General features: G+C 71.8%; 55 protein-coding genes and 1 riboswitch (2 of these 56 running past the window's edge). Of the genes, 26 read left to right on the top strand and 29 right to left on the bottom strand.

What is annotated here, in order from left to right; genetic code table 11:
- On the top strand, window positions 1–1,928 hold the 3' portion of the coding sequence (locus FB453_RS04860; RefSeq protein ID WP_145787780.1) for a glycoside hydrolase family 65 protein. 445 nt of this gene lie to the left of the window's left edge; 1,928 of the gene's 2,373 nt are visible here — the last part of the coding sequence; the start codon falls outside the window, past its left edge; it ends in the stop codon at window positions 1,926–1,928.
- A gap of 74 nt (window positions 1,929–2,002) precedes the next feature.
- Here FB453_RS04860 and FB453_RS04855 read toward each other — a convergent pair whose 3' ends face one another.
- Complete coding sequence (locus tag FB453_RS04855) at window positions 2,003–2,197, bottom strand: hypothetical protein (RefSeq protein WP_091395197.1); 195 nt, start codon at window positions 2,195–2,197, stop codon at window positions 2,003–2,005.
- 190 nt (window positions 2,198–2,387) lie between these two features.
- On the opposite strand from FB453_RS04855, the gene FB453_RS04850 reads away from it, so the two are divergent.
- Window positions 2,388–3,038 (top strand): dienelactone hydrolase family protein, encoded by a 651-nt coding sequence (locus FB453_RS04850; protein ID WP_112581800.1) that lies wholly within the window; start codon window positions 2,388–2,390, stop codon window positions 3,036–3,038.
- Here FB453_RS04850 and FB453_RS04845 read toward each other — a convergent pair whose 3' ends face one another.
- The gene (locus tag FB453_RS04845) at window positions 3,039–4,139 is read right to left on the bottom strand and encodes an AI-2E family transporter (RefSeq protein ID WP_145787779.1); all 1,101 of its coding nucleotides are present in this window, start codon (window positions 4,137–4,139) and stop codon (window positions 3,039–3,041) included.
- Window positions 4,140–4,352: 213 nt separating this feature from the next.
- On the opposite strand from FB453_RS04845, the gene FB453_RS04840 reads away from it, so the two are divergent.
- Complete coding sequence (locus FB453_RS04840) at window positions 4,353–4,523, top strand: antitoxin (protein WP_486480160.1); 171 nt, start codon at window positions 4,353–4,355, stop codon at window positions 4,521–4,523.
- 71 nt (window positions 4,524–4,594) lie between these two features.
- On the opposite strand, the gene FB453_RS04835 is transcribed toward FB453_RS04840, so the two are convergent.
- Window positions 4,595–5,194 (bottom strand): hemerythrin domain-containing protein, encoded by a 600-nt coding sequence (locus FB453_RS04835; protein ID WP_145787775.1) that lies wholly within the window; start codon window positions 5,192–5,194, stop codon window positions 4,595–4,597.
- Window positions 5,195–5,287: 93 nt separating this feature from the next.
- Here FB453_RS04835 and FB453_RS04830 point away from each other — a divergent pair, with 93 nt between their 5' ends.
- Complete coding sequence (locus tag FB453_RS04830) at window positions 5,288–6,682, top strand: aromatic acid exporter family protein (protein WP_486480151.1); 1,395 nt, start codon at window positions 5,288–5,290, stop codon at window positions 6,680–6,682.
- A 10-nt stretch (window positions 6,683–6,692) separates the two neighbouring features.
- Here FB453_RS04830 and FB453_RS04825 read toward each other — a convergent pair whose 3' ends face one another.
- The 8 genes from FB453_RS04825 to eccB form a co-directional block, all read right to left on the bottom strand.
- Window positions 6,693–7,337 carry a C39 family peptidase gene (locus FB453_RS04825; protein ID WP_091395184.1) on the bottom strand — a complete coding sequence of 215 codons (645 nt, stop codon included), beginning with the start codon at window positions 7,335–7,337 and terminating at the stop codon, window positions 6,693–6,695.
- Window positions 7,338–7,561: 224 nt separating this feature from the next.
- The gene (locus FB453_RS04820; protein ID WP_145787773.1) at window positions 7,562–7,969 is read right to left on the bottom strand and encodes a TIGR03618 family F420-dependent PPOX class oxidoreductase; all 408 of its coding nucleotides are present in this window, start codon (window positions 7,967–7,969) and stop codon (window positions 7,562–7,564) included.
- A gap of 32 nt (window positions 7,970–8,001) precedes the next feature.
- Window positions 8,002–8,343 (bottom strand): YkvA family protein, encoded by a 342-nt coding sequence (locus FB453_RS04815; RefSeq protein WP_112581796.1) that lies wholly within the window; start codon window positions 8,341–8,343, stop codon window positions 8,002–8,004.
- Window positions 8,344–8,376: 33 nt separating this feature from the next.
- Window positions 8,377–9,195, bottom strand: a complete 819-nt coding sequence (locus FB453_RS04810) for a hypothetical protein (protein ID WP_145787771.1) — start codon at window positions 9,193–9,195, stop codon at window positions 8,377–8,379.
- A gap of 157 nt (window positions 9,196–9,352) precedes the next feature.
- Window positions 9,353–9,673 (bottom strand): hypothetical protein, encoded by a 321-nt coding sequence (locus FB453_RS04805; RefSeq protein WP_112603955.1) that lies wholly within the window; start codon window positions 9,671–9,673, stop codon window positions 9,353–9,355.
- 236 nt (window positions 9,674–9,909) lie between these two features.
- On the bottom strand, window positions 9,910–11,205 hold the full coding sequence (locus FB453_RS04800) for a WXG100 family type VII secretion target (protein WP_145787769.1): 1,296 nt from the start codon (window positions 11,203–11,205) through the stop codon (window positions 9,910–9,912).
- Window positions 11,198–11,608: a hypothetical protein gene (locus tag FB453_RS04795; RefSeq protein WP_225855044.1), complete on the bottom strand. Its 411-nt coding sequence runs from the start codon at window positions 11,606–11,608 to the stop codon at window positions 11,198–11,200. Before FB453_RS04795 ends, FB453_RS04800 begins: the two co-directional genes overlap by 8 nt.
- Before the next feature lie 46 nt (window positions 11,609–11,654).
- Window positions 11,655–13,274: a type VII secretion protein EccB gene (eccB, locus tag FB453_RS04790; RefSeq protein ID WP_145787767.1), complete on the bottom strand. Its 1,620-nt coding sequence runs from the start codon at window positions 13,272–13,274 to the stop codon at window positions 11,655–11,657.
- A 163-nt stretch (window positions 13,275–13,437) separates the two neighbouring features.
- Here eccB and FB453_RS04785 point away from each other — a divergent pair, with 163 nt between their 5' ends.
- Window positions 13,438–14,625, top strand: a complete 1,188-nt coding sequence (locus tag FB453_RS04785; RefSeq protein ID WP_145787765.1) for a type VII secretion protein EccE — start codon at window positions 13,438–13,440, stop codon at window positions 14,623–14,625.
- 22 nt (window positions 14,626–14,647) lie between these two features.
- On the opposite strand, the gene eccD is transcribed toward FB453_RS04785, so the two are convergent.
- A complete protein-coding gene (eccD, locus tag FB453_RS04780; RefSeq protein ID WP_145787763.1) occupies window positions 14,648–16,045 on the bottom strand; it encodes a type VII secretion integral membrane protein EccD in 1,398 nt (465 codons plus the stop codon).
- Window positions 16,046–16,211: 166 nt separating this feature from the next.
- Here eccD and eccCa point away from each other — a divergent pair, with 166 nt between their 5' ends.
- From eccCa to FB453_RS04765, 3 genes are all read left to right on the top strand, one after another.
- Complete coding sequence (eccCa, locus tag FB453_RS04775; RefSeq protein WP_145787761.1) at window positions 16,212–20,177, top strand: type VII secretion protein EccCa; 3,966 nt, start codon at window positions 16,212–16,214, stop codon at window positions 20,175–20,177.
- A 204-nt stretch (window positions 20,178–20,381) separates the two neighbouring features.
- Window positions 20,382–20,690, top strand: coding sequence for a WXG100 family type VII secretion target (locus FB453_RS04770; RefSeq protein ID WP_030329557.1), 309 nt, complete (start codon window positions 20,382–20,384; stop codon window positions 20,688–20,690).
- A 25-nt stretch (window positions 20,691–20,715) separates the two neighbouring features.
- Window positions 20,716–20,994: a WXG100 family type VII secretion target gene (locus tag FB453_RS04765; RefSeq protein WP_030329555.1), complete on the top strand. Its 279-nt coding sequence runs from the start codon at window positions 20,716–20,718 to the stop codon at window positions 20,992–20,994.
- Between the two features lie 96 nt (window positions 20,995–21,090).
- Here FB453_RS04765 and mycP read toward each other — a convergent pair whose 3' ends face one another.
- Together mycP and FB453_RS04755 are read right to left on the bottom strand one after the other, a co-directional pair.
- Window positions 21,091–22,320 carry a type VII secretion-associated serine protease mycosin gene (gene mycP / locus FB453_RS04760; protein WP_486480150.1) on the bottom strand — a complete coding sequence of 410 codons (1,230 nt, stop codon included), beginning with the start codon at window positions 22,318–22,320 and terminating at the stop codon, window positions 21,091–21,093.
- 51 nt (window positions 22,321–22,371) lie between these two features.
- Entirely contained in the window at window positions 22,372–22,707 is a 336-nt protein-coding gene (locus FB453_RS04755; RefSeq protein ID WP_112581789.1) for a helix-turn-helix transcriptional regulator, read from the bottom strand.
- A 226-nt stretch (window positions 22,708–22,933) separates the two neighbouring features.
- Here FB453_RS04755 and FB453_RS04750 point away from each other — a divergent pair, with 226 nt between their 5' ends.
- On the top strand, window positions 22,934–23,671 hold the full coding sequence (locus tag FB453_RS04750; protein WP_145787759.1) for a carbonic anhydrase: 738 nt from the start codon (window positions 22,934–22,936) through the stop codon (window positions 23,669–23,671).
- 56 nt (window positions 23,672–23,727) lie between these two features.
- On the opposite strand, the gene FB453_RS04745 is transcribed toward FB453_RS04750, so the two are convergent.
- From FB453_RS04745 to FB453_RS04735, 3 genes are all read right to left on the bottom strand, one after another.
- On the bottom strand, window positions 23,728–24,747 hold the full coding sequence (locus FB453_RS04745; RefSeq protein WP_145787757.1) for a coiled-coil domain-containing protein: 1,020 nt from the start codon (window positions 24,745–24,747) through the stop codon (window positions 23,728–23,730).
- 4 nt (window positions 24,748–24,751) lie between these two features.
- A riboswitch (cyclic di-AMP (ydaO/yuaA leader) is annotated at window positions 24,752–24,882 on the bottom strand.
- Window positions 24,883–25,048: 166 nt separating this feature from the next.
- Window positions 25,049–26,419, bottom strand: a complete 1,371-nt coding sequence (locus FB453_RS04740) for a YibE/F family protein (RefSeq protein ID WP_145787755.1) — start codon at window positions 26,417–26,419, stop codon at window positions 25,049–25,051.
- A 298-nt stretch (window positions 26,420–26,717) separates the two neighbouring features.
- Window positions 26,718–27,014, bottom strand: coding sequence for a metal-sensitive transcriptional regulator (locus tag FB453_RS04735; RefSeq protein WP_030329541.1), 297 nt, complete (start codon window positions 27,012–27,014; stop codon window positions 26,718–26,720).
- 94 nt (window positions 27,015–27,108) lie between these two features.
- Between FB453_RS04735 and FB453_RS04730 the strand changes: the two genes are divergently transcribed.
- Genes FB453_RS04730 through FB453_RS04720 form a run of 3 tightly spaced genes read left to right on the top strand, consistent with a single transcriptional unit; the run spans window position 27,109 to window position 30,529 of the window.
- Window positions 27,109–27,318, top strand: coding sequence for a heavy-metal-associated domain-containing protein (locus FB453_RS04730; RefSeq protein ID WP_091395144.1), 210 nt, complete (start codon window positions 27,109–27,111; stop codon window positions 27,316–27,318).
- Between the two features lie 13 nt (window positions 27,319–27,331).
- Entirely contained in the window at window positions 27,332–28,279 is a 948-nt protein-coding gene (locus FB453_RS04725; RefSeq protein WP_145787753.1) for a hypothetical protein, read from the top strand.
- A gap of 12 nt (window positions 28,280–28,291) precedes the next feature.
- Window positions 28,292–30,529 (top strand): heavy metal translocating P-type ATPase, encoded by a 2,238-nt coding sequence (locus tag FB453_RS04720; protein ID WP_145787750.1) that lies wholly within the window; start codon window positions 28,292–28,294, stop codon window positions 30,527–30,529.
- Between the two features lie 47 nt (window positions 30,530–30,576).
- Here the strand turns inward: FB453_RS04720 and FB453_RS04715 are convergent, their stop codons facing one another.
- Window positions 30,577–32,037, bottom strand: a complete 1,461-nt coding sequence (locus FB453_RS04715) for an Orn/Lys/Arg family decarboxylase (protein ID WP_145787748.1) — start codon at window positions 32,035–32,037, stop codon at window positions 30,577–30,579.
- Between the two features lie 176 nt (window positions 32,038–32,213).
- Here FB453_RS04715 and FB453_RS04710 point away from each other — a divergent pair, with 176 nt between their 5' ends.
- From FB453_RS04710 to FB453_RS04695, 4 genes are all read left to right on the top strand, one after another.
- Window positions 32,214–32,387, top strand: a complete 174-nt coding sequence (locus tag FB453_RS04710; RefSeq protein WP_145787746.1) for a CsbD family protein — start codon at window positions 32,214–32,216, stop codon at window positions 32,385–32,387.
- Between the two features lie 161 nt (window positions 32,388–32,548).
- Window positions 32,549–32,896 carry an ArsR/SmtB family transcription factor gene (locus tag FB453_RS04705; protein WP_112581782.1) on the top strand — a complete coding sequence of 116 codons (348 nt, stop codon included), beginning with the start codon at window positions 32,549–32,551 and terminating at the stop codon, window positions 32,894–32,896.
- Window positions 32,893–33,162, top strand: coding sequence for a hypothetical protein (locus FB453_RS04700; protein ID WP_112581781.1), 270 nt, complete (start codon window positions 32,893–32,895; stop codon window positions 33,160–33,162). Before FB453_RS04705 ends, FB453_RS04700 begins: the two co-directional genes overlap by 4 nt.
- A gap of 125 nt (window positions 33,163–33,287) precedes the next feature.
- Window positions 33,288–34,748: an alpha/beta hydrolase gene (locus FB453_RS04695; RefSeq protein ID WP_145787743.1), complete on the top strand. Its 1,461-nt coding sequence runs from the start codon at window positions 33,288–33,290 to the stop codon at window positions 34,746–34,748.
- A 47-nt stretch (window positions 34,749–34,795) separates the two neighbouring features.
- Here the strand turns inward: FB453_RS04695 and FB453_RS04690 are convergent, their stop codons facing one another.
- From FB453_RS04690 to FB453_RS04675, 4 genes are all read right to left on the bottom strand, one after another.
- Complete coding sequence (locus FB453_RS04690; RefSeq protein WP_145787741.1) at window positions 34,796–35,458, bottom strand: class I SAM-dependent methyltransferase; 663 nt, start codon at window positions 35,456–35,458, stop codon at window positions 34,796–34,798.
- Between the two features lie 91 nt (window positions 35,459–35,549).
- Window positions 35,550–36,803: a DUF6596 domain-containing protein gene (locus FB453_RS04685; RefSeq protein ID WP_145787739.1), complete on the bottom strand. Its 1,254-nt coding sequence runs from the start codon at window positions 36,801–36,803 to the stop codon at window positions 35,550–35,552.
- Window positions 36,800–37,156 (bottom strand): YciI family protein, encoded by a 357-nt coding sequence (locus tag FB453_RS04680; protein ID WP_225855046.1) that lies wholly within the window; start codon window positions 37,154–37,156, stop codon window positions 36,800–36,802. The genes FB453_RS04685 and FB453_RS04680 overlap by 4 nt, the downstream gene beginning before the upstream one ends.
- Window positions 37,157–37,303: 147 nt before the next feature.
- A complete protein-coding gene (locus FB453_RS04675; RefSeq protein ID WP_145787736.1) occupies window positions 37,304–38,560 on the bottom strand; it encodes a DUF2786 domain-containing protein in 1,257 nt (418 codons plus the stop codon).
- A gap of 188 nt (window positions 38,561–38,748) precedes the next feature.
- On the opposite strand from FB453_RS04675, the gene FB453_RS04670 reads away from it, so the two are divergent.
- The 3 genes from FB453_RS04670 to FB453_RS04660 are packed head-to-tail and all read left to right on the top strand — an operon-like array spanning window position 38,749 to window position 41,058.
- Window positions 38,749–39,231 carry a DUF2243 domain-containing protein gene (locus FB453_RS04670; RefSeq protein WP_222431305.1) on the top strand — a complete coding sequence of 161 codons (483 nt, stop codon included), beginning with the start codon at window positions 38,749–38,751 and terminating at the stop codon, window positions 39,229–39,231.
- Window positions 39,192–40,112 carry a cytochrome c oxidase assembly protein gene (locus tag FB453_RS04665; protein WP_222431304.1) on the top strand — a complete coding sequence of 307 codons (921 nt, stop codon included), beginning with the start codon at window positions 39,192–39,194 and terminating at the stop codon, window positions 40,110–40,112. The genes FB453_RS04670 and FB453_RS04665 overlap by 40 nt, the downstream gene beginning before the upstream one ends.
- A 13-nt stretch (window positions 40,113–40,125) precedes the next feature.
- Window positions 40,126–41,058 (top strand): DUF11 domain-containing protein, encoded by a 933-nt coding sequence (locus tag FB453_RS04660; protein WP_145787732.1) that lies wholly within the window; start codon window positions 40,126–40,128, stop codon window positions 41,056–41,058.
- Between the two features lie 146 nt (window positions 41,059–41,204).
- On the opposite strand, the gene FB453_RS04655 is transcribed toward FB453_RS04660, so the two are convergent.
- From FB453_RS04655 to FB453_RS04635, 5 genes are all read right to left on the bottom strand, one after another.
- Window positions 41,205–42,335 (bottom strand): CaiB/BaiF CoA transferase family protein, encoded by a 1,131-nt coding sequence (locus FB453_RS04655; RefSeq protein ID WP_145787729.1) that lies wholly within the window; start codon window positions 42,333–42,335, stop codon window positions 41,205–41,207.
- Window positions 42,332–44,488 carry a 3-hydroxyacyl-CoA dehydrogenase NAD-binding domain-containing protein gene (locus FB453_RS04650; protein ID WP_145787725.1) on the bottom strand — a complete coding sequence of 719 codons (2,157 nt, stop codon included), beginning with the start codon at window positions 44,486–44,488 and terminating at the stop codon, window positions 42,332–42,334. The genes FB453_RS04655 and FB453_RS04650 overlap by 4 nt, the downstream gene beginning before the upstream one ends.
- A 14-nt stretch (window positions 44,489–44,502) precedes the next feature.
- On the bottom strand, window positions 44,503–45,717 hold the full coding sequence (locus FB453_RS04645) for an acetyl-CoA C-acetyltransferase (RefSeq protein WP_145787723.1): 1,215 nt from the start codon (window positions 45,715–45,717) through the stop codon (window positions 44,503–44,505).
- Complete coding sequence (locus FB453_RS04640; RefSeq protein WP_145787720.1) at window positions 45,707–46,873, bottom strand: acyl-CoA dehydrogenase family protein; 1,167 nt, start codon at window positions 46,871–46,873, stop codon at window positions 45,707–45,709. Before FB453_RS04640 ends, FB453_RS04645 begins: the two co-directional genes overlap by 11 nt.
- Window positions 46,874–47,354: 481 nt before the next feature.
- Window positions 47,355–47,570, bottom strand: coding sequence for a MerR family transcriptional regulator (locus FB453_RS04635; protein ID WP_145787718.1), 216 nt, complete (start codon window positions 47,568–47,570; stop codon window positions 47,355–47,357).
- Window positions 47,571–47,714: 144 nt separating this feature from the next.
- On the opposite strand from FB453_RS04635, the gene FB453_RS04630 reads away from it, so the two are divergent.
- On the top strand, window positions 47,715–47,972 hold the full coding sequence (locus tag FB453_RS04630) for a hypothetical protein (RefSeq protein ID WP_145787715.1): 258 nt from the start codon (window positions 47,715–47,717) through the stop codon (window positions 47,970–47,972).
- 108 nt (window positions 47,973–48,080) lie between these two features.
- Window positions 48,081–48,731: a TetR/AcrR family transcriptional regulator gene (locus FB453_RS04625; RefSeq protein ID WP_145787713.1), complete on the top strand. Its 651-nt coding sequence runs from the start codon at window positions 48,081–48,083 to the stop codon at window positions 48,729–48,731.
- Between the two features lie 85 nt (window positions 48,732–48,816).
- On the opposite strand, the gene FB453_RS04620 is transcribed toward FB453_RS04625, so the two are convergent.
- Both FB453_RS04620 and FB453_RS04615 read right to left on the bottom strand, forming a co-directional pair.
- Window positions 48,817–49,173 carry a hypothetical protein gene (locus FB453_RS04620; protein WP_208646613.1) on the bottom strand — a complete coding sequence of 119 codons (357 nt, stop codon included), beginning with the start codon at window positions 49,171–49,173 and terminating at the stop codon, window positions 48,817–48,819.
- A 367-nt stretch (window positions 49,174–49,540) separates the two neighbouring features.
- Window positions 49,541–50,431 carry a zf-HC2 domain-containing protein gene (locus FB453_RS04615; protein ID WP_145787708.1) on the bottom strand — a complete coding sequence of 297 codons (891 nt, stop codon included), beginning with the start codon at window positions 50,429–50,431 and terminating at the stop codon, window positions 49,541–49,543.
- Window positions 50,432–50,503: 72 nt separating this feature from the next.
- Between FB453_RS04615 and FB453_RS04610 the strand changes: the two genes are divergently transcribed.
- The 5 genes from FB453_RS04610 to FB453_RS04585 form a co-directional block, all read left to right on the top strand.
- Window positions 50,504–51,544 (top strand): SAM-dependent methyltransferase, encoded by a 1,041-nt coding sequence (locus tag FB453_RS04610; protein WP_145787706.1) that lies wholly within the window; start codon window positions 50,504–50,506, stop codon window positions 51,542–51,544.
- A 359-nt stretch (window positions 51,545–51,903) separates the two neighbouring features.
- Window positions 51,904–51,993 carry a K(+)-transporting ATPase subunit F gene (gene kdpF, locus FB453_RS04600; protein WP_036410889.1) on the top strand — a complete coding sequence of 30 codons (90 nt, stop codon included), beginning with the start codon at window positions 51,904–51,906 and terminating at the stop codon, window positions 51,991–51,993.
- Window positions 51,993–53,648, top strand: a complete 1,656-nt coding sequence (gene kdpA / locus FB453_RS04595) for a potassium-transporting ATPase subunit KdpA (protein ID WP_145787704.1) — start codon at window positions 51,993–51,995, stop codon at window positions 53,646–53,648. Before kdpF ends, kdpA begins: the two co-directional genes overlap by 1 nt.
- A 20-nt stretch (window positions 53,649–53,668) precedes the next feature.
- Window positions 53,669–55,864 (top strand): potassium-transporting ATPase subunit KdpB, encoded by a 2,196-nt coding sequence (gene kdpB, locus FB453_RS04590; protein ID WP_145787702.1) that lies wholly within the window; start codon window positions 53,669–53,671, stop codon window positions 55,862–55,864.
- Window positions 55,864–55,970: the 5' end (the start) of a potassium-transporting ATPase subunit C gene (locus FB453_RS04585; RefSeq protein ID WP_145787700.1), read on the top strand. Its footprint extends 775 nt past the window's final position; 107 of the gene's 882 nt are visible here — the first part of the coding sequence; the start codon lies at window positions 55,864–55,866; its stop codon lies beyond the right edge, outside the window. Before kdpB ends, FB453_RS04585 begins: the two co-directional genes overlap by 1 nt.

Below are 55,970 nucleotides of genomic sequence, written 5' to 3'. Positions count from 1 at the left end.
CGGTGGCCGCCATCAGCTACGAGGTGGAGGCCGTCGACGGCCCGCTGCGACTGATCGTGCAGTCCGAGTTGGTGGCGAACGAGTCGCTGCCCGCGCAGAGCAAGGACCCCCGGGTCGCGGCGGTGCTGGAGTCGCCGCTTCAGGCCGAGGAGGAGCTGACCACCCCCGACGGCGGCCAGCTGATCCACCGCACCAAGGTCTCCGGTCTGCGGGTCGCCGCCGCCATGGAGCACGAGGTGCACGGCCCGGACCACACCACCATCGAGTCCGAGGGATACCAGGACTGGGTGCGTACCACCATCGCCTGCGTGCTCCAGCCCGGCGAGAAGCTGCGGGTGATCAAGTATCTGACGTACAGCTGGTCGAGTCGCCGGTCGCTGCCGGCTCTGCGCGACCAGGTCGGCGCGGCACTGGCTGGCGCCCGGCTCGACGGATGGGACGGGCTGCACCGGGAGCAGCGCAACTACCTCGACGCGTTCTGGGACGCCTCCGACGTGCTGGTCGAGGGCGACCCGGAGGTGCAGCAGGCGGTCCGGTTCGGGCTCTTCCACGTGTTGCAGGCAGGCGCGCGGGCCGAGCAGCGGCCGATCTCGGCGAAGGGGCTGACCGGCCCCGGCTACGACGGTCACGCCTTCTGGGACACCGAGATGTTCGTCCTGCCGGTGCTCACGTACACCCAGCCGAGCGCGGTGCGCAGCGCGTTGCAGTGGCGACACAGCACGCTGGATTCGGCGCGGGAACGTGCCGAGACGCTCAACCTCCGGGGTGCCGCCTTTCCCTGGCGGACCATCGAGGGCCCGGAATCATCCGGATACTGGCCGGCGGGTACGGCAGCTTTCCACATCGCCGCAGACATCGCCGACGCCGTGCGCCGCTACGTGATGGTCACCGGGGACACCCAGTCGGAACGGGAGATCGGGCTGGAGCTGCTGGTGGAGACTGCCCGGCTGTGGCGCTCGATCGGCCACCACGACCGGCACGGGCAGTTCCACATCGATGGTGTCACCGGGCCGGACGAGTACACCGCCGTGAAGAACGACAACGTCTACACCAACCTGATGGCGCAGCGGAACCTGCTCGCCGCCGCCGACGTGGTCATGCGCTACCGGGACGAGGCGTTCCACCTCGGTGTCACCGACGAGGAGGCCGCGAGCTGGCGGGACGCCGCCACCTCGATGCACGTCCCGTACGACGAGGAGCTCGAGGTCCACCAGCAGGTGGAGGGCTTCACCCGACTCCAGGAATGGGACTTCACGCACACACCGGCGGAGAAGTACCCGTTGCTGCTGCACTACCCGTACTTCGAGCTGTACCGCAAGCAGGTGGTGAAGCAGGCCGACCTGGTCCTCGCCATGCACTGGCGGGGGGACGCCTTCACCCCCGAGGAGAAGGTGCGCAACTTCCTCTACTACGAGCGCCGCACCGTACGCGACTCGTCGTTGTCGGCCTGCACCCAGTCGGTCCTCGCCGCCGAGGTGGGCCACCCCGAACTCGCGCACACCTACCTGCGTGAGGCCGCGCTGATGGACCTGCACGACCTCAACGAGAACACCCGCGACGGCGTACACATGGCGTCGTTGGCCGGCGCGTGGCTCGCCCTGGTCAGCGGGTTCGGCGGTCTCCGGGACCACGACGGCGGACTGTCCTTCGCCCCCCGGCTCTCCAGCCGACTCAGCCGGTTGGAGTTCTCGCTCCAGTGGCGGGGGTTGGCGCTGCGGGTGGATGTCCGGCCGCACCAGACGACGTACTCGCTGCGCCACGGCGGCCCTGACGACGTGGTGGAGCTGCGCCACCACGACCAGATGCTGCGGGTGACCTGCGACGAGCCGGTGACGGTGCCGGTGCCGCCGGCCGAGCCGTCCGGTCCACCGCCCGAGCAACCACCCGGCCGGTCTCCGCTGCTGCGGTTGCCCGAGCGCGAACAGTGACGGGCGGGGCGGGAATCTTCCCGCCCCGCCCGTCCCGCGCCTGTGGGTCAGACCGGCTCGCCGGTCCCAGTTCGTCAGACCGGCTCGCCGGTCGACGGACGCCCGATCGCGTCCCGGGGCGCCGCCGCCTTCGGGTCGTCGGGCAGCCGGGCCGAAGCGGCCTGGTCTCCGAAATCCTGGTCCCCGACGTCCTGGTTGCGCTCGGCGTCCTGTTCACGCTGGGTTCGCTCGGTCAGCTGCTGCTGCCGGGAAATCTGCTGCTTCGCCATGGCGATCCTCGCGATCCGTCGGGGCGCGGCTGCGCCGACACGGTCTGCGGTCGCTCGTCGCGTACCCGGCGCCCCAGCGGGCAAACGCGGCCCGGCGGCGGGCCCATGGCCCGGGGTGACGCCGCCGCGGCGTGCGTGCCCGGCGGCGGGCGGGGTACCCGGACCACCGGCGAGTAACCGGAGGTGAGGTATGGACGAGCAGCGCAGCGTGACCATTCCGATCGGGGACGCCCAACTCCCCGCCGACCTGACGTTGCCCGCCCAGCCGGTCGGCGTGGTGCTGTTCGCGCACGGCAGCGGCAGTTCCCGGCACAGCCCGCGCAACGTGGCGGTGGCCCGGACCCTGAACGGCCGTGGGCTGGGCACGGTGCTGGCGGACCTGCTCACCCCGGCCGAGGACGAGGTGGACGCCCGAACAGCCGAACTGCGCTTCGACATCGGGCTGCTGGCCAGCCGGCTGGCCGGGATCGTCGACTGGCTGGCCGTCGAGCGTCCTGCCGGCGATGTGCCGATCGGTCTGTTCGGGGCCAGCACGGGTGCTGCCGCCGCCCTGGTCGCGGCGTCGTCCCGCGCCGATCGGGTGGCCGCCGTGGTCAGCCGGGGTGGTCGGCCGGACCTGGCCGGGAACGCGCTGGCCCAGGTGCGTACCCCGACGTTGCTCCTGGTCGGCGGGCTGGACGAAGAGGTGATCACCCTCAACGAGCGGGCGCTGGCCGAGCTGGGGGAGGTCGGCGAGCTGCGGGTGATCCCCGGTGCCACCCACCTCTTCGAGGAGCCCGGCACCCTGGAGCAGGTCGCCGATCAGGCCGGCACCTGGTTCACCACGCACCTCGGTCGGTGATCAGTCTGAGGGCAGGAGAGCCGAGGTCGAGCGGCGCTGTTGGACGGTGTCGATGACACGCCAGAGGACGGCGGTGATCGGGACGCTGACGAAGGCACCAGCGATGCCCGCGATCAGCGTGCCCGCGGTGACCGCCACGAGGATCACCGCCGGATGCAGTCGGACCTGACGCTTCATGACCAGCGGCTCCAGCAGGTTGCCCTCGATCTGCTGCACGGCGATCACCGCCGCGAGGGTGAGCAGCGCGGTGGTGGGACCGTTCGCAGCCAGCGCCACCAGCACCGCCACCGCGCCGGCCACCGTCGCCCCGATGATCGGAACGAACCCGCCGAGGAACGTGATCAACGCCAGCGGCAGGGCGAGTGGCACCCTCAGCACCACGAGAGCCAGCCCAATGCCCAGCGCGTCGATCGCGGCGATGAACATGGTGCCCCGGCTGTACGCGCCCAACGTCTGCCAACCGTTGCGGCCGGCCTCGGCCAGCACTGGTTGGTTCGGGCCGGAGACCCGGGACAGCACCCAGTGCCACATGGACCGGCCGTCCTTGAGCAGGAAGAAGAGCAGCACCAGAGCCAGCAGCGCGGAGCCGAACACCTCGGTGGCGGTCCGGGCACCGGCCACCGGGTCCGGAGAGCTGCCACTGAGCCCCTTCCGGGCCTGGTCGACCAGCCGGTCCAGCTGTGCCTCGCTGACCGGCAGGGTGGACGTCACGAAGTCCCGGCTGCGTTCGACGCCCTGCGTCAGCTCCTGGCTGAGCTGATCGAACTGGCTGGCGGTCAGGTTCCACACCAGGGCGCCGACGCCGACCAGGATGCCGAGCAGCAGCAGTACGGTGCAGAGCGCGGCCAGCGCCGCCGGCAGGCGCAACCGGCGCAGCAGCAGCAGGACCGGATCGAGCAGCGCGGTGAGGAAGATGGTGGCGGCCAGCGCGATGGCCAGCGGCGCCAACAGGACGGCGATCCGGCCGAGCAGGTAGAGCCCCGCGGCGATCACCACCAGGCAGGCGCTCCACAACACAGCGGTTCGGACCAGCCACGGCAGCGCCGCCCAGGTCTGGCGCGGCCCGGGGCTGGCTGTCGGTCCGGGTTCCTCTGCGGCCATGTCGGTCCTCCTCGATGTCGACGAGGTCGGTACCCGGTCGGTCGTGCCCCGACACCCGAATCGCTGGCCGTTGCCCGCGCGGATCGTACGTCGGCCGGAGTGACGTGGGTGGGTGTTCGCGAATCACATCCGAAGCGGCGGCGTTTGCGTGGTCCGGCCGAGGGAACGCGAAGGGTACGGACCGGACTGAGGAGGAACGCCGTGGGTGACTTCATGGACAAGGCCAAGGACTTCGCGGACAAGCATGACAAGCAGGTCGACCAGGGTGCGGAGAAGGGCGGCGACATGGCCGACAAGCGCACCGGCGGCAAGTACGGCGATCAGATCGACAAGGGCGTGGACCAGGCCCAGGCGCGCACCGGTGAGGGCGACCAGGTCCGCTGACCCAGCGCGCTCCTCCCGGGCCGCCGCGCCGTCGGCGACCCGGGAGTGCCGGGTCGCCGATGATGCGCGGGTCAGCGCTTGTCGCGTAGCGCGTCCACTGAGGTGGGTCGGCCGCTCAACGCGTCGCGCAACCGGTCGACCAGACCGATGCCGGGGGCGAGCAGCTTGTTCATCGGCGGATGCTCCGGGCTTCCCGGATGCGGACGGGTCGGCCCGATCTTCTTGATCGCCCTCACCCGGGCGGCCGCCTCGACCAGCTCCTCCCGGGCCGTCGCCGCGCGCAGCCGGGGAAAGAGCTCCTTCTCCTCTTCCGCCATGTGGTGTCGGACGGTGCTGGTCAGCTGGGCGAGCAGCTCGTCGAAGCGGTGGTCGGACGGATCGGCTGACTCCAACGCCTTCATGGTCCGCTCGGCGTCGGCGTGCTCCGCGATCTCCCGGTCGGCGATCTCGTCGCCGTCGGGCAGCACCTTTCGGGCGATCGGATACACGTACGCCTCCTCGGCCACCGAGTGGCGGACGAGTTCGGCGATCACCACGTCGGCGAGGCGCCGGCGGTGCTCGGGGGTGCCCTGCCGGGCCGCCAACTCGACGAGAACTGCCTCGATCTCACGATGATCGGAGACCAGGATGTCGACGGCATCGTGGTCGTCATCGGTCGGTGGATTGGTCATGTCACGGCCCCTTACCGGTTGCGGATCGGTGGGAGGTGTGTGGCTCTGGTACCCCCACGGGGCTGCACGAACCCACGGTTGACGATGTGTTCCATGGGGCCTGTGGTGCCTGCGGTGGCGGTGCTGCCGAGCCTCGGCGATTGCCCGGCCGCCGCCGGGGTAACCGCCGCCATGGCCGACGACCGCCCACCCGCCGACCGCGATCAGTCGCGGCTCGACGAGACCGCCGAGCGGACGGTCCGGCGGGTGCGGCACCGAGGTGGGCAGGCCGGCCGGATCCGGGCCCGGCAGTGGGAGGTCACCCTGGTGATCTCCATCCAGGCCGGGCTGGCCGCGGCCATCGCCGCCCTGCTCGCCAAGAACCTGCTGGGCCAGGGATCGCACGTCTTCGCGCCCGCCGCCGCCGTCGGTACGATCGCCACCGCCATCGGGCAGCGTGCCCGCCGGACCTTTGAACTGTTGGGCGGCGTGGCCCTGGGCATCGTCATCGGGGACACGCTGCGATTCCTGCTCGGCTCGGGCCCGTGGCAGACCGGCGTGGTGGTCGCGCTGGCCATCGCCGCCGCGTTGCTGGTTGCTGGGAAGGGTGGTCCGCTGGTCGGTCAGGCCGGCGGTACCGCCGTGCTGATCGCAACGCTGGCCCCGATGGAACGTGGCCTGGAGGTGCCCCGGATCTTCGACGCGCTCGTCGGTGGGGCGGTCGGCCTGGTGGTGGTCGCGCTGTTGTTGCCGATCAACCCGATGCGGGTGCTGGACCGCGCCGCGGCGCCGATCTTCACGATCCTCTGCGAGCAACTCGCCGAGCTGGCGCGGGCGCTGCGCGAGCGCGACGGCGCCGGGACCATGGCCGTCCTAGAGCGGCTCCGCGGCACCGAGGACGACCTGGGCCGGTTGCACGATGCGCTCAGCGGCGCCGAGGAGGTGGTGACGATCGCGCCGGTGCGCTGGCACCGCCGGCAGCAGTACCACCGTTACGCCCGCAGCGCGGGTCACCTGGAGCGGTTGCTGCTGGACAGTCGCGCCATGGCCCGTTGGTCGAGCACCGCGTTGCAGTACGACGAGCCGATTCCGCCGGAGCTGCCGGACGCGATGGGCCGGTTGGGTCAGGCGGTGGCGGAGATGCGGGAGGAGTGCAGGGTCGGTGACGACCCCCGGCGTACCCGCCGGTTGGTCGAGGAGTGCGCCGAATTGGCCGGGCGGGCTTCCGCGACCGGCGTCAAGTCGTTCGGCGAATCCCTCGTCACCGGACTGCGTACCGCGGCCAGCGACCTGCTCCGGGCCGCCGGCTCCGAACCTGAAGACGCCAACCGGATCGTGCGCCGGGCGGCCGGAGCAGGCGAGGCGGAGATCCACCCGCCGGTCCGCCGACAACTGCACCGGACCCGACCGACGCGGGCCGCCCGAGCCCGTCGACGCGCGCACCTCGCAGCCCGGGCCCGTAACGACGGTCGGGCCGGCCTCCCCGCACGGGAGAGGCCGGCCCGGTGAACCGTCCGGATCAGGAGGAGTAGCCGCGCTCCGCGATCCAGTTGGCGACCTTCGGCAGGCTCATCCAGTACTCGCCCAACGCCGGGTCGGCCGGGTCGGCGACCCGGATCGTGTCACCACCGTCGCGGTAGCCGACGAGGGTCAGGTAGTGGCCACCCTCGTACGAGTGCGGGTTGCCGTCGGTGTCCACTGTCGTGCCCTTGATGTTGGCCACCACCGGTCGGCCGGCGTCCACCGCGGCCAGCACGTCACGGCGCAGCTGCTCGACCTGGTCGGGGCGGGCCACCGAATCACGGATCTCGGTGGTCCGGTACTTGCCACCGGTCAGCTCGTTCAGCACCCGGGTGGTGTCCAGGGCCGAGGGGGTACCCGCCTCGGTGGTGCCGAGCAGCCGGGCCACCTCGTCCTGGGACAGCGCCTTGCCCTGCGCGGACAACGCGATCCGGGTCGCGGCCGGGCCGCAGTAGTAGAAGTTCGGCTGGGCCTGGTAGTCGACGCCGAGGATCCGCTCGGCGTGCCGGTCGTTCTGGCTCGACGAGGCCGGGGCGGCCTGAGCCGGGGCGGCCTGGGCGGCCACCGCCGGGCCGAGGGCGCAGCCGCCGGCGACCAGCAGGCCGACGACGGACAGACCGCTCTTCTGGACGATCGGGTTCATGGTCGAGTCTCCGTTCGGGGGTTGGCGCCTCCGGCCAGCGGAGGGCGGCAGCACCGGGAATGGCGCTCGGCGCAACACGGGGGCCGACCATCGGTGGTCTCGGCCCTGGGCGTACCGAGGGCGTAACCGCTCTGCTCCACGGAGAATTCCGCTGGCTGCGGGCACCGGGACCCGCGCGGCATCCCTGCCAGACCCGAACCGGTCATCGGGCACAGACGGTCAGGTCAGAGGCTGCCCAACAGCCTGGTCACGGTGATCTCGATGACCACCCGTTCCGGATTCGGGCGCGGTGTCCGATACCGCTCGGCGTACCGCCGCTCCGCCTCCGCCACGGCGGCCGGTTCCGACCGCAGCACCGCGCGGCCCTCGATGGTCAACCAGCGGCGGCCATCCACGTGGCACACGGCCACTGCCGCGCCCGCCGCGCCGGCAGCCGCCACCTGACGGGCCTTTCGGGAGGCGCCGGAGGTGATGACCCGGGCCAGGCCGGCCGCCGGGTCGAGAGTCACCCCGACCGGTACGACGTGCGGGGTGCCGTCCGCCCGCACTGTGGTCAGCGTCGCCAGGTGTCGTTCGGCGCAGAAGGCGACAACCCGCTCATCGTGCACGTCCAACCGATGATCGCCCGTCATGCCCCGTCCCCTGTCCGCCGAACCGACCCCGATCATGGCACGCGGCGACGCACCTGGCCCCGATCCGGTGGGGCGTCCGGCTGACCGGGCAACTGGCGACCCGCCGCCCGACGTTGGTGCACCAGCCGGGTCAGGTAGATCAACGCGGCGGCCAGGACTCCCATGTCGTCCAGGTAGATCGGGTCCGGCAGCACGTCGACCGGGAAGATCGTGTAGATCAGCGCCCCGTAGAAGGCGACCTTGCCGCCCGCGCCCAACCCGGTCAGCAGCCGCCGGGTACGCACCACCCGCACCGCCAGCACCACGGCACCGACCAGTGTGGCCAGCGCCAGGATGCTGGCGATCACCACGAGGACCCACGCCTGTCGGGACATGCCGTCACGCTAACTCACCCGAGCCCGCGCGGCTCAGAACGCGGGCACCGTCGCACAGCCGCGTGCGGTCACCTTGTTCTCCCGGGTCTGCTCGACGTTCTCCCGGGGCTGCGCGCCCACCGGTCGGGCAACCTCGCTCAGCGGCAGCACCGACGCCGACTCGGCGACCCGTCGTCCGGTCGCGGCGTGCGCCTCCTCGCGCAGACTGCGAGCCGCGGCCACCGCCAACTCCGCCGCCCGCCACGCGGCCTGCTCCCGCTCGCGGGCTGCGGCGTGCCGGGCCGCCAGGTTGTCCCGGATCGCCCGCTGGAGCACCAGCTCCTGCTCGACCGGGTGCAGTCGTGGGTCCCAACCGTCGCGGTGCGCGAAGACGTCGCTGAGCTGTTCCACCGACAGCTCCCGCCGCCAGTACGCGTCCAGCGCCGCCCGGTGCAGGTAGCGCTCGCGGTCCGCGTACTCGGCGGGGGTGCGTACGGTGTGCGGCAGCGGCATCGCGGCCGCCGCGTCGAGCCGCCGTACGCCAGCCTCGGCCGCCTCGTACGCCAGCCAGGCCGCCTCGACGGCCTCCTGGGCGGCCACCCACTCCGCCCGGCGGCGCTGCACGGTGGTGGTCGCCCGCTCCGCGGCCACCGCGACCTCCTGCGCGTAGCGGCTCTGCTCCCGCTCCTCCTGCGCCTGCTCAAGTTGGCTCGGCATGGCGGCGCGGCGGATCCGGGAGCCCGGGTCGAAGCGGAACCGACCGGGCCGCAGCAGGAGAGCGGCGACGGCGACGGCTACCACCCCGAGCAGGCTCAGCCAGATGACGGCGGCCCGGGAGAGGTCTGGCAGGACGGCGGAGAGGATGGTTTGCATGATCAGCACCTCGCGGTCGAAGGCGGGTATCGACGGGCGGCAGGAAGGCGCGGCAGCACCGGTCGGCCCGGTGGCGGGATGGTCCCGTCGACGGCGAACTCAGATGCCGTGCGGGAGGATCAGCCGGGATCGGGCCCCGGGGATCGCCGGGCCTGGCTCAGCGGGCGGGCGGGCCGCGTCGTGCAGGAGAGCCACGGCCGGGATCGATGGCCGGGACGTGCACCGGGCGCGTCACGACCGGACCGGTCGCCGTGGCGGTATCGAGCGTGCCAGCCGGCGGGGCTTCAGCGGGCTGGGCGGCCCGCTGGTTGGCCGGGGCGGCGTCGGGGCGGACACTTGCCACCCGGCTGCTCACAGCACTGGGCCGCAGCTGCGTGGGGGCGGGCGGTGGGGTCGCGGCGAGAGCGGCACCGAGGCCGACCGCGAGCACCAGCGCGGTGACCGCCAGACGGGTCAGTTCCCGCAGTGACCGCAGCACAGCCCACCTGGCTGGGCGGACAGAAGCTGCGGACGACACCCAACCAACCTATCGCTCGTCCCGGCCCACCGCAGCACGGCGAGGGACCGGGCGGACGTGACCGCCACCACCATGCGCACTGTGGACGGTGTCGATCGGGGGCCGGGAACGGCGGTGCCCCCGACCGGATCGGGTCCGATCGGGGGCACCGTGCATCGTTGGGGTGGCACCGCTGGCGTGCCGGCGGCGGGCCGTGGTCAGTCGCCGGTGCCGAGCACCCGGGGCGCCGCCTTCTCGTCGCCCTGCCACACCATCTCGTCCTCGGTCAACCAGGTCAGCCGCTCGTCGGAGTCGTCGTCCTGCGCTCGACCCTGCCCGCCGAGCACACCAGGACGGCCGCCGCCGGAGCCCGGTCGGGCGTTGCCGCCGGTCATGGCCGGGCGTCCGCCGCTCCCACCGCGCTGGCCGTCGATGCTGCGCCCGACCCCGTTGGCGGCGCGGGTCTCCGCCGGGGCCGCACCACCACCGGTCGGTCGAGCCGAGGTGGGGGCCGCGTTGCCCGAGCCCGCGAGCGCGCCGCTGCGCAACACCCCGCCGGCCGGTGACCCGCCCTGTGCTCCATAGAGCAGGCCGGGACCGGTGCTCGCCGCAGCGGGCGCGCCGGCCGGCCCGGACAGCCCGACCAGCCCGGCGGCACCCCCGCCGAGCAGCGCGCCGCCGACCAGTGGGTCGGCTCCGGCGAGGGAGGTGCCGCGGTCAGCGAGGTCGCTGCCAACGCCGATCGGAGCGGCGCCGACAGCCGGGCTGCCACCGGTGCCCGAGCCGACCTCGCCCGGAGCCGAACCGTCGCCCGGCAGTTGGGCGACGCGGTCGGGCGACGAGATGGTCGCGTCACCGGTGCGCGCAGTGTCAGCGCCGGTATTGGGGCCGCCGGACACCCTGGCGATGGCCGAGACACTCTGTGGCGTCGTCGGATCCTTGCGGGCGGTGGTCGGAGTGTCCGGGTCCGGCGGGGGCGGCTCGACCACCCGGTCGTAGGCGGAGATCTCGTAACTGTTGGCCAGGCCGGCCACCAGGTTCACCATCCGCTGGTGGGCCTTCTCCTGCTCAGCCTTGTCCTGCTGGTGACCCGCGATGCCCCCGACGATCAGACCGGTCAGACCGAAGGCCGCGCCACCCTTGATCGCGCCGCCGATCGCCTTGTCGTTGTCGTCGGTCTCCTCCGGGCTCTCGGCCTGCTTGTGGGCGGCGCGCAGATGGTCGGCCATCATGGTCAACCCCTGCTTGATGCCGGCCATCCCTTCGCCCAACGCGTCGGTGTGGGCGACGATCAGGCTGAGTCGCCGATGGAACTCCCGACCCGCCGAACCCGTCCACGTGTTGGCGAGCTTGTCGAGGTCGCCGCTCAGATCCCGGCCGAGGCCGTCGAGGATGCCCTTGAGCTCGGCCCACTGGGTGGCCACGCCCTCGATCTGCTCCGGCTTGCCCGCCATCAGGCCGTCGTACAGCTGCTGGTGGCTGTTGCCCTGGTAGCGCTGGGTGTATTCAGACACGCCCGTCCTCCTTCGGCTGAAACGCCCGGTCGACCGGGTTCAGCGCGGCGGTGACATCGTCGGCGTTGGCCGCGTTACGCGCCTCGGCGGTGCGGTAGTTGCTCAGGATCGTGCTGGTCGCCTGCTGTGCCGCCAGCACCGCCTGCCGGATCCGTTCGGCCTGGTCGACATAGGACTGGTGCACCTCGCTGTAGCGACGCGCCTTGTCGGTGGCGTCGAAGAACGAGCCCAGGGCCGGAGGACGGCACTGCATCTCGGTGTTGAGCTTGCGCAGCACCGACTCGGCCTGGCTCAACCGCGACGCCAGGTGCTCGTGGAAGTCCTCAAGGGACAACAGGTCGACTTCCGTACGCCCGGCCATGGCAACATCCCCGTCGTTCTGGTTGACAACCGTCAGCGACATTCAGGTTAGTCCACCAGTGCGACTCCGGGCGACCCGCCGAAGCTGCTCAGCCGTCGGCGCCGGTCGATTCCGTGGACCCCCCGCCGGTCCCGCCGCTCGACGGGGTCCCACCCGTCGGACTCGACCGTGTCGACCCCGACGGTGGCGCCGCGGACGACGACCCCGACGGTGGCGCCGCGGACGGCGTGCCCGACGGTGGCGCCGCGGACGGTGAGCCCGACCTCGGCGCGGCCGACGGTGGTGCGGACGGTGCCGGCCCGTCGGGAGCGAAGACGGCGAAGGCGTCCTCGCGGTCCAGAGTCGGCCCGGTCGGGATCAGTGCGAGCAGGGAGCCGGGCACCGCCAGCGGGGTGATCCCGCCGTAGCCGAGCACGTCCAGTGTCGCCGCCGAGCCGAGCGGATACCGGATGCCCTGCGGGCTGATCAGGTAGATCGTCGACCCGGCGGCGCCGGACCCGCTGGTCCCGGCGCCGGGCGAAGCCTGCGCGATGACACCCTTACCGCCGGGCAGCAGCACCGCCTCAGCGGTGCGTACGGCGTCGCGCCTGGTCTGGCGCACCGGCACCAGGCCCGGATCGCTGTCGGTCAACTCGGTCGGCACCCGGTCGAAGACCTCCAGGGTGGTGGTCGGCGGGCCGCCCGAGCTGTCCTTGCGGTACGTCGCGCACAGCGTGGTCTGACCGGGCTGGGCCGGGTAGAGGGCGGGCATCGTCGGGGGCACCCCCTCCTCCTCGATCCGCCGCTCCTCGAACGCCTCGCTGGCCTGGTTCGGCGTGATGTCGGTGATCCGACCGCCGTTGCTGACGAGCAGCAGAGCGGTGATCTCACTGATCGAGACGAGAGCGTCCCGGGTCAGCACGTAGTGGCGCCCGGCGGCCTTGAACACGGAACCGACGTCGTGCGACTGCCCGGCCACCTTGCGACTGCTGGGCTCGCCCTCACCGGGCAGCGACGGTCGGCGTAGCGGTGGCCCGGCCGGCACGGCGTTGAGCAGTTGCTGCCCGACCTGGAGTCGCTCGGTGCCGGCCATCCGCAGCGCCGTGATCGTGCGGGACGGGTCGAGTAGCTGGAGCCGGGTGTTGTTGGTGACCAGGTACCGCTGGTCGTTCACCGAGACCAGCACCGCCCGGTCACCCAGCGGCGTGCCGCCGGGCAGCGCCCGGTCGATCACCAGTCGGGTGCTGGACCGCTGCCGGTCGACCGGGTCGGGCACGTCGCAGACCGACCAGGGTAGCCCGGTCAGCGACTTGCGGTCCGGCAGCGCGTCCGGTGCCCCGACGATGCCGACGGTGACGCCGCGGGGCCGGTCCCGCAGCGACGCCTGGGACATCGTCCGCACCTGGGCACTCGCGTCGTTCACGATGAGGCGCGCCGAGGTGTAGTTGAGCGTCGGGTGCAGCTTGCCCTCGATGAACACGTACGTCGCGCCGGTCTCCCGTTCGATGACCAGGGTCTGGTCGTCCAGCGGCGCCGCGCCACCGGTCAACTGGCCGTAGGCACCCACCCCGCCGAGCACGATGGCCGCGGTGAGGACACTGCCGAAGACGGCCATGCCGAGCCGTCGCATCGGCAGGTTGGTGGTCTCCGGATCGCCCGACAGCAAGGCGGAGACGATGCGGCGGGTGACGAAGCGGTACGCCTGCACCTGATCGCGGCGGGTCCGCATGACTTACCTCCGGCGGGGTGGATCCGCGACGATCAGGGTCGGGGTGCCGTCGCGGGCTTCCCTACGATAAGGGGCCGACGGTGGTTCCTTGGGACCACCGCTCGTGGCCGGCACCGGAGGAGACCCGGCGCAGAGTCGTACCGTGCAGGAGGGACAGTCAGCGATGACGCAGGTTCAGGCGCCACCCGTCCGAGCGGTCACGGACCCTGTCGACGTTCCGACCCGGCCGGTGCCCCCGGCCGAGCGGCCCGGCCGTGGGCGGGTCGGCCCCGTGCTGGTCGGGCAGCTCGTCGTACTGGAGTTGTGCGTGGTCGGCGTCTGGGCCGCCACGGCCGGACCCAGCTGGGTGCTCGCCGCGGCGGGCACCGCGGCGCTGCTGGTCGTCCTGGCGGCCTTCGCCCGTCGGGGTGGCCGCTGGTGGTTCGAGGACCTGCTGCTGCGCCGACGGTTGCGGCGACGCGGTGAGCGGGCGTCGGCCGCGCTGGCCAGCGGCACGGCGACCGACCCGAGGTTGGCTGCGCTCGCCCCTGAGCTGAGCGTCATCGAGCTGACCGACCGAGGCACCCGGCTCGGCATCGCGCGTGACGACCAGGGCTGGTTCGCCGCCGTCGCCCTGCAGTCCGCGACCGGTGCGGCGGTCGGCTCCGTCGACGCCGCCGCGGTGGACCGCGCGCTGCAGGTGCTCGCGGACTTCAGCGCCCCGATCTCCCGGGCCCAGGTCGTCGCGCACACGCTGGTCTGGTACCCGGCACCCGGTGCGCCGCCGGCAGCCCACCGGACCGTGTGGGTGGCGCTGCGGCTCACCGTCCGGGACGCCCGGGTCGAGGCGGTGAGCCGCGGCGGCGGGCTGACCGGCGTACACCGGACGGTGGCGGCCGGGATCGGCCGGCTCGGCAAGGCGCTGACGTCGGCGGGCCTGGCTCATCGCCCGCTGGGCCGGGAGGAGCTACGTGCGGCCATCGTCTCGGCTGCCGGTCTGGACCTGGTGCCCGAGGCGCCGGCGGAGAGTTGGCGTGGGTTGCGCGGCGGCGGCTGGACGCACCGCTGCATGGCTCTGCGGGGCCGCGTCGACGCGCCGCTCGGTCCGCTCGTGGACGCGATCACCGCGACCTCGGCGCCGTCGCACACGGTGGCCGTGACCGTCTCGTCGGACGGTCGGGTGGCGGCGCCGCTGCTGCGGGTCGCGGCGATGGACAACCATGTCGAGGCCCTGGTCAAGGTGGTTCGTGAGGTCGCCGGCCGGGTGGGCGCGTCCACCCGGCCGATGGACGGTCAGCACGCTCCGGGCGTCTACGCCACCGCTCCGGTGGCCTCGGCGCTGGGCGTCTCCACCGGTCCGCGGTCGCGCTGACCGGTGCGGTGGCGGCGCACGGTCAGGGTCGGAGGTTGACGATCCAGCCGTAGAGGCCGCAGACCCAGAAGGCGAGGGGCACCAGCGAGATGATGAGCATGATCTCGGCGATGTCGAGCAGGCGGCCCCAGACCGGCGAGATGCGCTTGCCGGCGACGGTCAACCCGTAGATCAGGCTGATCACCGCGGCGAGCACCAGACCGCCCAGGATCAGGCCGAGCCGGACCGGCAGCGACCCACCGGCGAAGGCGGTCGCGGCGGCCAGGCCCAGACCCACGGTGCCGGCCAGCAGCACCGGGGTGCGCTGGGCCCGGCCCAGGAGGGGGCGGGCCCGCAGCAGCGCCAGCAGGGCCAGCACCAGGCACAGCAGCACCGCGGGCAGGCGCCCGTCCAGAGCCAGCACGAGTTGCGCGCCCAGCACCAGCAGCGACACCGTCCACAGCAGACCGGTCAGGAACTGGTCGGCGCGCTCACTCTGCTGGAGCACCTGCCGGCCGTCCACCGACTCGCTGTCGGTCTTCAGGTCCTCAGGACCGGTCGGAATCGACGGCACCGGCAGCCGGGCCAGCCGGTAGGCCATCATCGGCAGCGCCGGCACCACGCCGAACGCGACCGCCGCGACCACCGCGGCGGAGGCCGCCGCGTCGAGGCTGAGGACCAGGCAGAGCACCGCGCCCAGGCCGGTCGCGGCCGCGACCCCGATCGCGGCGAAGAAGAGGGGGTACCGGTCGCCGACGGCCAGCACGGCCACCGCGCCGGCCACCACCGCGGCGGTCGCCGCGAGCAGGACATGCGGACTGGCCAGGTCGGTCAGCGATCGATCGCCGGCGAGCAGCAGCAGGCCGCCGGTGGCCGCGTGCACCAGGCCGACCAGGGCCAGCACCGCGCCGATGCCGCTGTCACCGACGGCCCTGGACAGCACCGCCGCGCCCACCAGCAGCGCCACCGCGACCAGCAGCGCGGCCAGCGCGCCGGGCAGGTGCGGCGGACCGGCGAAGAGGGCTGCCAGCGCGCCGGCGCCGAACGCCGCCGCCGCGAAGACCACAGCGAAGGAGCGGGTCGCGCCGACCTGCCAGGCGCCGGGGCGCTGGTTGGTCGCGGTGGCGACCGCGTCCACCACGTCGTCGAAGACGATCTCCGGCGCGGCATCGGACCGGGGGTTGAAGTAGAGCACCTCACCGTCCCGGACGCTGAGCTGCCCCGCGGTACGACCACCGTCGAGGGGCGCACCGCCCAACCGGGACAGTGCCCAGCCGCCGTGCCGCGCACCCTCGTCGGCCATGTCCTCACCGGCGTAGCGCAGCAGGGTGGGGAGCAGGTCGGCCAACGGCACGTCCGACGGCAGCGCCAGATCCATCCGGGTACGCGGAGCCACGATGGTGATCCGGCTGAGACCACCGGTCGCCGTCTTCGTCGCCACAGTGGCCTCCAGGTGTGCGTCTGTGATCGGCTGGCTGGAATGCTGCGGTCCGGGTCCACCGCGCACACGGCAGATTACCTACGATGACGGCACGTACGATGCCCACCCGCGGGCGGTGTTCCGCGGGCCGCACGTCATCAGGGCCGCTTCTGGGGAGGAGACAGCCGTGAGCACTGTGGTGTTCCGCCGGCTCCCGCGTCAGCCGGGGCCGGCCTTACCGCGCGGCGAGGTGCTGCTGGAGTCGCCTCCCGAGCTGCCCGAGCCGACGCCCCGCGGGATGGGGCAGCTGCTCATGATCCTGCCGATGTTCTGCGGGGTCGGTGCCATGGCGTTCCTCTACGCCGGCAAGGGCGGCGGCATGATGACCTACGTCGCCGGTGGTCTGTTCGGTGTCTCGATGCTCGGCATGGCGATCGGCTCGCTGGCGAACAGCGGCGGCAAGGACAAGGCCGAGCTGAACGCCGATCGCCGCGACTACATGCGCTACCTGGCGCAGATGCGCAAGCGCACCCGGCGTGCCGCCGAGCAGCAGCGGGCCGCGATGGCCTGGCGGCACCCGGAGCCCGACGCGCTCTGGTCGATCGCCGCGTCCCGGCGGCTCTGGGAGCGACGGATCACCGAGGACGACTTCGGCGAGACCAGGATCGCCCTCGGCCCGCAGCGGCTCGCCGTGGAGATCGTCCCACCGGAGACGAAGCCGGTGGAGGACCTGGAGCCGATGAGCGCCATCGCGCTTCGCCGGTTCGTCCGGGCACACTCCACTGTGCCTGACCTGCCGACGGCGCTGTCGGTGCGCGCGTTCAGCCGGGTGGTGCTGCGCGGCGACCGCGAGCCGGTGCTCGACCTGACCCGGGCGGCGCTGGGGCAGCTGGCCACCTTCCACGCACCGGACGACCTGGTGATCGCGGTGGTCGCCGCACCCGACCGGCAGTCGTCCTGGGGCTGGGTGAAGTGGCTGCCACACGCCCACCACAGCGGTCGTACGGACGCGGCCGGCGCGCGCCGGCTGGTCTTCGCCAGCCTGGCCGAGGCCGAGGCCGCGCTCGCCGCCGAGCTGGGCGGGCGGCCCCGGTTCGCGCCCGAGGCAAAGCCGCTGACCACCGCCCCGCACCTGGTCGTGGTGATCGACGGCGGGGAGATCTCGCCGACCTGCCAGCTGGTGGGCCCGGGCCTGCTCGGCGCCACAGTGATCGACCTTTCCGGGACGGTGCCGCGCGACGCCGGCCGCTGGCTGCTCTGCCTCGACGTGAATGACGGAAGCTCCCTCGACCTGGTCCGGGGCAGTTCGTCGTCGTCGCTGGGTCGGCCCGACCGGCTCAGCGCCGAGGCCGCCGAGGGGCTGGCCCGACAGATCGCCCCCTTCCGGCTCTCCCAGCAACAGGCCGGCGGCGACGAGCCGCTGGCCCGCAGCACGGAGCTGCCGGACCTGCTCGGCGTCGGTGACGCCGCGGCGGTGGACGTGCAGAACACCTGGCGCCCGCGTGGTCACCGCGACCGGCTGCGCATTCCGCTCGGCGTCGGCCCGGACGGCAACGTGGTCGAGCTCGACTTCAAGGAGTCGGCGCACGAGGGCATGGGCCCGCACGGTCTGGTGATCGGTGCGACCGGCTCCGGCAAGAGCGAGCTGCTGCGTACGGTGGTGGCCGCGCTGGCGGTGACCCACTCGTCGGAGGAACTGAACTTCGTCCTGGTCGACTTCAAGGGCGGCGCGACCTTCGCCTCGCTGGAGGCGCTGCCGCACACCAGCGCGGTGATCACCAACCTGGCCGACGAGCTGCCGTTGGTCGACCGGATGCGCGACGCGCTCGCCGGAGAGATGGTGCGCCGGCAGGAGCTGCTGCGGGCGGCCGGCAACTACGTCTCCCGCTTCGAGTACGAGAAGGCCCGCTCGGCCGGTGAACCGCTGGCACCGATGCCCAGCTTGTTGATCATCTGTGACGAGTTCAGCGAACTGCTCGCCGCCAAACCGGACTTCATCGACCTGTTCGTGATGATCGGCCGGTTGGGTCGGTCCCTCGGCGTGCACCTGCTGCTGGCGAGCCAGCGCCTCGAAGAGGGCAAGCTGCGGGGCCTCGACACGCACCTGTCGTACCGGATCGGTCTGCGGACGTTCTCCGCCGTGGAGAGCCGGATCGTGCTCGGCGTACCCGACGCCTACGAGCTGCCGAACGCGCCGGGCCACGGCTACCTGAAGACGGACACCAGCACCATGCTGCGGTTCCGGGCCGCGTACGTGTCGGGGGCGTACCGGGCGCCGGGGCAGCAGGCCTCCGCCTCGCAGGCGCTGGTGCAGCGCCGGATCGTGCCGTACGGTCTCGACTTCGTTCCGGTGCAGGTCCCGCAGGTGCCGGTGGCCACCGCCCCGGAGCCGGAGCAGCCGGCCGACGGCAAGGCCGTGGCGATGCTCGACGTGCTGATCGACCAGCTCAAGGGTCGGGGCCGCCCGGCCCACCAGGTGTGGCTGCCGCCGCTGGCTGACCCGCCGGGCCTGGGTGAGTTGCTCGGCACGCTGGCGGTGGATCCGACCTACGGGCTGTGCACCGCCTCCTGGCCGGGGCGCGGGCGACTGACAGTGCCGGTCGGCGTCGTGGACCGCCCCTACGAGCAGCGCCGGGACCCGATGATGGTCGAGCTGGCCGGGGCCGGCGGCAACGTGGTCATCGTCGGTCGGTCGATGAGTGGCAAGAGCACGATGCTGCGTACGCTGCTCGCCTCGTTGGCGCTCACGCACACGCCACGGGAGGTGCAGTTCTTCTGCCTGGACTTCGGCGGGGGCGCGCTGCGCAGCATGGAGCGGTTGCCGCATCTGGCCGGGGTGGCGGGTCGGCGCGACGTCGAGGCGGTCCGTCGGACGGTGGCCGAGGTGGTCGCCGTCCTGGACGAGCGGGAGGCTCGTTTCGCCCAGCACGGCATCGACTCGGTGGCGAGCTACCGCCGTCGTCGTGCCGCCGGCGAGTTCGCCGATGACCCGTTCGGCGACGTGTTCCTGGTGGTGGACGGGTGGAACACCCTGCGCCAGGAGTATGAGGAGCTGGAGCAGACCATCACCACGTTGGCCAACCGGGGCCTCGGCTTCGGTGTGCACGTGGTGCTCACCGCCGTACGGTGGGCGGAGATCCGGATCAACATGCGGGATCTGCTCGGCACCAAGTTGGAGCTGCGCCTCGGCGACGCGTCGGAGTCCGAGATCGACCGTCGGGCGGCGAACAACGTGCCGGAGAAGTCGCCCGGCCGTGGCCTGACCCGGGACAAGCTGCACTTCCTCACCGCCATCTCGCGGATCGACGGCCGTCGCGACATCGATGATCTGAGCGAGGCCTCGCTGTCCCTGGCCGGGCACGTGGCGGCGAACTGGCCGGGTCGCCCGGCGCCGAAGGTGCGGTTGCTGCCGCGCCGGCTGCCGGTGGCGGAGCTGGCCCGGATCATCGACCGCTCGGCACCCGGTCTCCCGATCGGCGTCAACGAGTCGGCACTCGCGCCGGTCTACCTGGATTTGGCCAACGAGCCGCACCTGACGGTCTTCGGCGACGCGGAGTGCGGCAAGACCAACCTGCTGCGCCTGATCGCGCGGGGGATCACCGAGCGGTACACGCCGGCGCAGGCCCGGCTGGTGATCGCCGACTACCGGCGTGGCCTGCTGGGGGCGGTGGAGGGTGACCACCTGCTCGACTACGCCCCGTCGAACCAGGCGTTCGCCCAGGGGCTCGGGTCGATCCGCAGCGCGCTGTCCAACCGACTGCCCGGCCCGGACGTGACGACCGCCCAGCTGCGTGATCGGAGCTGGTGGAAGGGTCCGGATCTCTACATCCTGGTGGACGACTACGACCTGGTGGCCTCTGGCGGCAGCAACCCGCTGAGCGCCCTGCACGAGCTGTTGCCGCAGGCCCGCGACATTGGCCTGCACCTGATCGTCACGCGCCGGGTCGGTGGTGTGTCCAGGGCGCTCTACGAGCCGGTGCTGCAACGGCTTCGCGAGTTGGACTCGCCGGGCCTGCTGATGTCCGGAAACCGGGAGGAGGGCGCGGTCTTCGGCACGTTGCGACCGAGCCCGCAACCGCCCGGCCGGGGCACCCTGGTTCGCCGCCGCGATGGCCAGCAGTTGATTCAGACCGCCTGGTCCGAGCCGACCTGAGCGCGGTCGGTCGTTCGTTAGGGGGTCGTGGGCCGTTCCGGCCCGATTCACCACCATCCATCGAACGTCACCGGTCAGGGCTGCGAGGGCTGGACACGTTCCGCTACGGTCTTCACAGGAGTGTCCGTCGGTGGGGTGTTGCTGCCTTGCCGCGGGGGAGGATGCGGCGAAGCCGCCACCACAACAGACGGAAGGGTGTGAAGCATGGCGTTCGAGGTCGAAGCTGCGACTCTGCATACCGCCGCGAGTGACGTGCGGTCCACGCGCAGCGAGGTCGACGGCGAGCTGAAGAAGCTGTGGAACGTGGTCGACGACCTGGCCATCGCGTGGAAGGGTCAGGCGTCCACGGGCTTCCAGTCGCTGATGACGCGCTGGAACGAGGACACCGTCAAACTGCTGACGGCGATGGACAGCATCGCTGACCTGCTCGACAAGTCGGGTACGACGCACCAGGTCAACGACGAAGAGCAGCAGCAGATGCTGGACAAGTTCCACTCTGCTCTCAACCCGTGATCCGTAGCCGGCAGAGGAGGAAAACGTGACGATCAAAGTTGACTATGCGGTCCTCGAGAGCAGCAACCAGCAGATGCAGGCCATCTCGAAGACCCTCGAGGAAAAGCTTGACACGCTGCGGTCGATGCTGACCAAGCTGCACTGGGACGGCGAGGACCGGGTTGCCTACGAGCAGCACCAGGCGAAGTGGGACGCGGCGGTCCGGGACATCAACCGGATCCTGAACGAGATCGGCGGTGCCGTGGGCATCGCCCGCGAAAACTACCTCACCACGGAGATGAGCAACTCCAAGGTGTGGAGCTGAGGCATTCGCACGAGCGGCTCCGGTCCGGTTCGCCCGGCCCGGAGCCGCTCTGTGTCTGACGTTGGCGGGCGTAGGCGTCGGGCTGCGGTGCGCCGCTCAGCCGGCAGTTGGTGCGTCGGTGCGTCGGCCGGGTCGCCAGTCGCGTCGGCGGCCAAGGGCCATGATCGGTCGCGCGACCAGCAGCAGCCCGGCGAGTAACCCGCCGATGACCGCCGCCCAGATCGCGATGGGGCGCTGCCAGCTCAGCGGGTCGTCCCGCACGGCGGGCGCCGGGAGCACGCCGGCCGGCGGGTTCGCCCGGGTGCCGAGCAGGCTCGACACCGCCCGGTACGGGTTGACCATCCCGTGCCCGATGTCGGCGTTCTGGCCCTCGGGTGGGTTGTCCGCGGTGCGTTTCAGCCGATCCGCGACCTGCTGCGGGTCGAGACTGGGGTAGGCGGCCCGGACCAGCGCGGCTACTCCCGACACGTAGGCGGCGGCGTAGCTGGTGCCGCCCTCCGGCACGGTGCGGTAGCCGCTGTTTCCGGGCGCCGGCCCGACGATGTTCATCCCGGGCGCGGCGATGTCGACGTAGTCGCCGCTGATCGAGGTGCCGACGTGGCCGCCCTGCTCGTCCACCCCGCCGACCGCGATCACGCCGGGGTACGCGGCCGGGTAACCCGGCAGGTTCTGCGAATCTTCCGACCGGTTGCCAGCGGCGGCGACCAGCACCACGCCTTTGGCCAGCGCGCGGTCGACGGCTTCCGTCAGTTCGGGGCGGGGAATCGTGGTCAGGGACAGGTTGATCACATCGGCGCCCTGCGCGACCGCCCAGTCGATGGCTGCGGCGATCTGCGCGGGGAGTTGCGGGTTGTTGACCGCGCCGAGCTGCGGCAGAACCCGGATCGGCAGGATGCGGGCGGCCGGGGCGATGCCGCTGAAGGGGACGACAGTGCCCTCCCGGCCCGCGATGATGCCGGCGATCAGCGTGCCGTGCCCGGCCTCGTCGCACTGGCCCTGCCGGGCCGGCAGCCCGTTGAAGTCGCGACCCTCGAGCACCTGCCCCTTGAGGAGCGGGTGGGCGGCGGAGACTCCGGAATCGATCACGGCCACCGTGATCCCGGCGCCCCGGGACAGCGGCCACGCCGAGGACGGCTCCAGCCGGCGGAGCGCCCACGGCATCTGGGTCAGGCTGTCGGTGCCGGTGGGACCGCAGAGGGGCGGCGCGGCGGTCGCGGGGGAGGGTGCCACCAGGCCGGCGCCGAGCAGGACCGCCAGCGTTCCACTGAGGACACCGCGAAGGGCACGGCGGGACGGGGTCGCGCTCAACGGCGGGCATTCGCGCACCCGCAAAGGTTACCGCCGCGACCGTCGGTCAGCGGCCCCCGGTGACCGGGGTCAGGCCTGGGGCTCTGCCTTCGCGGTGGGAACGTCGGCGAACAGGGCGAGCAGGTCGCCGACCTGCCGGTCGGCCTCGGCGGGGTGCCGGAACCGGCCGGCCGGGTTGAGGGTGTATTCGTTGCGTCGTCCGACCCGGGTGCGGTGCAGGTAACCGCCAGCCTCCAGGTCGGCGACGATCGCCTGCGCGGCTCGTTCGGTCACTCCGACCTCGGCGGCGACGTCGCGTAGCCGGGCGGTCGGGTCGCGGGCGATGGCCAGCAGGACGTGCCCGTGATTGGTGAGGAACGTCCAGTTCCGCCCGCCGCCGGTGTCGTCCGTCACCGTGCTCGCCATCGTGTGACCGCCTTTCCGGATGTCCGCCTGCCTTCGCGAGAGTCTGGTCCGCCCTGCCCCGGGAAGATTGCCCAGGGGGTGCCCGGAGTCAACGTATGAAATCTAAATCACGCATACCTTGACGCATCTTACGGTGCGTGTGACGGTGGAGCACGAGCCAGCGCCCGCCGCCCGGCCGGCGGAAAGCCGGTTTGACCAGGTCAGATGCGTCGAGACGAGGTGCGGGATGAGTCATACCGGGAGCTCCGGCGGTCAGCCGGGTCCGCAGCGGACCACCGACCGGGCCACCACGCTCAGTGAGCCGACCCGGGCGTACGCCGAGCTGGTCGCCGGCAACCGGCGCTTCGTCGATGGCGCCCCACGCCACCCCAACCAGGACGCCGGGCACCGGGCCGCCGTGGCCGACGGGCAACACCCGTTCGCGGTGATCGTCGGCTGCTCCGACTCACGGCTGGCCGCCGAGATCATCTTCGACCGGGGTCTGGGCGACCTGTTCGTGGTTCGCACCGCCGGGCACACCGCCGGCCCCGAGGTGCTCGGCAGCGTCGAGTACGCGGTGACCGTCCTCGGCACGCCGCTGGTGGTGGTGCTCGGCCACGACTCGTGCGGTGCGGTGCAGGCCGCCCGGGAGTCCGCCGCGACCGGTACCGCGCCGAGTGGCCACCTGCGCGCGGTGGTCGACGCCGTGCTGCCCAGCCTGCGCCGGGCCGCGGCCGAGGGCGTGGACGACATCGACGGCATCGTCGACATCCACATCGCCCAGACCGTCGAGACGTTGCTCGGGCAGTCTCCCGTGCTCGCCGACGCTGTGGCGCGGGAGCGGTGCGCGGTGGTGGGAATGTCCTACCGGCTGGCCGCCGGAGCGGTGCGCCCGGTGGCCGTCGTACCGGCCGGCCTCGCGACGTTGGAGATCCCGGCCGGATCACCCGAGTCGACCGACCCGGCCGCGCCTGCCACCGTCTGACGCGACGAGGGCCGCTCCGCGTCACGCGGAACGGCCCTCGACGGGGATCGTGCGGGTCAGAGCAGCGACATGTGGACGTGATCGGTGTGGTTCGACGGCCCGCTGTACGAACTCCAGCCGGTGGCCGGGAACCAGATCTGCCGGTTCCAGATCACGTAGTAGATGCCGAGCCGGTCGGCGTTACGGATGAGGAACGCGGCGACGTTGTTGCCGTACGTCCGGGTGTCGTTGTTGTGCCACGGGGAGAACCCGCTCTTCTGTAGCGACCAGTCGCAGGCGCGGCCCTTCGGGTGCTCCCACGGCCCGCCAGGGCGGTAGCAGCCGACGAACCGGTTGAAGCCGGCCGCCTTGACCTCCTTGTACGCGTGCAGCGTGCGCGGCGTGATGCAGCCGGACGTGGTGGGGTCGTTCTCGCTGCACGACTGGGGCTTCCAGTCACCGTCGGCCGTGCGACCCGGGCCGATCTTCGCGACCTTGGAGGTGGCATCCACCAGGCCGCCGGTGAAACCCTTGCCGCCGACGAGGGAGAGCGCCTTGTCGGCCTCGCTCTTGCGCTTCGCCATCAGGGCGGTCTGCTTCTGCTGCTCGCGGACCTCGGTGTCGAGGGCCAGCTTGGCCTGCTCGGCGCGGGCCTTCACCTCGTTGACCTCGGAGAGCTTCTTCTCGTTGACCATGTTCATCTCGTCGAGCATCCCGGCGCGCTGGACGAACGAGTCGGGAGCATCGCTCTCCAGCAGCATCGCGACCGCGCCGATCCGGCCGGTCCGGTACGCCTGGGCGGCGATCTGCCCGACCTGTGGGGCCAACGCGTCCAGGTCGGCCTTTGCCCGGTCGACCTCTGCGGCCAACTCGCCCTGCCGCTTCTTGGACTTGTCCAGCTTGGACTTTGCGGCGGAGTAGTCGCGGTTGGCCTGCTCGATGACGTCGTTGAGCAGCTTGGGCTCGCCGTCCTCCTCGTGCCCGGACGGTGTGGGGGTCGTCGGGGCGGCGTGCGCCGGGAGCGGCCCGGCGAGCACGGTCAGTGCGGCGATCACGGCCACCACGGGAGTCAACCAGCGGCGTAGGGGTGCCGTCACAATGTTCCCTTCCGTCGACCGCCGACCGGGTTAGCTGACGGGTTCGGGGCGGAAGTGGCCCCTACCGCTGACGCGGATTCACCCCAGGCACCTGGGTCCCCGGCTCGCCGGCTGGCGATTGGGCGGTGGCACCGCAGGCGCCGCTTCGCGCCTTCATCGGTAACCGGCAGCGAGGTTACCCGAGAGTCGACCGGGTGAGCTACGCCTGGATGCCGACCAAAAGCGTCATTTCGCCATAGCGTTGAGTGACCAGTGACGCGGTTCTCAGGGTGGATGCCCGATCTGGTCACGCTGAGGAGTGTCACCATGCCGTATCCGTGCTCCTGTTCGACTCCGGCCACCGGTCGGTGGCCTCGGATGGGGGTGCGGTCCGCGTCCGGGCCGGCTCGTCGGAGCTGGCCGTTCGCGGTGAGCTGAGTGCGGCCAGTGCCTCGCTGCGGTCCGGCTGGGGCCGGGGCGCGGGAGCGTCGGTGGATGCCGTGGCAGCTGTACGCCCGGCGGCGGTCACCACCGCGGCCAGCCCGGTGGTCAGCGGCACGGCAGCGATCAGACCGAGGGTGGCGACTGCGCTGCGGACGATCTCCTGCGCGAGGAACTCACTGGTGAGGATCTGCCCGATCGGTCGCGAGTCGGCGGTGAGCAGGAGCAGCAGGGGCAGTGACGCGCCTGCGTACGCCAGCACGATGGTGTTGACAGTGGAGGCGATGTGCGCGCGGCCTACCCGGGTGGCGGCACGGTACAGCTGCAACCGGGTCAGCCCGGGGTTGGCGTTCGCCAGTTCGGTGACGGTGGCCGCCTGGGTGACCGTCACGTCGTCGAGCACCCCGAGCGATCCGATGATGATCCCGGCGAGCAGCAGGCCGTGCAGGTCCACGTCGCCCTGGAACATTGACAGGGTGGTGGCGTCCTCGCTGCCGAAGCCGGTGAGGTGGGTCGCGGCCGTGGCGATGGTGGCGAGCACGCCGGTCAGCACGAGGCTGCCCAGGGTGCCGAGCACCGCGACCGAGGTCTGTGCGGTGACCCCGTGGGTCAGATAGAGCACCACGAACATGATCAGGGCCGCACCGACCACCGCCACCAGCAGCGGTGGTTTGCCGGCGCTGATGCCCGGCAGCACGAAGGTGAGCAGGATGGCGAAGCTGGCGGCCAGTCCGGCGAGCGCGGCCAGGCCTCGCCACCGACCGAACGCGACGATCGCGGCCGCGAAGATCACCGCCAGCCACACCATCGGGGTGCCGCGTTGGTGCTCGGCGATGTTCCAGTTGCTGGTGGTGGGATCGGTCGGGTCGGCCAGCTCGACCAGGATGACCTCGTCGCCGACGTCGACCCGGGGTGCGCCGGGCCCGTCGGGCACCGGTGTCCGTACCTGCTGGCCGGCGGTCGGCCCGTCGTCCACCCGCACGTCAACAGTGCCGCACCGCCCGTCGCCGACCCTCGGTGTGCCCTCGGGAACTGACGGCACCGGCGGGCACGGCTCGCTCACCACCCGGGTGACGGTGCCGGGGTAGCGCGGCACGTCCGCGCCACCATCGGTCTGCGGTGACCCGCCGCGCGGCCAGAGCAGCACCGCTGCCAGCACTGTGGCGACGAAGAGGGGTACCACCGTCACGACGAGGATCCGTCTCACCCTTGGTGGGGCGGACGGAGCACTGTGAGTGTGGTCGGAACCCAAAGCGAGACTCCCAACGATCCGGTGCGGGATACGGGTCAGCGGGCCTGGCGGTTCACCGTTGCGGTGGAAACGCGGCGGACGGCGGGGCGGATCGCTGCCTGACGACCGCTTGATCACGGACGGTCAGTGCTCGGCCCGGTCGGCCGGGGGCGACGCCACGACGTGGCGGCGCGGGTGCCCGACTGCGCAGCGGCATTCGGAGGGCCATCGTGGGAGATGCTAGCCAGCCCTCCCGGGGCCTGCAGGTCGTGGCGGAGTGTCGGGCGGCCGAACCGCCCGCGCGGCGGACCTCGGGCGGTCAGCCGCGCTTCATGAGCCGGCCGACCGCCGCCATCATCTCGGTGGCCATCTCGTCGGCCCGACCCTCGGCGGCGCCCTCGTGCATGCAGTGCCGGGCGTGCCCGTCGAGCAGCCCGAGGGCCACCTTGTCGAGGGCGGCCTGGATGGCGGAGATCTGGGTGAGCACGTCGATGCAGTAGCGGTCGTCGTCGACCATCTTCTCGATGCCCCTGACCTGCCCCTCGACGCGGCGGAGCCGCGCGAGCAGCTGGTCCTTGCTGGCGGTGTATCCGCGGATCGGGGTGGGTGCGGTCATGTCCACCAGGATAGCGTACCCCTAGGGGGTATGGTACGGTCGGTTCTGTTGAGATACCCCCACCGGGTACCGGTACTGCAAAGGAGACGATCCAATGGTCAACACGACGTACCAGGTCCAGGGCATGACCTGTGGGCACTGCGTCAGCGCGGTGAGCGCCGAGGTCGGCGCCATCGCGGGCGTGCGTGACGTCCAGGTCGACCTAGCGGCCGGCCGGGTCACCGTCAGCAGTGATCAGCCGCTGGACACCGCGGTTGTCCGAGCCGCAGTCGACGAGGCCGGCTACGACCTCGTCGACGCGTGATCGGCGGGTCGGCGTGCGTACCGTGACGAGACTGGCCGGGTTCGCCGTGGGCCTCGCGGCGGTGTTCGGCGCGACGTACGGGGTCGGCCGGGTGGTCGACCGCGCCCCGGTGGTCGAGGGCCGGCACGACGGCGACGCCGCCCATGCGACGGGCGAGCACGACGAGGCGGCCGACCGGCTCCCCGGCGGCCTGCTCGTCTCCGACAAGGGCTACACCCTCCAACCGGTCGCCGCCCAGGCCGGCGAGTTCGCCTTCCGGATCGCCGGCCCGGACGGCCGCCCGGTCACCCGCTACGACGTGGCGCACGACAAGCAGATGCACCTGATCGTCGCCCGTCGGGACCTCTCCGGCTTCCGTCACGTCCACCCCGAGCTTGCCCCGGACGGCACCTGGCGGGTCGACACCCCGCTGGCCGGCCCCGGGCAGTGGCGGGCGTTCGCCGACTTCGCCCCGACCGGGGGTGAGTCGCTGACCCTCGGCGTGGACGTGACCGTCCCCGGCGAGTTGACCGAACGGCCGTTGCCCGCCCCAGCGACCAGCACCACCGTCGACGGCTACACGGTCACCCTGACCGGTGCGCCGCAGCCCGGCCGCACGTCGTCGCTGACCCTGACCGTCACCCGGGACGGGCAGCCGGTCACCGACCTGGAGCCCTACCTGGGCGCGTACGGGCACCTGGTGGCACTACGTCGGGGTGATCTGGCGTACCTGCACGTGCACCCGGACGGGACGCCCGGCGATGGCCGCACCCGGCCCGGTCCGGCCGTCACCTTCCTCGCCGAGGTGCCCTCGGCCGGCAGCTACCGGCTCTACCTCGACTTCCAACACGGCGGGAGGGTGCACACCGCCGAGTTCACAGTGGTCGCCGGCGCCGCCCCGACCGGAGACGTCCCCACTCCGAGCGGACCCGCACCGACCGGCGGGACCGACCACGGCACCCCCGGGCACGGACACAACTGACGGGACCAGACGATGACCACCACCAGCAGACCGCTACCTGAGGCGCCGAACCGGATCGAACTGGCGATCGGCGGGATGACCTGCGCCGCGTGCGCCGCCCGGATCGAGAAGAAGCTCAACCGGATGGACGGGGTGAGCGCCACCGTCAACTACGCCACCGAGAAGGCGACCGTCCGGTACGCCGACGGGGTCACGCCGGACGACCTGATCGGGACCGTGCAGAAGACCGGTTACACGGCGGCGCTGCCGGCCCCGCCCAGCGCGGAACCCCCGGTGGACCCGTTGCGGGGACCGCGTACCCGGCTCTGGGTGTCGGTGGTCCTGAGCGTGCCGGTGGTCCTGCTGGCCATGGTCCCGGCCTGGCAGTTCGACTACTGGCAGTGGTTGTCGCTGACCCTGGCCGCCCCGGTGGTGGTCTGGGGTGGGCTGCCGTTCCACCGGGCCGCCTGGACCAACCTGCGGCACGGCGCGGCGACCATGGACACCCTGGTGTCGCTCGGCACCCTGGCCGCGTTCGGCTGGTCGCTCTGGGCGCTCTTCCTCGGTGACGCGGGGATGCCCGGGATGACGCACCCGTTCCGCTTCGACATCACCCGGACCGACGGCGCCGGCAACATCTACCTGGAGGCGGCCGCCGGGGTCACCGTGTTCATCCTGGCCGGTCGCTACTTCGAGGCCCGGTCCAAGCGGACGGCCGGCGCCGCCCTGCGCGCCCTGCTCGACCTCGGCGCCAAGGACGTGACGGTGCTGCGTGACGGCGTGGAGACCCTGATCCCCGTGGACCGGCTCGCCGTCGGTGACCGGTTCGTGGTCCGCCCCGGGGAGAAGATCGCCACCGATGGGGTGGTCGACGAGGGCACCTCCGCTGTCGACGCCAGCATGCTCACCGGTGAGTCGGTGCCGGTCGAGGTCGCCCCGGGTGACGGCGTGGTCGGCGCCACGATCAACGCGGGTGGGCGGTTGATCGTCACCGCCACCCGGGTCGGCGCGGACACCCAGCTCTCCCGGATGGCCGACCTGGTGGAGCAGGCGCAGAGCGGCAAGGCGGCCGTGCAGCGGCTGGCGGACCGGATCTCCGGGTTCTTCGTGCCGATCGTCATCACCCTCGCCGTCGGCACGCTCGGCTGGTGGCTCGGCACCGGGGCCGGCCCGACCGCCGCGTTCACCGCCGCCGTGGCCGTGCTGATCATCGCCTGTCCGTGCGCGCTCGGCCTGGCCACCCCGACCGCGCTGCTGGTCGGCACCGGTCGGGGCGCCCAGCTCGGCGTGCTGATCAAGGGCCCGGAGGTGCTGGAGTCGACCCGCCGGGTGGACACCGTGGTGCTCGACAAGACCGGCACCGTGACGACCGGCCGGATGACACTGGTGGACGTGGTGCCGGCGAGCGGTGTGGACCGGGCCGAGCTGCTCCGGCTCGCCGGGGCGGTGGAGGCCGCCTCCGAGCACCCGATCGCCCGCGCGGTCGCGGCCGCTGCCACCGATGGGGGCGCGCTGCCCCCGGTGACCGCCTTCGGCAACCTCGAAGGGCTGGGGGTGACCGGCACTGTCGACGGACGGGCCGTGCTGGTCGGCCGGGTCCGGCTGCTGCGCGAGCGCGAGATCGACGTACCGCCGGAGGTCGAGTGGGCCGTGCGCGACGCGGAGGCCGCCGGCCGTACGGCGATCGTCGCCGGCTGGGACGGACGGGCCCGGGGGGTGCTCACTGTCGCCGACGTGGTCCGGCCGACAAGCCGGGCGGCGGTGGCGCGGTTGCGTGGGCTGGGGCTGACTCCGGTCCTGCTGACCGGGGACAACACCACAGTGGCTCGCGCGGTCGCCGCCGAGGTGGGCGTCGACGAGGTGATCGCCGAGGTGCTGCCGGCCGGGAAGGTCGACGTGATCAAGCGGCTCCAGGCCGAGGGACGGTCGGTGGCCATGGTCGGTGACGGGGTCAACGACGCCCCGGCGCTGGCCCAGGCCGACCTGGGGCTGGCCATGGGCACCGGCACCGACGTGGCGATCGAGGCGGCCGACCTCACCCTCGTCCGGGGCGACCTGGACGCGGCGGTGGACGCCATCCGGTTGTCCCGACGCACGCTCGGCATCATCCGGGGCAACCTGTTCTGGGCGTTCGGCTACAACGTGGCGGCCCTGCCGTTGGCCGCCGCTGGGCTGCTCAACCCGATGATCGCCGGTGCCACGATGGCGCTGTCCTCGGTCTTCGTGGTGGCCAACAGTCTGCGGCTGCGTCGGTTCCGTTCGGCCGTCTGACCTCCCTGGCCCGCAGGGCGGGCACCCGGCCCGCCCTGCGGCACGCCTCAGCCGGCGTGAACCCGCACCGTCTTCAACTCCGAGTCGGCGGCGTCCGGGATGCTCATCCCAGCGGCCAGGCCGGTACGCAGGTATTCGACCACCGCTTCGTTGATCACCTCGCCGGGCAGGACGGCCGGCACACCGGGCGGGTACGGGGTGAGCATCTCCGCGGCGACCCTGCCGACCGCCTGTTCGGCCGGCACCTGCTCGGCCCGGCCGAAGAAGGCGTCCCGCGGGAGCATGGCCAGTTCCAGCCGCAGTTCGTCCGGGGTCGGCACGGATGTCGGCGTGGCCCTGGGCAGCCGGTCGGCGGCCTCGGTCAGCGCCCGCAGGCCGTCCAGCAGTGGGCTGGTGGTCTCGTGGCTGTCGGCGTGAGTGAGGGCCAGGGTCATCCGGCGGTGGTCGGCCAGTGCCAGGTTGACGTGCCGCTCGCGGTGCAGCCAGTCGACTGCCTGGAACCCGCTGATGCCGAGTTCGGAGACGTCTATGACGATCTTCAACGGGTCGGTGTCGGCGGCTCGCTCCGGGCCGAGGAGACGATCACCGAGCACTGTGAGGCCGGGAAGCGCGTCGATGGCCTCGCGGGTCTCCTGTGCGAGGGCGAGAGCGGCGGTAAGCAGGTCATGGCCGTGTTCCACCATCTGTCGGCGCCAGCCGTCCAGTGCCGCGTAGATCAGCGGCGAGGAGCTGGTGGTGCCGAGCATGTCCTCGCGCTGGCTCAGCACACTGGGGTCGATCCGTTCACCCTGAAGGTGGAAGACCGAACTCTGCTCCAGGCCGCTGCCCATCTTGTGCACGCTGGTGACGCAGGCGTCCGCGTCGGCGTCCATCGCCCACTGCGGGAGGTCGGGGTGGAAGGGCAGGTGCGCGCCCCACGCCTCGTCCACCAGGAACGGCTTGCCCTGCTGGTGGCAGACCTTGGCGATGGCGGCCAGGTCGGCGCAGGTGCCGTAGTCGGTGGGGGTGACGACCAGAACGCCCTTCGCGTCGACGTGACCGCTCAGCGTCTCGGCCACCGTGTCGGCGCCCGGCGGGTACGTCAGGTGCAACTCCTCGTCCCACCGGGGCTCGATCCAGACCGGTTGGATGCCGGCGATGATGATGCCGGAGATCACCGACTTGTGGGCGTTGCGATTGATCAGCAGCTTCTCTTCCGGGCCGGCCACCGAGATCATCAGTGTCTTGACCGAGAGTGAGCTGCCGCAGGTCGAGAAGAAGGCGTGCTCGGCGCCGACCGCGTCGGCCATCAGCCGTTGCGCGGTGCTGAGCACCTCGTGGGTCTGCAACCGGTCGTCGAGGCCGTTGTTGGTCATCACGTCTGCGGCGAAGAGGTCGCGGCCGAGCACCGCGAGGACCCGCTCGTCGACGCCCCGACCCTGCTTGTGGCCCGGCGGTGTGTAGTTGATGTCTCCGCGTTCCCGGTAGGCGACGAGGGCCTCCAGGATCGGGGCCGATGACTGGTCCATCGACTGCTCCCTTCCAGCGTCTGCCCTGCTATCCCTTCCCCTGGTCGGCTCCGGCCAACCGTCGGTCCGTCGCCGTGTCGGCGCCCGGCGGCGGGTCGGCGGCCGCAGAGATGGTTGGGCTGGTGACGGTGGGGGTACCTCTGTGGTTGTAGCGACGCTCGCAATGGAGGTTGGCAATGGGTTTCGACGACAAGATCAACAACGCCACCGAGGACGCGACCGGCAAGCTGAAGGAAGGCGCCGGTCGGGCCACCGACAACGAGCAGCTGGAGGCGGAGGGTCGCACTGACCAGTCCACCGCCAAGCTCAAGCAGGCGGGCGAGAAGATCAAGGACGCCTTCAAGAGCTGACGTACGACGTAACCCGCACGCCGGGCCGGTGATCATCACCGGCCCGGCGTGCTGTGTGTCCGCCTCTTCGCCGACCCTGAGATCCCCCTGATTCCGCTTCTGTTCCGCACCGCAGCACGCCGACACCTGCTAACTTTCCTTGGCATGTGCAAGGGCTGGTTATGAGCAGCGCTCCACCGCCGACCGGCGACGACCTGGTCCGGGTGCTGGCCACCCTGGCCAACCCGCACCGGCTGCGGGTCGTCGCCGCGTTGGCCCGCGAGCGTGCGTACGTCAGCGGGCTGGCCCGGCAACTGGGCATCAGCCGAGCGCTGTTGCAGGTCCACCTACGGAAGCTGGCGGCGGCCGGGCTGGTCACCGCCCGCCTGGAGTTGTCGGAGGACGGGAAGGCCATGAACTACTACGAGGTGGAGCCGTTCGTGCTCACACTCACCCCCGCGGTCATCGCGACTGCGGTCGAGACGCTGACAGTGCCCGACTCGGGCGAGCAGCCGGGAGCACAGCGATGAGCGAGCACGACTGGACCGAGGTGGTCGGCGCGATCGGCATCTTCGCCTTCCTGATCAGCGTGGTCACGGTGACCGTCGTGCAGCTCGCCAAGACCCGGCGGGCCCGGTACGAGGCGGACCGGGCGGACGACTACCGCCAGCTCGCCGAGACGGCAGCTCAGGCCCAGGCGGAGAACGCCCGACTGCTCGCGGCGATGGACGGTCGGCTGGGCGGGATGGAGACCCGGATGACCACGCTCGAACGCGTCCTGCGCGAGGTCGACTGACCCGGCGGACGAGAGCGGCCCCGGGCCGTCGAGCGGCTACTCGACGGCCCGGGTGGAAGCAGCATCACCTCGCCCAGTGGGCGAGTTTCACCGGCAACGCTCCCTCGAGGAGAGGACAGCACCTCATGCTGCGCGTACGCAAATCCGCAGTCGGCTGGGCGGTCGCCCTGGCCCTCACGGCCGCCGGCCTGGCCCCGGCGAGCCCGGCCGCCGCCCGACCACAGCCCGCCCCGACGATCGACTGGCGGCCCTGCGCCGCGGACACCAGCGCCGAGTGCGGCACCCTGTCGCTGCCGGTGGACTGGAACCGACCCCAGGGTGAGCGCTTCGACCTGTCGCTGGCCCGCCGGGTCGCCAAGCCGGCCATCCGGGAAGGCGCGCTGATCTTCGGCCCCGGCGGGCCGGGCGACAGCGGTGTCGACCGGGTGGTGAACGGCAGCTCCCGGTTCAGCGCCGACCTGCGTGCCCGGTTCGACATCGTCAGCTTCGACCCACGCGGCACCGGCGGCAGCCACCCGGTGGTCTGCGCCCGGGACCTGCTCGCCCGGCAACCACAGCTGATCGCCGATCAGGCCCAGTTCGACGCCGTCCTGGCCAACAACGCGCTGCTGCGCGCCGACTGCCGCGCCCGCACCGGGTCGCTCTACGACCACGTGGACACCACCAGCGCCGCCCGCGACCTGGACGCGGTCCGCGCCGCGCTCGGCGAACGGCAGTTGACCTTCCACGGCAGCTCGTACGGCACCCTGCTGGGGCAGCGGTACGCCGAGCTGTACCCCGACCGGGTCCGGGCCATGGTGCTGGAGGCAGCGATGGACCACAGCCTCGGCACCCGGGCGTTCCTGGACAGTCAGGCCGTCACCGCGGAGGGTGCGTTCGACGAGTTCGTTGCCTGGTGTGCCCGGTCCACGGTCTGTGCGCTGCACGGTCGGGACTTCCGGGCGATCTGGGCCGGGCTGCACGAGCGGGCCGAGCGCGGCCTGCTGACCGACCCGGACCGGGCCGGGGTCGCGCTCGCCCCGTTCGAGTTGAGCCGCCTCGCCCACAAGAAGCTCTACGACACCTGGCGGTGGCCGGAGCTCGCCGAGTGGATCGTCCGACTGGCGGGCACCGCCACCACGCCGAGCGTCCGTCCGTTGGCGGACCAGGCCGTGGCTCCGTACCCCTTCGCGGTTTTCTGTCAGGACTGGAGCCTGCCGGTCCGCGACTACAGCGAGTACGTCGGACATCTGCGCCGGGCGGTCCGGCTCGCGCCGGACCTGCGCTACCCGCCGGCGCTGTTCGCGCTGGTCACCTGCCTGGGCACCCCGACGCCGGTGGCCAACCCGCAGCATCGGCTACGGGTCCACACCGACGTGCCGCTGCTGCTCGCCGCCACGGTGCACGACCCGGCCAGCGGCTACGGCTGGGCGCGCAACGTGGCGCGGCAGTTGGGTCGGCACGGCGCGCTGCTCACCTACCAGGGCTGGGGGCACGGCAGCTACAGCAGCAGCCCGTGTGTGCAACGGGCCGTCGACTCGTACCTGATCGATCAGGTGGTGCCCGCCTGGGGTGCCAGCTGCCCGGCCATCGAACCCGAGGTGTGACCGCCGCTGCCGGCCGTCGGTTCGCCCGGTGGTCGGCAGCGGTGTGCTCAGTGGCGTCGGGTGGCGCGTACGACCACGTCGTACAGCGGGACCTCCCGGCCGGGCACCGTGCGGCGGTGCTCCTCGGCGGTGACGATCTCCCAGGTGCTGCTGTCCAGGCCGGCGGTGATGTCCGCGAGGGTGACCGATGCCTCGTCGGGCGGGTGGTGCCCAGGCCCGTGTCCGTGGCCGTGTCCGTGCCCCTGTTCGCCTGCCTCCGAGGTGTGCAGGTGTCCGACGATCAGGAGGGTGCCGCCGGGCGCCACCCATCCGGCGATGCGGTCGTAGAAGGCCAACTGCGGCATCGCGGGGTGCGCGTAGTGCGTCGTGACCAGGTCGAACGGCGTGTCCGGGGCCCAGGCCGTCAGGTCCGCCTCCACCCACCGCACGCGTTCGGAGACCCCGCTCTGCGTCGCGCGTTCGGCGGCCCGAGCGAGGGCAACGGGTGCGATGTCGACGGCGGTGACCTGCCAGCCGTGGGCGGCGAGCGAGATCGCCTCGGCGCCCGCGCCGCACCCGGCGTCCAGCGCCGAGCCCGGCACCAGAGCGCCGATCTCCCGGGCCAGGTAAGGGTGCGCGGGACTCGTGCTCATCGCGCCGGGACGGTCGTGGTGCGCCTGGTGCCAGTGCCGTTCCCAGTAGTCCTTGTCGAACTCGTGCTGCTCGGTCATCTGTGCCTGCTCCTTCGCGCGTCGGCCACGACTGTGACCGGCGAGCGGGCGATGCGCAAAGATTGTTGCCAAAACGGCAAGACGACGTCGCTCACCCCTGCCCGGTCAGCCGGGCCGCCCGCACCTCCAGGTAGCGCTGCTCGGGCCGGCTCGTGGTGCCCCGCGCCGCCATCAGGTACGCCTCCCGCGCCGCACCGACCTCCCCGGCCAGCTCCAACAGGTGCGCCCGGACGGCGGCCAGCCGGTGGTGCCCGGCCGTGCGTTCGTCGACGTCCAACGGCGTGAGCAGGGCGAGCCCGGCCCGGGGCCCGTCGACCATGGCCACCGCCACCGCCTGGTTGAGGGTGACCATCGGATTCGGCGCGATCCGGGCCAACAGTCGGTAGAGCGCGACGATCTGCCGCCAGTCCGTCTCCGCCGCCGTCGACGCCTCGGCGTGCACAGCGGCGATCGCCGCCTGGAGCTGGTACGGGCCGGGCGGCGACCAGGTCAGCGCCTCGGTGATCAGGGCGATGCCCTCGGCGATGGCGGCGGCGTCCCATCGGGAACGGTCCTGCTCGGCCAGCGGGACCAACTCCCCGTCCGGTCCCACTCTCGCCGCCCGGTGCGCGTCGGTCAGCAGCATCAGCGCCAGCAGCCCGGTCACCTCGCCGTCGTCGGGCAGCAGCCCGCGCAGGACGCGGGCCAGCCGGATCGCCTCGCCGGTCAGCTCGGCCCGGCGCAGATCCGGGCCACTGGATGCGGTGTAGCCCTCGTTGAAGATCAGGTAGAGCACCCGCAGCACCGTTGTAAGCCGCTCGCCCCGCTCGGCCGGCCCGGGCATGGTGAACCGTGCCCCGGCAGCCTCGATCCGCTGCTTGGCCCGCCGGATCCGTTGACTCATCGTCGCCTCGGGCACCAGGTGTGCCCGGGCGATCTGGGCGGTGCTGAGACCGCCGACCGCCCGCAGGGTGAGCGCCACCTGCGCCGATCCGGGCAGCGCCGGGTGGCAGCAGAGGAACAGCAGCGTGAGGGTGTCGTCGTCGGCCGGGACGGCGGGCTCCGCGTCCGCCGCGGGCGCCACCCCGGCGTACGCCGGCTCGCGTCGCGCCACCGCCACCTCGCGGTCCCGGCGCGCACTCTCGCTGCGCCACTCGTCGGTGAGGCGGCGGGTGGCCACGGTGAGCAACCAGGCACGCGGATTGTCCGGTACGCCCTGCCCGGGCCACTGCGTCGCGGCGGCGAGCAGCGCCTCCTGGACCGCGTCCTCGCACCTGTCGAACTGTCCGTGCCGACGGACCAGCAGGCCGAGGACCTGCGGCGCGAACGTGCGCAGCAGATCCTCGACCGTCCGGTCCTCGGTCACATCTCCGTCCCGGCCTCGTCCATGATCGGGCGGACCTCCATCGCGCCGCCGTACCGGACGTCCGGCCAGCGGGCGGCGATCTCGGCAGCCCGCTGCGGGCTGTCGCAGTCGACGGCCAGGTAACCGGCGAACTGCTCCTTGCTCTCCATGAACGGGCCGTCGAGGACCTCGGGGCTGCCGTCCACGAGCCGGACCGTCAACGTCTGCGACGGATTGGCCAACGCCTGGCCGCCGATCAGCTCGCCGGTCTCGGTCAGCTCCTTCATGATCTCGTCGACCTCACCGAAGAGGGCGGTGCGATCCTGCTCGCTCAGCTCCTCGGTGAAGCCGGGCCGGTTCCAGATCAGCAGCATGTACTTCACGGCGATGCTCCTCAGGCTCTGGTCGCACCCCGATCGGGGCGCGACTCACCGGAGGGTCGGAGTCGTTCCCCCGATCCCTACCGCGTACCGAAGAAAATCGCAGAAACATTCGCCGGGGGCGTTCCCACGCCGGACGGTTCAGCGCGGATCGGGTCGGCCGGGCACCTGTCGGGGCTTCCGGGCGCCGCCGACGTCCAGCGAAGCCCGGTCGGCGGCCGAGGTGCCGGACGACCAGCCCTCGGCGTCGCGCACGCTGAGCCGGTGCCGGGTGACGCCGGGAAAGAGCGTGTCCAACCGCTCCCGGACCGCCTCGCCCCGCGCCGCGAGCACCGGCAACAGCCGTTCCGCCCCGGCCGTCTCGGCCGCCGCCTGGTCCGCCGCGTTGGTCGCCGCGTCGGTGGCCGCCCGCAGCCGCTCGCCGATCCGCAGCGCGAACGCGTTGAGGAAGGACTCGTCCCAGACCTTCGTCCGTCGCCCCGACCCCTGCCGGCGCTCGGCACGCCCACGCAGCATCGCCGCCGTGGCCTGAACCAGCAGCGACGTGTAGAGCAACTCCACCGCCACCAGATCGGCCGGCCAACCCAGCACTGTGGCGAAGCCGAGATCGTCGGACCAGACCGCCTCGCACCGGTTCGCCGCCGCCACCTCCTGCACCAGCAGCGCCTTCGCGCCCGCGTACGGGGTGTCAGTGCTCAGGCGGACGCCGCCGGGCAGGTCCCCGCGCTCCGACCCGGCCGCCAGCAGCGCCTCGTCGATGCTGTGCCGGGCTATCAGCTCCTGGGCCTTCCCGGTCAGCGCCTCCGCCTCCGCAGGGAAGGTGGTCGACTCGGCCTTCGCCAGCAGCGCCCGTACCCGATCCAGCATCGGCGACCCGCTGCGAGCCGAGCCGCCCGAGCGGGGCAGTGCCGCGCCGCTCGTGCCTGGCGGTGGGCGCAGCACCGCGATGGGCGGCAGGCTCTCCACCAGCGCGAGAGTGTCCACGGCCGCGCGGAGCGCGTCGGCCCGGTCCAGACCCTCCCGGCTGGCCCAGCCGGCCAACACGCTGCCACCGCCCTCGGTAACCCCCAGTTCGCTCAGCTGGTCGTCCCACCAGGCCGGGACCGGCTCGGCCTGATCGCGCCGCTGGGCGGCCATCGCGGCACGGACCAGCCGGGCAGCGCGGGCGTCGAGCCGTCGACTGGTGATCCGGTCCACGTCGACCGGCTGCCAGCCGCGCGGCCACAGCCGGCCCAGGCCGCGGACCAGGCGACGCAGCAGAGCGGCGTCCACCGCCGTGGTGCCGTCCGCGGCGCCGGTGCCGACCATCAGTTGGTCCAGCTGCCGTTCGGCCTGCCGTACGTCAGTGCCGCGCACCGCCGCGAGCGCGTTGGCGACGAGTTCGTCAGCGTCCGGCACGGGCACCTCCTTCTCGGGATCTGGCTATCGCTGCCCCTCCAGGCTCCATGATCATGCCGCCCGTCGTCCGGGAGTCACGAAACGGGGATGTGCCACCGGCCCATTGGCCCTTCCCGCAGCTCTGGCCCGGCATGTTTCATGCGGTTCGGGGTATTTCCGACCCGATCCAGCTGACTGCGAGGTGTGTGGTGGTCGATTCGAGCCTGCCGAGGCCCCGTTCCGCCGACGTACGCTCCTCCACCCTCGTCGGCGTCCTGATCGGCATCGCGATCATGGCTGCGGTGGACGAGATCGTCTTCCACCAGTTGCTGGCGTGGCACCACTTCTACGACCGGTCCACCCCATCGGTGGCGCTGCTCTCCGACGGACTGCTGCACGCCGTCGAGCTGATCATCCTGGTCGGCGGGTTCTTCTGGTTCGCCGACCTGCGTCGACGACGTGCCCTGTCGAACCGGCTGGCGTGGGGTGGCTTCCTGCTCGGTGCCGGAGGGTTCCAGGTCTTCGACGGGGTGGTCGACCACAAGGTGCTCCGGCTGCACCAGATCCGCTACGGCGTACACCTGCTGCCGTACGACGTGCTGTGGATCGCGTCCGGCGCGGTGCTGCTGTTGGCCGGCGTCGGGGTGGTGTGGTGGGCCCGGTCCCGGCGGCCCGACTCCGGCCCCCGATGACGGTGGCCGGGCCGCTGGCGCACGCTGGACACGGTGCGGCCGGGCCGAGCTGGTTCCCGCTGTTCCCAGTCGCGTTGTTGGCGGTCGGCTACCTGCTGGCCGCCGTACGCGACCCACGGGGCTGGGACCACCGACGCACCGCCTCCTGGCTGGTCGGCTGCGCCCTGCTGGTGGTCGCCGTCGGGCCGCTGGCCCAACTCCCCGACAACCCGAGCGGGCACATGGCGCAGCACCTGCTGCTCGGCATGCTGGCCCCGCTGGGGCTGGTGCTCGCCGCCCCGGTGACGCTGCTGCTGCGGGTCGCGCCGCCGCCGGTACGCCGAGCGGTCGGCCGGCTGCTGCGCGCCCGCCCGCTGCACCTGCTCGCCCACCCGTTCACCGCCACGCTTCTGACCACCGGCGGGTTGGCGTTGGTGCTGCTCACCCCGCTGTACGCGGCGGCCGAACGGCAACCCGTCCTGCACCACGCCGTGCACCTGCACTACCTGGCCGCCGGCTACCTCTTCGCCTGGTCGTTGGCCGGGCCGGACCCGGCACCGCGTCGCCCCGGACTGGCGGTACGGGTCGGCGCGTTACTGGCCGCGTCGGCTGGCCACGCCGTGCTGGCCAAGTACCTGTACGCCAAGGCCGAAACCCTCCCGCCCGGCCTCACCGACCGGGACCCGGAAGCGTTCCGCTCGGCCGCCCAACTCATGTACTACGGCGGCGACCTGGCCGAACTGCTGCTGGCCGTAGCCCTCTTCGCCACCTGGTACCACCGCCGAATCGGGTCGAGGCGGGACGCACCGACCACTGTGACGGGACGGGCGCCTTCGACGCCTGATCTTGGGACAGGTACGGAAGCCCGTCCCGGTCGGACTCGCTCCGGCCGACTCCCCTGACAGGCGAGGATCCATGCATCGCATACCCAATCCCGCACATCGTCGCCGCCTGGCCGCGGCACTCAGCACCGGCGTGTTGGTGTCGCTGGTGACCGCGGTACTGCCCGCGTCTCCTGCCGCCGCCGCGCCCCCCGCCGCGGATCTGGTGGTCACCGCCACCGCCATCGCACCCCGTGACCAGGTCGTGGATGTCGGCGGTGGAGTCACCGTCGAGGTGGAGGCCCGCAACGCAGGCAGGAAGTCCGCGTCGGACGTCACTCTGACGTACGGGCTGCCGGCAGGTGCCTTCTTCACGGACGGCAACGCCGCCCCCGAGGGCTGGGCCTGTGACTTCGGCGCAGCCGCCAGGTGCACGTACGGAGCGCTGGCCGCGGGGGCGAGCGCGCCGCGACTGCGGTTCGACTTCGCCTTCCCGCCCGCACCGGTCGGCACCATCTCGGCGGTGACTGCCACGGCGCAGACGACCAGCACCGAGTTCTCCACGGCCAACAACGTGGACGAGGCCACGATCACCTACATCCGAGGGGTGACCGACCTGGAGGTCACCACGGTTCAGGCCGACCCAGCTCAGGCGATCGTCGGCGACACGGTGAACATCTACGTGCAGGTGCACAACACCGGAAACATGACGGCGGACGAGGTGCACGTCATCGTTCCGCTGCCCACCGGCTTCAGTCGGGTCGAGGAGCCGTACAGCAGTCCCTGGTACTGCGAGTTCGGCGACGACCCCGCCTCCGGCCAGCCGACCTGGGACTGCACGGCCTACGGCCTGGTCAACGGGTACACACCCTCCGGGCTCTGGCTGACGGCCAGGGTCGCCGACGCGGTGCCGGGTGAGGTGGCGACCGTGACCGCCCGAGCGACGACCAACTCGCCGGAGGACGACCTCTCCGACAACACCGGCCAGGCCACCGTCACGGTCGTGGAGGCGGCGACGGTGCGGTGACGTGGTCATCGACGCCGCTGTGACCAGGTGTTGACCATCGGCTGATCGTCGACTCAGAGCTGGCTGCTCTGGGCACGGGATCCTCCCCCGCACTGCGTCTACCGATCGCATGACGCAGTGCGGGGGGTTCCGTCGAGCAGGGTTGATCAGGTCTCTTGTGGCCAGCCGGTGAGGATCTGCTCGACCGGTAGGACGTCCTGCTCCGGGTCCGGTGCCGGGGTTGGCTGGTCGGTCGGGGTGCGGTCGAAGCGGGGTGCGGGGGCCGGCTGGATCTCGCCGCCCACCTCGACGAACGTGCCCCGGGCCACGTTGTGCGGGTGCGCGTGCGCCTCGCCGGGGGCGAGCACCGGCGCGACGCAGGCGTCCAGGTCGGCGAAGACCGCCGTCCACTCGTCCCGGGTGCGCTCGGCGAACCGCTCGGTGAACCGGCTGCGCAGCTCGTCCCAGCCGCTCGGGTCGTACTGGGCGGGCAGGTCCGGGTCGTCGGCGAGGCCGAGGCCGGTGAGCAGTACGGCGTAGAAGGCCGGTTCCATCGCGCCGACCGCCATGAATCCACCGTCGGCGGTGGCGTACGTGTCGTAGAACGGCGCCCCGCCGTCGAACATGTTGCGCCCACGCGGGGCGGCCCACAGGCCGGTGCCGAGCAGCCCGTGCAGGAACGAGGTGAGCAGCGCCGAGCCGTCCACCATCGCCGCGTCGACCACCTGGCCGAAGCCGGAGCGCTCCCGCTCCAGCAGCGCGGCCAGCACCCCGACGGCGAGCAGCATCCCGCCGCCGCCGAAGTCACCGAGCAGGTTCATCGGCGCGTACGGGCGCTCGCCGGCCCGTCCCAGCGGTTCCAACGCCCCGGCCACCGCGATGTAGTCGATGTCGTGTCCGGCTCGGGCTGCCAGCGGGCCGTCCTGACCCCAGCCGGTCATCCGCGCGTACACCAGTCGGGGGTTGCGGGCGTGGCACACCTCCGGCCCGATGCCGAGCCGCTCGGCCACCCCGGGCCGGTACGCCTCGACCAGCACGTCCGCGCGTTCGGCGAGGCGCAGCAGGTCCGCCACTCCGGCCGGGGACTTCAGGTCCAGTGCGGTGACCCGCCGGCCGCGTTGCAACGGCCCGCTGGTCGGTGCGGCCAGCCGGCCCGCTCCCGGGGCGCCCGGCCGGTCCACCCGCACCACGTCCGCGCCGAGGTCGGCGAGCACCATGCAGCCGAACGGCGCCGGCGCGAGGCTGGCCAGCTCGACCACGCGCACCCCGGCCAGCGGCCCGCCGCGTGCCGCCGTCACGCGACGTCAGCCGGTTCGGCCCGACGGGCGGCGAGCCGGTCGGCCAGGTCGGCGGGGGGCGTGAACCGGTCGCCGTAGCGGCCGGCCAACTCGGTGGCACGGCCCGCGAAGCCGGCCGGGCCGCCCGCGTACTGCCGGACGTAGCGGATCACCCCGCCTGTCCACGCCGGGAACCCGATGCCGAAGATCGAGCCGATGTTGGCGTCGGTCTCGGTGCGCAGCACCCCCTCGTCGAGGCAGCGCAGCGCGTCCAGCGCCTCGGCGAAGAGCATCCGCTCCTGGAGGTCGGTGAACGGCACCGCCCGACCCGCGTCGGTGGTCAGGTCGGCGAGGCCGGACCACAGCCGGCCCCGGGTGCCGTCGTCGTAGGAGTAGAAGCCGCGTCCGGCGGCGCGCCCCGGCCGGTCGTACGCGTCGACCAGCTCGTCCACCAGGCGGTGCGCCGGCAGTGGGCGGAACTCCTCGCTGGCCGCCTCGAACTGGCGGCGGATCCGCTGGATCAGCGTGAGACTGACCTCGTCGGCCAGCGCCAGCGGCCCGGTCGGGTAGCCGGCCTGAAGGGCGGCCTGCTCCACCGATGCGGCGGGGACACCCTCGGCGACCATGCCGACCGCCTCGTCGATGAACCTGCCGATCACCCGGCTCGTGAAGAAGCCCCGGCCGTCGTTGACCACGATCGGGGTCTTGCCGATCCGCCGGCCCAGGTCGAACGCCCGGGCCAGCGCCACGTCCCCGGTGCGCTCGCCCACCACGATCTCCAGCAGCGGCATCCGGTCCACCGGAGAGAAGAAGTGCATGCCGATGAAGTCCGCCGGCCGGTCCACCCCGGCGGCCAGCCCGGTGATCGGCAGGGTGGAGGTGTTGGAGGCGAGCAGCGCGTCGGGCGCCAGGACGGGCAGCACCTCGGCGAAGACCTGCTGTTTCAGCGCCGGGTCCTCGAAGACCGCCTCGATGACCGCGTCGCACCCAGCGAGGGCGTCCGCCTGGTCGGTGGTGGTGATCCGGTCCAGTACGGCGAGGGCGTCCGCCTCGGTCGTGCGACCCTTGCGTACCGCGCGGGCCAGCAACCGCTCGGCGTGCTCCCGGGCCCGGCCGGCGGCCTCCGGCGTGACGTCCTTGACCACGACGTCCAGCCCGGCTTTGGCGCAGGCGTACGCGATGCCCGCGCCCATCATGCCGGCCCCGAGCACCGCCACCCGGCGTACTGGTGGGGCGTCCACATCGGCGGGTCGGGCCGCGCCGCCGTTGACGGCCTTCAGGTCGAAGAAGAACGCCCCGATCATGTTCTTGGCGACCTGCCCGGTGAGCAGGCCGATCAGGTGCCGGGTCTCCACGGTCAGGGCGGTCTCCAGGTCGACCTGTGCGCCCTCGACGGCGGCGGCCAGGATCGCCTCGGGCGCGGGTAGCCGGGCACCCTTGAGCTGCTTGCGCAGCGTCGCCGGGAAGGCGGGCAGTTGTGCGGCCAGCGAGCGGCTGGCCGGAGTGCCGCCGGGCATCCGATAGTCCGGCCGGTCCCACGGTTGGGCCGGGCGCGGGTTCGCCGCGATCCAGGCCCGAGCCCGCTCCAGCAGCTCGGCGGGCGTGGCGACCACCTCGTCGACCAGCCCGACGGACAGCGCCTCGGTCGGGCGCATCCGCCGGCCGGTGAGCAGCACCGTGGTCAGCGCGCCGGCCAGGCCGAGCATCCGTACGGTCCGGGTGACGCCGCCCGCCCCGGGCAGCAGGCCCAGGGTCACCTCGGGCAGTCCGAGCCGGCTGCCGGGCGCGTCCAGTGCGATCCGGTGGTGGCAGGCGAGCGCGATCTCCAGGCCACCGCCGAGCGCGGAGCCGTTGACCGCGGCGACCACCGGTCGGCCCAGCATCTCCAGGCGGCGCAGGTCCCGCTTGATGGTGCCGAGCAGGTCGGCCAGGTCGGGCGCGTCGGCGCGGGTGGCCCGGATCATCTCGGGCAGGTCGCCGCCGGCGAAGAAGGTCGACTTCGCGCTTGTCACGATGACGCCGACGAGATCGCTCTCGGCCTCCAGCCGGTCCAGCACGGCGCTCATCGAGGCGGCGTACGCCCGGTTCATGGTGTTGGCGGACTGGGTGGGGTCGTCCACTGTGAGCGTGACGATGCCGTCGGCGCCGCGGTCGTACCGGATGGTGTTGGTCATTGTCGTCCTCCGGGTCAGCAGCGCTCGAGAACGGTGGCGACGCCCATGCCGCCGCCGATGCAGAGGGTCACCACGGCGCGGCGCAGGTCGCGGCGCTCCAACTCGTCCAACGCCGTACCGAGCAGCATCGCTCCGGTCGCGCCGAGCGGATGGCCGAGCGCGATCGCGCCGCCGTTGACGTTCACCCGGTCCGGGTCGAGGCCCAGGTCACGGACGTACTTGAGCACCACCGCGGCGAACGCCTCGTTGATCTCGAACAGGTCGATGTCGTCGACTGTCAGCCCGGCGACGGCGAGCGCCTTGTGGGTGGCCGGGATCGGGCCGGTCAACATCAGCGTCGGGTCGGCGCCGGTGACCGCCGCGCCGACGATCCGGGCGCGCGGGGTGAGGCCGAGATCCCGACCAACCTGCTCCGAACCGATCAGCACCAGCGCCGCGCCGTCCACGATGCCGGACGAGTTGCCCGCGTGGTGGACGTGCTCAATGGCCTCCAGCCAGTGGAACTTCTGCAACGCGACAGCGTCGAAGCCGGCCGCCTCGCCCATCGTGGCGAAGGACGGGGTGAGCTTCGCCAGCGCCTCCCGGGTGGTCTCCGGGCGCGGGTGCTCGTCGACGGTGAGGATGTCCAACCCGTTGCCGTCGCGGACCGGCACCACGGAGCGGGCGAAGTACCCGCCGGCCCACGCCTTGGCGGCCCGCTCCTGCGACCGCAGCGCGTAGCCGTCCACGTCGTCGCGGGTGAAGCCCTCCAGGGTGGCGATCAGGTCGGCGCTGACGCCCTGCGGCACGAACGACGTGGCCAGGGCGGTCTGCGGATCGGTGGCCCAGGCCGCGCCGTCGGAGCCCATCGGCACCCGGGACATCGACTCGACCCCGCCGGCGAGCAGCAGATGCTCCCAGCCGGAGCGGATCCGCGCGGCGGCGGAGTTGACCGCCTCCAACCCGGAGGCGCAGAACCGGTTGAGCTGCACCCCACCCACCTGGTCGGGCAGCCCGGCCAACAGCGCGGCCGCCCGGGCCAGGTCGCCGCCCTGCTCGCCGACCGGGGTCACGATGCCGAGCAGCAGATCCTCCAGCCGACCGACGTCCAGGCCGGGGTTGCGCTCCCGCAACGCGTCGATCAGGCCGACCACCAGGGAGATGGGCTTGACCCCGTGCAGCGCGCCGGTGTCCCGGCCGCGTCCGCGCGGGGTGCGGACCGCGTCATAGACGTACGCCTCAGAGGGCACGGGCGATCAACTCCTTCATGATCTCGTTGGTGCCGCCGTAGATCTTCTGGACGCGGGCATCTGCGTACATCCGGGCGATCGGGTACTCCGTCGTGTAGCCGTAGCCGCCGAACAGTTGCAGGCACCGGTCGATGACCTCGCACTGCCCGTCGGTGAGCCACGACTTCGCCATCGCCGCTGTGGAGACGTCCAGGTCACCACGCGTGTGTCGGACGATGCAGTCGTCCAGGAAGACCCGGCTGACCCGGGCGCGGGTGGCGCACTCGGCGAGCACCATCCGGGTGTTCTGGTGACCCATCAGGGTCTTGCCGAAGGCGGTGCGCTCCTTGGCGTACGCGACGGTCAGCGCGACGGCCCGTTCCATTGCCGCGACCGCGCCGACGCCGATGACCAGCCGTTCCTGCGGGAGTTGCTGCATGAGCTGGATGAAGCCCAGCCCTTCGGCGCCGCCGAGCAGGTTCGCTGCCGGCACCCGGAACTCGTCGAAGAACAACTCCGCGGTGTCGTTGGCGTGCAGCCCGATCTTGGACAGCAGTCGGCCCCGGCGGAAGCCCTCCGGGTCGCCGCCCACCTCGCAGACCAGCAGTGAGACGCCGGCGGCCCGCTGCTCGGGGTCCGTCTTCACGGCCACGATGACCAGGTCGGCCAGGCCGCCGTTGGTGATGAACGTCTTCGCGCCGGTCACCAGGTAGTCGTCGCCGTCGCGGACCGCCCGGGTGCGCATCGCCTGAAGATCGGAGCCACCGTCCGGCTCGGTCATCGCGATCGCGCCGACCAGCTCACCGCTGCACAGGCCGGGCAGCCAGCGTCGCTTCTGTTCCTCGCTGCCGTACGCCACCAGGTAGCCCGTGACGATGCCACTGTGGACGGCCAGGCCGAGGCTGCTCTCCCCGGTGTACGCCTGCTCGTGCAGCAGCACCGCCTCGTGGGTGAACCCGCCACCCCCACCGCCGTACTCCTCCGGGACCGACAGGCCGAGCAGCCCCAGCTCACCGGCGCGCCGGTAGTGCTCGCGGTCCGGATGGCCCTGCTCCTGAAGGCGGTCGGCGTGCGGCAGCACCTCCTTGGTGAAGAAGGTGCGGGCCAGCTCGGCCAGGTCGTCATGCTCCGGCTCGCGCCAGGGTGAGGGGGAGCCGTCGGGCAGGGGGGTCGGCATGTGCACCACCCTCGCGCGCTATTGGCAGCATGTCAATAAGTCGTGATCAGCTCCCGGGCGCAGGCCGTCGCGGCGTCCGCGGCAGGGCAGGCTGAGCGAGAATCGGGCGATGAGTGCCACGCCTCCGGCCCTGCTCGACGGAGCCCGCGTCCAGATGTTCGCCAATCTGGGACCAGGGCAAGCGCCAACCGGTGCAACCCGCCACTCCGTAAGCAACTTTGCAGAGGTGGTCGCACATCTCGCTATAGCCCGTTACGCCGATGCCGGAGAGGTCTACCTCTTCTACTGCGGCCAGAAGTGGGAAGTCCTGACGGACACGTGGCATTCGACGGAGTTGGACGCCGTCACCCAGGCGGAGTGCGAGTTCGGGCCCGTAACGTTCGTGCGAGTGGCGGCAGAAAGCTGCGGCGACCTGGAGGCGTAGCGCGCCCGAGCCGACGTAACCAGAATCGGCGGTGCGCGGATTGTGCCGTGAGAGGTGCTACTCGGCCTCGTCGCCGTCGGTGGGACGCGGCGGGCGATGCTCGGCGATCCATGCTTCCACGTCGGCGCGCAGCCAGACCGTCGTGCCGTGCAACCGTTGGAACGGTGCGGGGAAGGTCGGATAGCGGATGAGCTGACGCATGCGGGTCCGGCTCACGCCGAGCAGATCTTGCAGCTCGTGCGGACCGACCAGCGGACCCGGGACCTCAGCCATCACCTGACGGTAGGACGATCAGGAATGCCTGATTACGTCTACCTACTTGCGCAGCCCTTTCGAATGGGTGAGGGTGAACCTGCCGGTCCGGCTGTGGCCTGGGCCGCTTGGGGCAGCGATCGCGAGTGATGGGAGGGGTGCCCGATGGATCAGGCGACGGAGGTGGCGTGGCTGCGGGAGCGAGTCGGGGGTCTGGAGACAGCGCTGCACTGCGCGCGGAGGGAGTTGTTTGATCTCCGTTGTCGGTTGACGCTGATCGGCAGGGTGGTTCAGGACGTCGACCGGGTGCAGCCAGCGCCCGGGGTCGCTCTGGGCGCGATCAACGCGGCGCTCTACTCCGAGGCGTCCAACCTGCGCCACCTCGGCCGACACCTGCTCCGGCGTCGCCGGGGCGTGTGGTGATCACTTGATGCTGAGTAGTTCAACGACAGCTCTGACTACTGCTGAGCGATCAAGTGATCATGGTGAGGAACGGCGGTTGGTCGGTGAGCTGTCGATAGGGTCGGGCAGATGAGTGTCGAGACGGCTCCGCGCCGCCGCCGTTTGGAGCCGGACGCCCGGCGTGGGCAGATCCTGGCCTGCGCGGTCCGGCTGTTCGGTGAGCGCCCGTACGCGGACGTGTCGACCACCGACGTCGCCCGCGAGGCAGGTGTCGCTCGCGGCCTGGTCAACCACTACTTCGGCGCGAAGAAGGACCTCTACCTGGAGGTCGTCCGGGTCATGGTGACCATCCCCGAGGTTGCTCTGGAGCGGCTGCCCAAGGGTGATCTCCGGACCCGGGTCGACGCCAGCGTCACCTGGTTCCTCGACGTGGTTTCCCGGCACAGCACCTCGTGGCTGGCGGCAGTCACCGCCCGGGGGATGGGCGGCGACGCCGACGTGGAGCGGGTGCTCGCCGAGGCCGAGGAGGTCGCCGCGGACCGCATGCTGGTGGCCGTCGGGCTGGCCGGCGAGGCCGAGCACCGCGAGGAGTTGCGCGGGATGGTCCGGGCGTACGGGGGTCTGGCCACCTCGACCGCCCGCGAATGGCTCCAGCGTGGCGCCCTGACCCGCGCCCAGGTGCACCTGCTGCTCACCACGACCCTGCTGACCATCGTCGAACAGGTCATCCCGCAGGTCCTCGCCGTGGACGGTTCAACACGGCCAGCGCCTCCCGCTTGAGCTGCCCTGCCCTGCTCTGGTCGCACGGCCGCGCCGCCGTTGACGGAACCCATGCTCCGCCGCCGAGTCAACCAGTGCCGAGCTTTCAGGCTGGCGCGGCGGTGGGGACCGATTGGCGGAAGTGGAGCACGATCACGATGGTCAGGATGACGATGGCGATCGGGTCGAACACCAACGAGATGAGGTTCATGTCGGCTCGCATGCCGACGTCGACGACGGTCAGGGCGAGAAACACCGACTTGGTGATGATGGCGGTCGCCGCCGCCGGCACTCTCGCCGGAAGGTGGAAGGCTCCCCAGATGATGGCCGCGCCAAGAGCCGCCTGCAGCACCCCTCGGTGCTGGAGCAGCGCAACGGTCATGCGGTCGGGGTCGGCCAACCCATAACTGCTGGTCAGCAGTTGTGGCCAGAACAGGGCAAGTGCGGGCGTCGCGGTGATCACGCCGACGATGGTGAGGATGAAGCGCATCTTCATTCGACTCTCCTAGTGAGGTCGGCTCGCTGATCGTCAGCGTAGCGAGCGAACCGGACTCGACCGACCACCGACGGCCGCACCATCTTGTCGGAAGCCCTCACGGCGATGCGCCGGACCGAGGACGACTTCCTTGCTCCTCTCGGCGAGGACGACCGGCGCCAACTGCACCAACAGTTGTCAATGCTCTACGCAGCCTATGATCCCCGGTGCCACACCGACGAGTCACCGGATCCCGGGGTGCTACCCGGCAGCGGCGTCGGCGGAACGCGCCACAGCGAGGGGCCGACCAGGCCCACGAACTGAGCGCCTGTCGGTTGGTCGAGGCTGCCGGCGATCAGGCGGCGCGGCGCCCGCCGGCCTGGTCGGTACGCGTGGCATCCCCGCCCTGCGCTGCCGGGGCGGCGTACCGGTCGGCGGCTTGCGCCGGATAGGACTCGGGGCGTACCACCCGCAGTGGCCGATCCACCTCGTCGGCCCCGAACCGCCAGCGTGACGGTGTCGGCTGCCGCTGTGGTGCCGGGCCGCCGGGGCGCAGCCCGGGACGAGACAGCAGCACGGTGATCAGGTAGCCGACCACCAGGAAGCCGTGGCTGATCAGCCGTTCCCCTCCCACCGAGCCGGTGGCAAGGTCGTTCACCGACAGCAGCAGCAACGTGCCGACGAACGCGCTGAGCATCGGCAGCAGCCCGGCGGGCGGGCTGCGGCGCAGCGCCACGAAGAGGAAGCCCGCGCCCACTGCCACGTTCCACGCCGCCGACTCGTGCCACAGGTGCTGGCCGGTGGGGTGCAGGTGGTCGGCGGTCGCGCCCCGGCCAACCTGGGCCAGGCCGAGCACCAGTTGCACCGCGCCGAGCAGCCCGAGCGCCGACCGCAGGCCGGCGACGAGCGGGCCACGTCCGAACGCCGCGCGCAATCCGGCGGCGAGCTGGCTCCGTCCGGGCACCTTCCGCAGGCCGGCGACCAGCGGGCCACGTCCGTCCGAACGCCGCCACCGCGACCGGCGGGCCGGGGCCGCGCTGGCGGCGGCAAGGATCGCCGCCGTCCGATCGGGCACCTCAACCACCAATCGGGTACGAACCCGACGGGTCACCGCCGCCGCCGCCGTGAACCAGGCCCGGCACTCGGCGCACCCGTCCAGGTGCCCCTGCACCGCCGTCAGTTCGGCGGCGGTCTCCTCCCCGTCCAGCTGCGCGGACAGGACCTCCCGCCACTGCTCACAACCCATGTATCGGTAGTCGCTCCGGCAGCCGCTCCAGTTCCCGGCGACCGTGACTGGTTGTGGAATACTCGCCGGATCATGACGCGTTACGGCCTGCTGATCCTGCCCGCCACCAACCGGGTGTACGCCCGCGCCGCCGTCGACCTCACCCGAGCCGAGCTGGAGATCTTCGGCCGCTCGGCGCTGGACGGTCGGATCGGCGCGCTGGACACCGAGGTTGTCGGAGGGGCGTCCTACATCACGTTCACCGGCGACGGGCTGACCGAGCGTGACCTGGCCGTCCTGGGCAACCTCTCCGCCGGGTACGCGTTGTTCGAGATCGTCGGTGAGCTGTTGCGGCCGATCGAGTGGAGTCGTCTGGACCGCTACGACGACGACCTGCTCACCATCCAGAAGTACCCGGGCAAGACCAACGAGCAGTTCACCAAGCTGCTGCTCAACGTCACCCTGCTCGCCTCGGACTGGGCCACCGAGATGACCAGCCGCCGGTTCCGGGTGCTCGACCCGCTCTGCGGTCGGGGCACCACCCTCAACCAGGCGCTGATGTACGGCTTCGACGCCGCCGGGATCGAGCGCGACCAGAAGGACGTCGAGGCGTACCGGGCGTTCATCACCACCTGGCTGAAGCAGAAGCGCGTCAAGCACCGGGTGCTGGAGTCGGGGCCGGTGCGGCGGGAGCGCAAGGTGGTCGGCCGGCGGGTGCGGATCGAGTTGGCGCCGACCCGCGAGGAGCACAAGGCCGGCCAGACACAGTTGCTGGACGTGGTCAACGCCGACACCGCGCGCTCGGCGGAGTTCTTCCGCCCGGAGACCGTGGACCTGGTCGTCGCCGACGCGCCGTACGGCGTGCAGCACGGCAGTCGTACCGCTGGGCAGGGGTTGGCCCGTGACCCGCTGGCGTTGCTCGCGGACGCCGCGCCGGTCTGGGCCCGGTTGTTGCGCCCCGGCGGTGCGCTCGGGATCTCCTGGAACACCCACGTCGCCAGTCGGGACGACGCGGCGGCGGCGTTGGCCGACGCCGGCCTGACCGTGGTCGACGCCGAGCCCTACCGCGCGCTGCGGCACCGGGTGGACCAGTCGATCATGCGAGACGTGCTGGTGGCCCGCCGCCCGGCCTGAAGGGTCTCGCACCGCCGCCCCGCCAGACCATGAGCAACCCCATCCGGGTCGCGCATGGTCTCTCTCTCGTGCGTTCCCTCTGCTCCGCACCTACGGACCATCGAGGGGCTGTGCCGCGTTTCACCTGATCAGCCGCTCGGTGTGAAAACCACGTCAAGAAAAGGTTCGCCGCCGTCATGGTCGCGTTATGACCCATGCCGTCCGGCGGGTGGTGGGGCTTTGATTGCCCGGCGCGACCGGAAGGCGGTCGCGACGAACCTTTCCGGCTGAGGAGTCAGCGTGTCTGACGTGGTGTTCGTGGTCCTGACGGTGGTGCTGTTCGCAGTGCTCGCCCTGGTGGTCCGGGCGGTGGAGAAGCTGTGAACGCGGTCAACGCCGTCGGTCTGGTGCTCGCGGTCGTCCTGGGCGCGTTCCTGGTGTTCGCCCTGCTGTTCCCGGAGCGCTTCTGATGACCATGACAACAGCGGGCGTCATCTTCGTGTTGACGCTGGTGGCGGCCCTGGTCGCCGTCTACAAGCCGTTCGGCGACCACATGTTCCGGGCGGTCTCCGGCACGAAGCAGTCGCGGGTCGAGCGGGGCATCTTCCGACTGGTCGGGGTCAACCCGGCCGCCGAGCAGACCTGGGGCGTGTACGCCCGCAGCGTGCTGGCGTTCTCCGCGGTCTCGATCCTGTTTCTGTACCTGTTCCAGCGGGTGCAGAACCACCTGTGGCTGTCGCTGGGGTTCGACCCGGTGGTGCCGCACGGCGCGTGGAACACGGCCGTGTCGTTCGTGACCAACACGAACTGGCAGTCGTACTCGGGTGAGTCGACGATGGGCCACCTGGTGCAGATGGCCGGCCTGGCCGTGCAGAACTTCGTCTCGGCGGCGGTCGGCATCGCGGTGGCTGTCGCGTTGGTACGCGGCTTCGCCCGCAGCCGCACCGGGCAGCTCGGCAACTTCTGGGTCGACCTGACCCGGATCGTGCTGCGGATCCTGCTGCCGATCGCCGTGCTCGGCGCCATCGCGCTGATGATCGGCGGGGTGGTGCAGAACCTGTCCGGCGGCACCGACGTGAGCACGCTGACCGGCGGCACCCAGACCATCACCGGTGGTCCGGTCGCCAGCCAGGAAGTGATCAAGGAGCTGGGCACCAACGGTGGCGGCTTCTACAACGTCAACAGCGCGCACCCGTTCGAGAACCCCACCACCTGGACGAACTGGCTGGAGATTTTCCTGATCTTCCTGATCCCGTTCAGTCTGCCCCGGGTCTTCGGCCGGATGGTCGGCCAGAACCGGCAGGGCTACGCCATCGCCGCGGTGATGGGCATCCTCGCGTTCCTCAGCGTCGCCATCACCAACATCTTCGAGCTGGCCGGCCACGGCACGGTGCCGCAGGCGGTCGGCGCGGCGATGGAGGGCAAGGAGGTGCGGTTCGACGTGTCGAACTCGGCCACCTTCGCCGCCGCCACCACGCTCACCTCGACAGGTGCGGTGAACTCGTTCCACGACTCGTTCACCTCGCTCGGCGGCATGATGACGATGGTCAACATGATGCTCGGCGAGGTCGCGCCGGGCGGCACCGGCTCGGGGCTGTACGGCCTGCTCATCCTCGCGGTGATCACGGTCTTCGTGGCCGGGCTGATGGTAGGCCGCACTCCCGAGTACCTGGGCAAGAAGATCGGGTCTCGCGAGATTAAGTTCGCCTCGCTCTACTTCCTGATCACGCCGATCCTGGTGCTCGTCGGCACGGCGACGGCGTTCGCCACCGGCAACAACTCCACGGCGCTCAACGTCGGCTCGCACGGCCTCTCCGAGGTGCTGTACGCGTTCACCTCGGCCAGCAACAACAACGGCTCGGCCTTCGGCGGCATCACCGTCAACACCACCTGGTGGGACACCGCGCTCGGGTTGTGCATGCTGCTGGGCCGGTTCCTGCCGCTGATCTTCGTGCTCGCGTTGGCCGGCTCGCTGGCCCGCCAGGCACCCACCCCCGCGTCCGAGGGCACCCTGCCGACCCACCGACCGCTGTTCATCGGCATGGTCGTCGGCGTCACTGTGGTCCTCGTCGCGCTGACCTTCCTGCCCGCGCTCGCGCTCGGTCCGCTGGCAGAGGGGCTCTGACCATCATGAGGAACGAGGACATGTCCGTCACGTTCGCCCCAACAGAGCAACTCCCCGGCACGCCCGCCACCCAGGGCAACCGGATCGGCGGGGGCCTGCTCGACCCCAAGCAGTTGATCCGGTCCCTGCCGGACGCGGTACGCAAGCTCAACCCCAGCACGCTGTGGCGCAACCCGGTGATGCTGATCGTGGAGGTCGGTGCGGCCTTCACCACCGTCCTGGCGGTGATCGACCCGTCGGTGTTCGCCTGGGCGATCACCATCTGGCTCTGGCTGACAGTGGTCTTCGCCAACCTGGCCGAGGCGGTCGCCGAGGGTCGGGGCAAGGCCCAGGCCGCGACCCTGCGGCAGGCGAAGAAGGACACCATCGCCACCCGGCTGATCGACTGGAAGCCGGGCGCGCGGGCCAACACCTACCGCGATGAGGCGGTGCCGGCGCCGGACCTGCGTCAGAGCGACGTCGTGCTCGTCGAGGCGGGCGGCATCATCCCCGGCGACGGCGACATCGTCGAGGGCATCGCCAGCGTCGACGAGTCGGCCATCACCGGCGAGTCGGCCCCGGTGATCCGGGAGTCCGGCGGCGACCGCAGCGCGGTCACCGGCGGCACCAGGGTGCTCTCCGACCAGATCATCGTGAAGATCACCCAGAAGCCGGGGGAGAGCTTCATCGACCGGATGATCGCCCTGGTCGAGGGGGCCAACCGGCAGAAGACACCGAACGAGATCGCGCTGAACATCCTGCTCGCCGCGCTCACTGTCATCTTCCTGCTGGCCGTGGTCACCCTCCAGCCGCTGGCCATCTTCTCCAAGGCGTACCAGACGGCCGCACCGAACAGCGGGGCGATCACCGACGCCGGTGTCACCGGCGTGGTGCTGATCTCGCTGCTGGTCTGCCTGATCCCCACCACCATCGGCGCACTGCTCTCCGCCATCGGCATCGCCGGCATGGACCGGCTGGTGCAGCGCAACGTCCTGGCCATGAGCGGCCGGGCCGTCGAGGCGGCCGGCGACGTCAACACCCTGCTGCTGGACAAGACCGGCACCATCACGCTGGGCAACCGGCAGGCCGCCGAGTTCGTACCGGTCGAGGGGGTCGACCCCGCGGCGCTGGCCGACGCCGCGCAGCTGTCCAGCCTGGCCGACGAGACCCCGGAGGGGCGCTCGGTGGTCGTCCTGGCCAAGAACGAGTTCGGGCTGCGCGAGCGCGAGCCCGGCGTCATGCCGCACGCCACCTTCGTACCGTTCACCGCGCAGACCCGGATGAGCGGCGTCGACCTCACCCCGGACGCCAGCGTGGACGCCGGCGCGGTGGGCACGGCCCGCCGGGTCCGCAAGGGCGCCGCCGCCGCTGTGATGAAGTGGGTACGGGAGAACGGCGGCCACCCGACCGAGCAGGTCGGCGAGATCGTGGACGGGATCAGCGGCACCGGCGGCACCCCGCTGGTCGTCGCCGAGCACGTCGACGGTGCGCCCGCCCGCGCCCTGGGCGTCATCCACCTCAAGGACGTGGTCAAGTCCGGCATGCGGGAGCGGTTCGACGAGATGCGCCGGATGGGCATCCGAACCGTGATGATCACCGGCGACAACCCGCGGACCGCGAAGGCGATCGCCGACGAGGCCGGGGTGGACGACTTCCTGGCCGAGGCGACACCGGAGGACAAGCTCGCGCTGATAAAGCGGGAGCAGGAGGGTGGCCGGCTGGTCGCGATGACCGGTGACGGCACCAACGACGCGCCGGCGCTCGCGCAGGCCGACGTCGGGGTGGCGATGAACACCGGCACGTCGGCCGCCAAGGAGGCCGGCAACATGGTCGACCTCGACTCCGACCCGACTAAGCTGATCGAGATCGTGGAGATCGGCAAGCAGTTGCTGATCACCCGTGGCGCGCTGACCACCTTCAGCATCGCCAACGACATCGCGAAGTACTTCGCGATCATCCCGGCCATGTTCGCCGGCCTCTACCCGAGCCTGGACGCGCTGAACATCATGCGGCTGTCCAGCCCGGAGTCGGCGATCCTGTCCGCTGTCATCTTCAACGCCCTGGTGATCATCGCGCTGATCCCGCTCGCCCTGCGGGGCGTGCGGTACCGGCCGGCCGCCGCGGCGAAGCTGCTCAGCCGCAACCTGCTGGTCTACGGACTGGGCGGCATCATCGTGCCGTTCATCGGGATCAAGCTCATCGACCTGCTCATCCAGTTCATCCCGGGGATTTCGTGATGCGCCTACCCACCTGGATCGCCCAACACCTCGCCGCGCTGCGCGCCGTAGTCGTCTTCACTGTGCTGCTCGGCCTGGTCTACCCGCTGGCCCTGGTAGCGGTTGG

The organism is Micromonospora sp. CNZ322 (assembly GCF_007827755.1).
The sequence above is the reverse complement of the archived record's forward strand: the minus strand, read 5'-3'. Positions and strand labels throughout refer to the sequence as shown.

Coding starts and splice junctions, on each gene's coding strand:
- FB453_RS04855 (WP_091395197.1), bottom strand. CDS start 2,197: ATGGCGAAGCAGCAGATTTCCCGGCAGCAGCAGCTGACCGAGCGAACC.
- FB453_RS04850 (WP_112581800.1), top strand. CDS start 2,388: ATGGACGAGCAGCGCAGCGTGACCATTCCGATCGGGGACGCCCAACTC.
- FB453_RS04845 (WP_145787779.1), bottom strand. CDS start 4,139: ATGGCCGCAGAGGAACCCGGACCGACAGCCAGCCCCGGGCCGCGCCAG.
- FB453_RS04840 (WP_486480160.1), top strand. CDS start 4,353: ATGGACAAGGCCAAGGACTTCGCGGACAAGCATGACAAGCAGGTCGAC.
- FB453_RS04835 (WP_145787775.1), bottom strand. CDS start 5,194: ATGACCAATCCACCGACCGATGACGACCACGATGCCGTCGACATCCTG.
- FB453_RS04830 (WP_486480151.1), top strand. CDS start 5,288: ATGGGGCCTGTGGTGCCTGCGGTGGCGGTGCTGCCGAGCCTCGGCGAT.
- FB453_RS04825 (WP_091395184.1), bottom strand. CDS start 7,337: ATGAACCCGATCGTCCAGAAGAGCGGTCTGTCCGTCGTCGGCCTGCTG.
- FB453_RS04820 (WP_145787773.1), bottom strand. CDS start 7,969: ATGACGGGCGATCATCGGTTGGACGTGCACGATGAGCGGGTTGTCGCC.
- FB453_RS04815 (WP_112581796.1), bottom strand. CDS start 8,343: ATGTCCCGACAGGCGTGGGTCCTCGTGGTGATCGCCAGCATCCTGGCG.
- FB453_RS04810 (WP_145787771.1), bottom strand. CDS start 9,195: ATGCAAACCATCCTCTCCGCCGTCCTGCCAGACCTCTCCCGGGCCGCC.
- FB453_RS04795 (WP_225855044.1), bottom strand. CDS start 11,608: ATGTCGCTGACGGTTGTCAACCAGAACGACGGGGATGTTGCCATGGCC.
- eccB (WP_145787767.1), bottom strand. CDS start 13,274: ATGCGGACCCGCCGCGATCAGGTGCAGGCGTACCGCTTCGTCACCCGC.
- FB453_RS04785 (WP_145787765.1), top strand. CDS start 13,438: ATGACGCAGGTTCAGGCGCCACCCGTCCGAGCGGTCACGGACCCTGTC.
- FB453_RS04770 (WP_030329557.1), top strand. CDS start 20,382: ATGGCGTTCGAGGTCGAAGCTGCGACTCTGCATACCGCCGCGAGTGAC.
- FB453_RS04755 (WP_112581789.1), bottom strand. CDS start 22,707: ATGGCGAGCACGGTGACGGACGACACCGGCGGCGGGCGGAACTGGACG.
- FB453_RS04750 (WP_145787759.1), top strand. CDS start 22,934: ATGAGTCATACCGGGAGCTCCGGCGGTCAGCCGGGTCCGCAGCGGACC.
- FB453_RS04735 (WP_030329541.1), bottom strand. CDS start 27,014: ATGACCGCACCCACCCCGATCCGCGGATACACCGCCAGCAAGGACCAG.
- FB453_RS04730 (WP_091395144.1), top strand. CDS start 27,109: ATGGTCAACACGACGTACCAGGTCCAGGGCATGACCTGTGGGCACTGC.
- FB453_RS04720 (WP_145787750.1), top strand. CDS start 28,292: ATGACCACCACCAGCAGACCGCTACCTGAGGCGCCGAACCGGATCGAA.
- FB453_RS04715 (WP_145787748.1), bottom strand. CDS start 32,037: ATGGACCAGTCATCGGCCCCGATCCTGGAGGCCCTCGTCGCCTACCGG.
- FB453_RS04710 (WP_145787746.1), top strand. CDS start 32,214: ATGGGTTTCGACGACAAGATCAACAACGCCACCGAGGACGCGACCGGC.
- FB453_RS04705 (WP_112581782.1), top strand. CDS start 32,549: ATGAGCAGCGCTCCACCGCCGACCGGCGACGACCTGGTCCGGGTGCTG.
- FB453_RS04700 (WP_112581781.1), top strand. CDS start 32,893: ATGAGCGAGCACGACTGGACCGAGGTGGTCGGCGCGATCGGCATCTTC.
- FB453_RS04695 (WP_145787743.1), top strand. CDS start 33,288: ATGCTGCGCGTACGCAAATCCGCAGTCGGCTGGGCGGTCGCCCTGGCC.
- FB453_RS04690 (WP_145787741.1), bottom strand. CDS start 35,458: ATGACCGAGCAGCACGAGTTCGACAAGGACTACTGGGAACGGCACTGG.
- FB453_RS04680 (WP_225855046.1), bottom strand. CDS start 37,156: ATGCTGCTGATCTGGAACCGGCCCGGCTTCACCGAGGAGCTGAGCGAG.
- FB453_RS04660 (WP_145787732.1), top strand. CDS start 40,126: ATGCATCGCATACCCAATCCCGCACATCGTCGCCGCCTGGCCGCGGCA.
- FB453_RS04650 (WP_145787725.1), bottom strand. CDS start 44,488: ATGACCAACACCATCCGGTACGACCGCGGCGCCGACGGCATCGTCACG.
- FB453_RS04640 (WP_145787720.1), bottom strand. CDS start 46,873: ATGCCGACCCCCCTGCCCGACGGCTCCCCCTCACCCTGGCGCGAGCCG.
- FB453_RS04635 (WP_145787718.1), bottom strand. CDS start 47,570: ATGGCTGAGGTCCCGGGTCCGCTGGTCGGTCCGCACGAGCTGCAAGAT.
- FB453_RS04630 (WP_145787715.1), top strand. CDS start 47,715: ATGGATCAGGCGACGGAGGTGGCGTGGCTGCGGGAGCGAGTCGGGGGT.
- FB453_RS04625 (WP_145787713.1), top strand. CDS start 48,081: ATGAGTGTCGAGACGGCTCCGCGCCGCCGCCGTTTGGAGCCGGACGCC.
- FB453_RS04615 (WP_145787708.1), bottom strand. CDS start 50,431: ATGGGTTGTGAGCAGTGGCGGGAGGTCCTGTCCGCGCAGCTGGACGGG.
- FB453_RS04610 (WP_145787706.1), top strand. CDS start 50,504: ATGACGCGTTACGGCCTGCTGATCCTGCCCGCCACCAACCGGGTGTAC.
- kdpA (WP_145787704.1), top strand. CDS start 51,993: ATGACCATGACAACAGCGGGCGTCATCTTCGTGTTGACGCTGGTGGCG.
- kdpB (WP_145787702.1), top strand. CDS start 53,669: ATGTCCGTCACGTTCGCCCCAACAGAGCAACTCCCCGGCACGCCCGCC.